We start from the raw sequence: 57,671 nt of genomic DNA, 5'->3' as shown, positions 1-57,671 counted from the left end.
AGAATTCAACAAACTATAGAAAAACGTTTGGATAGAAAATTTATTCATTTTGAATATTATGATCCCATTGAAATGACTCAGGAACGTTGGAATGAAGCAGAAAATTACCTAAAAGAAAATGGGTTGCTCTATATTGAAGATTTTAGGAATTTACTTGTATCTCGAAATCCGAAATATGGTTTAAAGAAATTTGACTTTAAACAGTATCAGTATTCGTCTGATATGAGTAAGTATTTTAGTATCGGGGCTTCCTTGGGAATTGCTAAAGCCGGCAGTGTGGGGGCTGTTTTCTTAAAAGCATGCTTGGGCTTTAATTTGAACATTAATTTAGATGTGAAAAGACAATTCCAGGAATATAGTCGTGATTCTGTTTTGTTTGCGATGGGTTATGATGATTATAATCATGGAATTAGTGAACTGAACAACATCGTAGAACAATACAAGTCCATAAACAATCTTTTTGATGATGGTAAGTTAGACAATGTTGAAATTGCCGAAAAATTGGTAAAAAGGGGACTTGACATAAAAGAAGTTTCTGATTTGACGAAAATGCCTGTTGATGATGTGAAAAAAATTGATGAATATGTGAAAGTAGAATCAAAAAGAGATGGCGAAAGCGAATCATCAAAAAAAAAATAACTGTTTGTAATAAAGGGAGGCGTTTGTTGCATTCTGATTACGATTCTCGCTTTCTATCCATCCCCTTTTATAGATCGCATCCGTACATGATGCCCTTTGTGGGGGATGCTTACGAATCTTCGATGCATAAAAAGCTTTTGCTTGTGGGCGAGAGCTTTTACTTGCCCGAAGGAGCTACGGTGCATCACAATGCGAATTCGTGGTATGGAACTCCTGTGCTTACGAGTGATGAGCAAGACTGGTGTAATACTCGTGGAACTCGTGAGGGCAAGAGCGGTCGTTTCGGGAAAGAGATTGATCGGTGCTTGAATCTGGTGCTGCCGAGTGGAGGCAATGGCTGGCATCAGGTGGCTTTCCTCAATTACTTCTTGCGCCCGGCGGATTGCACGACTGGAATCGAGGATTTGTGGAATGCGTATGGCGGCAAGAATGTTGACTGCGAACAAGCTATTCGCAATTTCATCAAGGTTCTTGAAATCCTGAAACCGGACATGTTTGTTTTCTTGAGTTCTCGAGTTTGCAAGCAGGCGGAGGGCTTTGATTACCCGAAGTATTTTGACGGTGAACTTTGGGATTGGACGGGACCGCGCGGCATTGAATATGTCTATACGAAGCATCCGTCAAGCGTCCATTGGAATCAACCGATGACGGGCTACACAAAAGCTTGTGGCATGACTTCACGAGATTTCTTCTGTAGTTGGCTTAAAGAGAACTGGTTGAAATAATAACTGAGTTGAAAAAAATGAACTATTGCAAAAAAAGCGGCAGTTCTTTTTTACTTATATTTAGAAAGGAAAGCAGAAAAGAGGTAATGCAATGGATTTTACTGATGAACAAAAAACGTTAAGACAAGCAACTGCTTATGAAAAAGCTGAATCAGCAAGTATTCAAAAGTGGGAAAATGAAGAACCGGGTGTTTTGACTCAAGCTTCGGGTTTTGTCTCTAAACCTATTGTTTGGCTTGCTCAGAAACTTGTGCCACAAAAGGCTATTGAAGGTGCGCTGAATATTGCAAATGCGGCTGGTTCTGCTCTTGCCGACAAAAGTGATATTTTGAGGGATGGTGGCGTTTCAAAAATTTCGGATTTAAAAAATGCGAAATTGGAAGTTTGCGACGGAATTGCGAATAGTGTTCATAATTGGGCTCTTGCGTTTGCCACTGCAGAAGGCGGTACAGCTGGCTTTTTTGGTTTGGCGGGGATGGCTGTTGATATTCCTGCCTTGGTTACCTTTTCTTTGAGGTCCATTCATAAAATCGGTCTCTGTTATGGGTATGAAACGATAAGTCACGAAGATGAAAAATTTGTTTTTAGTGTGTTGTCTGCTGCTGGAGCGAATACTCATGCTGAAAAAATGTCTGCTATTACGACTATGAGAGCTATTCAGCAAATGATAATGAAAACAACATGGAAAAAAATGGCAGAGACGGCTTCTGAAAAAACTTTTAGCAAAGAAGCGGGTGTTTTGGCGATAAAGGCGCTAGCTAAGCAGTTGGGGATAAATATTACAAAACGTAAAGCTTTGCAGATGATTCCTTTTATTGGTGCTGGTATTGGTGCTGCCATGAATGCTCAATACATTAATGATATTTGCTGGGCTGCACGTAGATCCTTCCAAAAAAGATGGTTGGATGAAAATTGCGTGGAGGTAGACTGATTAGGTGTAGAAATCTATGTCCTCCAAGTTCTACTGTAAATATTGCGGAATCGGTTTTCCTTCTGTTTTTGCGCTGGTGCATGCTCGTTGTGCAAAACAGGGTGGCGGTGCAAATCATGTGCTGTACGAGGGCTCCGAAAAGTCCAAGTATACTTGCAAATATTGTGGGCTGCAATTCCCGACGATATTTGCTATGGTAAATGCTCGTTGCTTAAAGAGCCCGTCGAAAGGCGGTCACGAACCTGCTCTGTAATTGGAGTTCCTGTTTCAATACTACTTTTCATTTGAAAAAAAACGAACTGTTGCAATAAAATGCAGCAGTTCTTTTTTTATGCGTGGGAGTCGTTAGAGACGACATTAATTGTCGTGCCTTGAATCTAGATTATGGCAAAACGAGGATTTAAAAATGGAAAGACGTCTCAAACTTTTAGTGGTTATTTTGGGTATGTTGATGATTTGGTACTACGCGCAGATGTTGGTGTATGCGGAAGTACTATTTATTTTGGAGAGGCTAAGTAGTAGTTTTTAAACTGTTTTTACCCTTGCCCTGCTTTCTTCTTGTCCATGTGAGCGTAGATGCCGGCGAGGATTGTTCCACTGATGGAATGGTAGGCGCAGCTGATGGCGCACGGCACAACGCAGAGGGCTGCTTCCGGGTGGAGGGCGAGATTCTCCGGGTTGGCGAAGAATGCGCCGGCAAGGACTGTTGCCATGCCTGCGTTCTGCACACCGACTTCAATGGAGATGGTGCGCTTCTTGGCGGTGTTGAATTTGAACAAACGACCGACATTGTAGCCGAGTACGTAGCCGAGGCCGTTATGCAAAAACACCACAGCGAGGATGAGCGCGATAAGGCCAAAGCCGTTCGCGAAAAGCTGCGGGCGAACGGTCACGATGACGCCACCGACGATTAATGCGAGGCCAATGACGCTCACGGCGGGCATGTTTGCCTGGAATTCCTTGAAGCCAGCGCGCTTGCCGAAGAAGTAGTTGCAAGTGAAGCCGATTGCAATCGGGAAGACGGTCACGTAAAGGATGTTGAGGAACATGCCGACGGCGTTCACTTCGATGCTCGTGTCGGCAAGCCAAAGGACCAAAAGCGGAGTCATGAGCGGAGCGAGAAGTGTGCTTGCCATGGTCATGCTTACGGAATAGGTCACGTCGCCTTTAGCCAAGAAGCTCATAACGTTGCTTGAAACGCCACCCGGGCAGCAACCGACGAGAATGATGCCGATGGCCAAATACGGGTCAAGTCCAAAGAGCTTCGTGAGCGTGAATGCGACGAGCGGCATGATGGTGTATTGCGCGACGGCGCCGAGGAAAATATCACCAGGACGTTTCATCAAGTTGCGGACATCGTCCATGGTAATGGTAAGGCCCATGCTGAGCATGATGATGCCGAGAATAATCGAGCTTGTGTTGCCGTGAACCCAGCCAAAAAGCGTGGGGATGAAAAATGCGATGACTGCACATGCGATGACGAAAAGCGATGTGTATGTCGATAAAAAGCGGCTAACAGCCTTTATTAAATTAAGCATTGTTATATCCTTCTTTTTGAGGTGCCCTAAATATAGGCATATACGCAGTGCGTGGCTATATAAAAATGGTGACTAAATGTCAAAAAAATACGGCACCGTTTTTGCGGTGCCGTGCAGAATTTACTTGTGAAATCGCAGATTTCTCAGTTGCAGATTACACTTTTTCGAGAGCCTGCGTGAGGTCGGCGATAATGTCTTCGACATTTTCGATACCGACGCTGAAACGGATCAGGTCCGGTGCAACGCCTGCTTCGATGAGCTGTTCGTCGGTGAGCTGACGGTGCGTATGGCTTGCCGGGTGCAGCACGCAGCTACGGGCGTCGGCCACGTGAGTCACGATGCAAATCATCTTGAGGCTATCCATGAACTGGATGGACTTTTCACGACCGCCCTTGATGCCGAACGTGAGAACGCCGCACGGGAGGCCGCCCTTGAACTGCTTCTGGGCGAGTTCATGGTACTTGTCGCCTTCGAGGCCAGCGTAGTTAACCCAAGCGACCTTCGGGTGGTTCTTGAGGAACTTGGCGCAGGCGAGAGCGTTTTCACAGTGACGCGGCATGCGGAGGTGCAACGTTTCGAGACCGACGTTCAGGAGGAATGCGTTCTGCGGAGACTGGATAGAACCGAAGTCGCGCATGAGCTGTGCGGTTGCCTTCGTGATGTAAGCGCCCTTGCCGAAAGCCTTCGTATAGGCGAGGCCGTGGTAGCTCGGATCCGGTTCGGTGAGGCCCTTGAAACGGTCGTGGTTTGCTTCCCAGTCGAAGTTGCCGCTGTCAACGATGCAGCCACCGACTGCCATGGCGTGACCGTCCATGTACTTGGTCGTGGAATGGGTCACGATGTCAACGCCGAATTCAATCGGACGGCAGAGAATCGGGGTCGGGAAGGTGTTGTCGACAATCATCGGAACGCCGTGCTTGTGGGCGAGATCAGCAAAGCGCTTGAGGTCCAAGACCTTGCCGGCCGGGTTTGCTACGGTTTCGCCGAAGACGCACTTGGTGTTCGGGCGGAACGCCTTTTCGATTTCTTCGTCAGAGGCGTCCTGGTCCACGAACGTGCATTCGATGCCGAGCTTCTTCATGGTCACAGAGAAGAGGTTGCTCGTACCGCCATAAATAGCGGAAGTGCTAATGAAATGGTCGCCAGCTTCGCAAATGTTGAAAACGGCGTAGAAGTTTGCGGCCTGACCGGAACTCGTGAGCATAGCAGCCACACCACCTTCGAGAGCGGCGATCTTGTTGGCGACGGCGTCGTTGGTCGGGTTCTGCAGACGGGTGTAGAAGTAGCCGGAAGCCTTCAGGTCGAACAAGTCGGCCATGTCATTGGTCGTTTCGTACTTGAACGTGGTGCTCTGGTAGATGGGGAGAACGCGCGGTTCGCCATTTTTCGGCTGCCAACCGCCCTGAATACAAAGAGTTTCGATCTTGGACATTTTTTAGAATCCTTTATAAAATTTTTATGTTGTGTAATATAGTTAGATTCTATAGCGTAGTCTAGTAAAAAGATTTCCAAAAATGGCGGAAAAACAGAAAGTATTGGCAAAATTAGGTAAAAGTTATAGATAGTAATAGGAAAACGTTATAACTGTGAAGTGTATTTTGAACAGCTTCTTTTGTTTTTAATGCCGTTTATTTTATGAAAAGATGTCGTGTTTCGCGTTTTTTTTGTAAATTAAGAACAAAGAAAGGAAGAAAAATGCGCTTTTCGAGAAATATTTTTTGCTCAAGTGTTTTGGCACTTTGTCTTGTCGCATGTAGTGACGACTCCGTTGCGATAAATGATGCTATTGTTGCGATTTCCTCTAGCAGTGAAACGTTTAACGAATCGTCTAGCGAAATGTCTGGGAACAGTGTGGTTTCTTCGAGTGATGCGTTGTCGTCTGAAAACTTGATTTCTTCAAGTAGCGAGGTTGAGGCTACGTCTAGTACTGCGGTTTCATCTTCTTCGGTATCTCGTTTTGAAGGAATTGTTTTTCGAAATGGTGACAAGAAAACAGCTGTCCAAATGTCTGACATCGATTCTGTTAAAACTCAGGCCGCGGGGCGTTTTTGGCTTGTGATGAGGGATCCCCTAAACCAAAAAGAAACAGAATCCCTTGAAAATATTGGAATATACAGACAACGTTGCTATGAAGGCTATCGGTATTATCTGTATGACTATAATGGTCCCTCCCGAGATGATTTGGGGTACATGTGTCTTTGCCTTATGAAGGCGGAAAAAGATGTCCAGAAGAGTGCTATCGATTCACGGATTAACGAATTCTACAACTCATTTGATGCGGATGAAACAGTGGCGGAAGGCATTGTCTGGGAATCCCGAGATCAGAAAACGGTGGTCAAAAGATTTGGCGATGATTCCCTTATGACGCAAGCCGCAGGGCGTTTTTGGCTTATTACGGATTATTCGTTGAACAAAGAAGCAAGAGCATCTCTTGAAACTTTCGGAGTAGAAACACTAAGCTGTTCCGCTCTCCATACCGAAAATTTGGACATGGGCATTTGCTTTATGAAAGGGGCTCGCGATATTCAAAAGGCTACCATGGATTCCTTGATTGTTGGTTTTTATAACACGTTCAATGTCGATGATACGACAAAGCTGGAATTTGATTACACGGGGGCGCATTGGGTTGTTGAAGATGTGTCTCTTGAAATTGTTGTCGGCTGCTGGGAAGATGTCTCAATGGATGCTTGCAAAGAAATTGTGAAAACTTGCAAAGGCGAGGATGCCGCATTGGATCGATCTGTCATTCTTAGCACAGCTACGAGAGAAACGATTGATTGTCTTTTATCGAATAAAGATGTAAATCGTGTGGAACCTGTGCGATATGGGGAACCAACCGTTATAGATTGACGGCTTTAGAAAAAAACTATCTTTGCGGTTGATGAAACCGGCTCCGATTAAAGCTTTCGAATCTTCTGCAAACGCTTCGCGCGGTCTTGCGCTTTGGCATGTCCTTGCGATTGGGACGATTGCGTTCTGGGGCACGAGTTTTGTGAGCACGAAGGTGCTTTTGAATCACGGTTTTTCGGCGGTGCAGATTTTCACGTTGCGCTTTACGGTGACGTACTTGCTGCTGCTCGCGATGACGCATAAACAATTCCGTTGTGAAAACTGGAAGTACGAGCTGATTCTGTGCTTGTGTGGACTCACGGGTTGCACTCTTTACTTTTGGGCGGAGAATACGGCGCTTACGATTTCGCCGTCGAGCAATGTGTCGCTGATTGTCTGTACGAATCCGCTTTTGACGATGATTTTTGGCGGGCTCATTTACAAAAGCGAACGCCTTTGCAAGCGACAGATTCTCGGGTGTGTGATTACGTTTATCGGCATGGTGCTTGTGGTGCTGAATGGAAAGTTTATTCTAAAACTTTCGCCGGTGGGCGATTTGCTCGCGTTCAGTTCTGCATGCATGTGGACGATTTATTCCTTGATTGTCCGGCCCCTCAACGGAAAATATTCTACGTTGTTTATAACGCGAAAGATGTTTTTCTATGGCGCGCTCTCGTCAATAATCATTATGCTTGGCGAAACCGCGATTGCTCCAAACGAGGCGGGTGCGGGGCGGTTCCTCGGAGTCCCGTGGCAGAACTTTGCGGAGCCTGTCGTGTCGCTCAACTTCCTTTGCCTCACGGTTTTCTCGTCGCTGTTTGGCTACTTGATTTGGAATAAAGTTTTAAAGCAACTTGGGACGGTTTTGGCAAGCAATTATATATACGCGATTCCGCTGGTGACAATTATTACGGCGGTCATTGCTCTTGGGGAACGCATCACGTCGGTCGCGATCGCGGGTGCTGTCGCCATTGTTGCGGGCATGGTCCTTGCGGAGTGGAAACCGCGAAAGTAAGATTTCATGAAAGGGAGATGCCCGTTCGGTGACGGGCATGACAAGTTTTGTTTACAGCGCCCTGAATTGTTTGCTATATTTTTCATAGGTAATGCCTTATGCGGTAAAACGCTGTATCGTGTCACCACTGGTGCGATATAAGAGAATCCCGTGAAAGCCGGGAACGGTCTCGCCGCTGTAAGGGAGGACGAAACCAGCATAAACCAATGCTTGCCGCAAGGTGGGTGTGAAGGGGCTGGAAGTAGAGTGATCCCCGAGTCAGAAGAACTGTAAGGCACAACGGGCGCTTTGCGCCACGGGTTGTTAAACGGTGCGAAAGACATCGCTTTGCATAGCCACGCGTTTGCGTGGGTGTTTGACTGCGTGCAGTCGTTCTGGCAGTCTCTTGGGCGTTCGCGTGTGCGCGGCCGTACTGCTTGCGAGCGTTTCTAGTTTTTCCGAAGAGTTTGTTCAAGATTTAGGCGAGTCCTCGATTTACGAGACAACGAGTGTTGAAAAGCCTTTGCAGGCGTCTTCGAGCTATGCCGAAGTTTTGCCCGAAGCGTGGGAAGGCCGTTCGCTTTCGGCGGCTGAAGTCCTCGCGTCTTTGCCGGGCGTACAGTACACGCGCCAGGGCGGTGTCGGTAGCTTCCAGACGGTGAGCATTCGCGGAGTCTCGGCAAAAAATATTGTCGTTTGCATGGACGGAATTCCGCTGAACGATGCCTCGGGCGGTGCGGTTGATTTTGGTTCGATTGACTTGAATCAGATTGAAAAGATTGAAGTCTACAAGGATCGCGTGCCGGCGAAATTTGGCGGTCGCGGAATCGGCGGTGCTATAAACTTTGTCACAAAGGGTTCGAAGCCTGCCGAAGCTGTGCTCAAGCCTGAAGAAAAGAAGTCGGGTCGTGTGCTTTTAAGTTACGGCAGCCACAACACGTGGGAGGCTTCGACGCAGTTGCTATCTCGCTTGACGGATAGCGCCTCGGTGAGTGCGTCTTTGTCGGCGCGTCACAGCGATAACGATTACGAATTTAAAAGTCAAAACGGAACGCCTTACAACCCTAATGATGATTTCAAGGACACACGCCGCAATGCGGAATTTACGGAATACTCTGGGCTTTTCAAGGGTCGCGTTCTGCATTCAAATGGTGTGTTCTCGACGTTGAATATGAACTTTAGCCGTTCGGAAGGCGGTAACCCTGGACGTGATGATTACCAGACGTCTGTGGCGGGCTACAAGGGCGAATTTGCGCAGACAACATATCGTGCAGAACTTCCGCAGTTGCTCGGCTGGCTTTGGTTGGAACTCTCGTTGACGGGAAAGTACGAAAAGGCGACTTCGCATTCGTATTATCCGCTGGACCATTTGGGCTATGATTTGCCGGGTGTTCAGGAATATGGCGCTGCGGGTTATACTCTTGTTCCTGAGATTGTTGCAAGTTATTCTGCTGAACGTCTTGATGCCAATGTGCGTTTGTCTATGGATGCTGCCTATTACGAAAAAAGAGGAACTTCGTCGAGCAAATGGAACTTGATGCGTATTGCGACGAATATCTCTGGCGATGTGTCCTATGATATTATTAAGAATCTTTCTGTTGGTGGTGAAGCTTCGGCGTCGATTGTTAAAGACGATGTGCATGGTGGAAAGTTTGTGCAGCCGACGACGGCGAAAACGTTGAAAACGGAGAATGTTCGAAGCGTTTCTTGGACAAGTCGCGGCTTTGTACGTTATGATGCTCCAAATTCTAGGTACGGTGGCAACGTAAGCTTTGGCCGCTTTGCTCGTATGCCGCAGTTGATGGAACTCTATGGTGTTTATCCGGGGATGCTCTCGAATCCTGATTTGAAAGATGAAACGGCTTTGCGTTTTGAAGTCGGTGGCTATTACATGATTCCGAAAAGCAATACCGCAATTCGGGCGACGTATTTTGAAACTCAAGTCGATAACGGGATTTATTGGTTGGTAAGTGCAGGTTTTTCAAAGCCGATGAATGTTGGTGAATCGCATGTGCGTGGACTTGAAGCGGAACTCGAAAGCAAGCCTAAAAAATGGCTCTCTGTGATTTTGCGTGCGACGTTCCAGGATGCAGAAGATCGAAGCGATGAACCTTATTACAATGGTAAGGTTCTCCCGAATGAACCTGCGCGTTCATATTATGCCGAGGCGCGATTTGACTTGCCGTACCACTTTGATTTTACGTGGACTTCGGAATATCGTACTGAAATCTTTGATGACCGTGCCAATCGCATCAAGCAGCCTTCTGTAGATTTACACCACTTTGCGTTGGGCTATACACCTTTTACAAAAACACGACTTGTCTTTGCGCTCCGGAATTTGACGGATGAAACGTATAGAAATCCATATATTTCATTCCCGACTCCAGGGCGAGAGTACAAATTAACATTAACACAGGGGTTTTAAACCCCGCGCAGAATGGGACTTGCAAAATCTGTAATTCACATTGTCTGCGAAAAACATAAAAAGGAACAACTATGAAAAAATTCCTCATGCTTGCAACGGCATCGTCCCTTGCCCTCTATATGACGGCTTGCTCGGACAACTCTACTTCTGCCGATGACGATCCTCTCAAACCGGCTTCGGTCTATGTGTTCGGCGCTGATTCGAAGTCTGGAGAACTTCGTTGGGTTAACGAAGATGGAATTTCTGATAAGTCTCTTCAGTTCCATAAAGACTCTAAAATTATTGGAATTGATGGAAATCTTTTCGTGCTCGAAAGATTCGGTGCTGACAACCTTGCTCTTGTTGATGCTTCGGAAAATGAGGTATCGTGGCAGGTTGACTTTGAAGACGGCGAGAATCCGAGCGATGTCGTGAAGGCCAACAAGGACGAAGTCTGGGTGGCATTGGAAGGTGCTGCTAAGATTGTGAAGGTTGCTGTCAAGGATGGCAAGGTCACAAAGACTGTTAAGACGAATAAGTTCAATCAGGGGGAGGCTACGACTCCGAACCTTGTTGATCTTGATGTGAGCGGTGATACGTTGTTTGCTCTCTTCCAGCGTTCTGAATCTTATGCATTCAAGGTTCCGGGTCTTTTGGCTATGTACAAGCTCAGCAATGGTGAACTCCTTGACACGATTAAGCTTGCTAAGAAGAATCCGACTGCAATGGGATTTGCTGATGGCAAACTCTATGTGGCTTCTCAGGGTGAATACAATGAAACTTATGGTACGGATGCCGATGATGCTCGCGGCATTGAAGTCGTAGACTTCGCTAAGAAGAAATCCTCGATGGTTGTTGACGGCAAGAAGCTTGGCGGTGGTGTCTATGCATTTGCTGTTGATCCGGATGGCGTTGCATACGCAGCAGTGTATAAGACTTGGGGTGATGTTCCTCTTGCTAAGGTTAATCTCTCTGAAAAGTCTGTGAAGACTGTTTCTGATGTGAGCGATGTGTCTGGCTCTCTCGTCTTTGACGATGTTGACGGCGTCCTCTACATTGGAGACCGTGGCTCTAAGGGTGGCCTTTATAAGTATGACGGCAAGAAGGTCACAAAGATTGATGCTCCGAAGGATGCTCTCCCGGTTTACGGCATCGCTCTTGTGAGATAATTGATTGATGTTCCGGCTTTGGCCGGAATGACAATTTGCTTAGTTCGAGGCGGCTATTCCTAGCCGCCTTATTTTGTATAGCATCATGCGCGGACTTACGGAAAGGTCGCGCCCAGCGGCGCTCATGTTACCGTCATGACGGCGGAGTGCTTCGCTTAAGATTTCACGTTCGTAGCTGTCCATCAGCGTGGCGAGCGGGCTGTTGCCTTCGGGGAGTACGGACGTTCCTGACGTGACGTCGGTTTGCAACGTGGGCGGCAAATCGTAGGCGTTAATGCAGACATCGGTTGTCGCAAGGCATGCGTGTTCGATGCAGTTTTCGAGTTCGCGTACGTTACCGGGCCAATGGTAGCTCATGAGCATGTCGATGGCGGGTGAGCTTAAGCGCAAAATTTTCTTGCCGTATTTGTAATTCATCTTTTCGATGAAATGGTCTGCTAAAAGCAGAATGTCCGTCTTGCGCTGGATGAGCTCGGGGAGCGAAATCTGGAAAATGTTCAGACGGTAATAAAGGTCTTCGCGGAACGTGCCGTGTTGCATCATGGCTTCGAGATTCTTGCCGGTGCTTGCGATAAGGCGTACGTTACAGCGCTGCTCGATGTTACTGCCGAGGCGCTTGAAACTTTGTTCTTGAATAAATTGCAGAAGCTTGATTTGTGCGGGGAGCGGCAAGTCAGCGACTTCATCTAGAAAGAGCGTGCCTCCGTTGGCTTGTTCTGCCTTGCCGATGTGGCGGTTGGTGGCGCCTGTGAATGCACCGCGCTCAAAGCCGAAGAGTTCGCTTTCGAAAGAGTTCGCGCCTTCGGTGAGGGCGTCGCAGTTGAGCGCTACGAAAGGAGCTTCTTTGCGTTCCGAGAGCTCGTGGATGCTGCGGGCGACGTATTCCTTGCCGGTGCCTGCCTTGCCGCGGATAAGGACTGTTGCGGCGGTGGGGGCGATTTGGCGGACGAGCTTGCTCACTTCGCGCATTTCGCGCGTATTGCCGATGAGCTCGCCTGGAATGCCTTCAATGACGTTACGGATTTTCTGGCATTCGATTTGGTGCTCCGCTTCGACGGCTTCGAAATTTCTCTTTAAAATCCCGTGAATGCTCTCTAAAAGCTCGCCACGCTTGCGAACCTTTTGGATTTTCTCGACTATGGCCGCGAAAGTCGTGTTTTCAAGAGCTTCAATATCCATTTGGCATTTCGGGGAATCTCTGTTGCTGCGCCGGGCTTGCGGTTGCCCGACGCAGCTCTAGGAGAGATGAACGTGTTTAATATAGTAATAATTTGCGTTCTTGTTTTACAAAAATGTAATAAAGTGATATAATTTTACAAAAATGTAATGAAATGAGGCGAAAATAGGCGATTTTGTACGGTGCAAAGGGGTAAAAGCATTGCTAGTTTTAAGTTTGTTAATTAAAAATCTCTGAAATGGTGATCCCGGAACAAGTCCGGGATGACAAGACGGAGAAGACATTAAGGGTAAAAAATGAACAATAGTCGTAATAAGGCCATCTACGATATCGCAACTGCTCCGGTGAGTGCTGTGATGCCTGCCGCTCCTGCGAATGTCGATTTCTATGGCGAAGACGTTTTCAATGCCGATGCCATGCGCACCTACCTCCCGAAGGACATTTGCGAAAAGTTACTCGCAACGATCGACGAGGGCGTGGCTCTTGATCCGAGCATTGCAGGCGATGTCGCTCACGCTATGAAGCGCTGGGCGATGGATCGCGGCGCAACGCACTTTACGCATTGGTTCCAGCCTTTGACGGGTTCGACGGCCGAAAAGCACGACAGCTTTATTGAACCGTCTGGTGGCAAGGCCATTATGGCTTTCAGCGGCAAGAACTTGATTGTGGGCGAACCGGACGCTTCGAGCTTCCCGAGTGGTGGTTTGCGCTCCACGTTCGAGGCTCGCGGCTATACCGCTTGGGACCCGACTTCTCCGGCTTTCATCAAGCGTCACGGCAATGGGGCGACGCTCTGCATCCCGACGGCATTCTGCAGCTACACCGGTGAAGCTCTCGACAAGAAAACGCCGCTCCTCCGCAGCTTGCAAGCGCTTTCCAAGTCGACTCGCCGCCTCATGACTTGCTTCAAGGCCGGTCCGAAGAAGACGACTGTTACGCTCGGCGCCGAACAGGAATACTTCCTCATCGACAAGAGATTTTATCTGCAACGACCGGACCTGTACCAGGCTGGCCGCACGATTTTCGGTGCAACTCCTGCAAAGCACCAACAAATGAATGACCATTACTTTGGCAGCATCCCGAGCCGCATCTTGAACTTTATGAACGATGTGGAAAAGGAACTGTGGAAGCTTGGCATTCCGGCAAAGACCCGTCACAACGAAGTGGCTCCGGCTCAGTTCGAACTTGCTCCGCTCTTTGAAGAAGTAAACCTCGCTTGCGACCACAACATGCTCGTGATGGAAACGCTTCGCAACGTGGCTGACCGCTACGGTCTCGTATGCTTGTTGCACGAAAAGCCGTTTGCAGGTGTGAACGGTTCTGGTAAGCACAACAACTGGAGCCTTTCTTACGGCAAGGGTAACTTGCTCAATCCGGGTAAGGACCCGCACCAGAATGCCGTGTTCCTCACTGCTATTTGTGCCATCATGTATGCTGTCGATACGCATGCTGATTTGCTCCGCATGACTTGCGCAGGTGCTGGTAACGACCACCGTCTCGGTGCTCACGAAGCTCCTCCGGCAATCATCTCCATTTACCTCGGCGATCAGCTCACGGACGTGATTGAACAGCTCGAACAAGGCGTGCCGAAGTCCAGCAAGCAGGCTGGCGCGATGAAGCTTGGTTCCGATACGCTCCCGCCGCTTCCGCGTGACGCTACGGATCGCAACAGAACTTCGCCGTTTGCATTTACGGGCAACAAGTTTGAATTCCGCGCACCGGGCTCTAGCCAGAGCTGCTCTGAACCGAACGTTGTTCTGAATACGATTGTCGCTGAAGCTTTCGACATGATCTCTGAGCAGCTCGAAAAGCTTGATGACAAGAACTTCCACACGGGCCTGCAAAAGATTCTGCAAAAAATCGTGAAGGAACACAAGCGCATTCTTTACAATGGCAACGGCTACACTGAAGAATGGGTGAAGGAAGCGGAAAAGCGCGGCCTCCCGAACATCCGTACTTCTATGGAAGCGCTCAAGGCTTTGACGAAGGACGAAAATATTGCGCTTTTCGAAAAGTATGGCGTGATGAACCGTGCCGAAATGGTTTCCCGTTACGAAGTGAATGTGGAAGATTACCACAAGCGCATCCACATCGAAGGCGAAATCGCCCGCGACATGGCGAAGAATATCATTTTGCCTGCTGTTGTCGAAGCATACTCCAAGGCTCTCAAGACAAACGAAATGGCTCTCAACCAGGGCTTCCCGGGTCTTGACGGTTACGCCAAATCGCTTGGCGAAGGCATGAACCGCTTGCTCGCCGCAATTGACGTGATGGAAAAGGCGCTCGGTGGACTCCACGAAGGCATTGTCGATGCGATTGCCGCTCTCCGCAAGGAAGTGGACGGCCTTGAAAAGATTGTGCCGAACGAACTTTGGCCGCTGCCAAAGTATCGCGAGATGTTGTTTATTTATTAATAAACAACATCGGCCGTGCGTCGTTAGGTGCACGGCCTCCATGCCCATTCATTTATTAGTCAATGGTTGTTGGCTAATGGTTTGAACGAAATTAAAAAGGTCGCGGGTTAAATGCCTCGCGACTTTTTTGATTTTAAGATTTAATGGCTGTCAACTGTTGACGAGGCGGTATCGCATGCTGCGACCGCCTTTTTTGTTCGTCTCGAGGATTCCTTTGTCCATGAGGCTCTGTATTTCGCGGAGGGCGGTGTCGTGGCTTGCGTTGAAGAGGGCGGCGGCTTCTTTTGCGGTGAATGGTTGCGCGAGACGGCCTGCCATGATTTCGTCGATGAGCTGCTGTTCGCGGGCGCTGAACGTGTCGTTTGCGTGGGCGCTGCGGAACTGGATGCGGCTGATTTCAGGAGCGAAAAGTTCTTCGCTATCCTTGATGGCGTCCCGCATCATTTGCAGGAACCATAAAATCCATTCGGTGAGGTCACCGCTTGCGGCTTGTGTTCGTGCGAGAATTTTGAAGTAGTCGCTTTTGTGATTGTTAATTTGTTTGTTCAGCGCGTACTGGCAATGTGTCGTGTTCTCGGTGCGTGCAAGTTGCATGGCCGTGATGGCGCGGGCGAGTCTGCCGTTTGCATCGGCGAAGGGGCGAATCGTGATGAACCAGAAATGTGCAATTGCGGCTTTAATCACCCCATCTATATTTGCGCTTTCGAACCACGATAAAAAGTTTTCCATTTCGCTTTGGAGGCGTTCCGGGTTCGGGCCTACAAAATGGAGTTGCTTTTCGTCGATGGTCGTTTGCACTTCGCTCGGAACTTCGCGAAACTTTAAGACTTTGTTCTGACCCATCGCGGAATGCCAGTTGAATAGGCGTTCTTCGGTGAGTGGCTGCGAGGCGTTCTGGATGGCGCCTATATAGTTCTTGATGTAGTTTTGCGAACCTTTGCTTTTGAGTTCCACTTCGGCGAGTGTGCTTGCCGTGTCCAACGTGTAGCCGTCGATGGCGTAGTTGGCGACAATGTCTTCGGCGAGGAGCTTGGCTTCGATGTCCTTCAATCCGCAGATTTGCATGATTCCAATGAGCTTGCCTTCTTCAAGGCGTGTCTGCCCAAGCGCTTGGAGCACCTTTGGAGAATCGAAGCGGAACCGCGTCCAGTCTGGAAATTGGTGGATGTAAAGCATGATTGTGTTCGGCTTAATCGTCATTCTGAGGCGGATGCCGAAGAATCCAGTTACTTTTAAATAATTTACTGGATCCTTCGCGTTGCTCAGGATGACCTATGGTAAATATATCACTTTTTCAGGAGTTGCATTTTGTGTGCGGATTTGCGGTGCCGCTAATTTTCATAAATTTAAACTATGCAGAAAATTGAAACTTGGTACAAGGCTGAGGGCAACTGCCCCGATGAAGAATATGAAATTGCAAGCTACCTGCTTTTCGAGGCGGGTGTTGCGACGCTCGAAGAACTCGACCCGGTGACCGCTGGCCGCACGGAGTTCTGTTTTTACACGGGCGACAAGGCGGAACGCGACCGCATCGTTGCGGAATTTCCGCAGTACAATTTCAAGGTCACCGAAGAGCCTGCAAAGGATTGGGACAAGTGGTGGCGAGACCGTGCGCAGCCGGTGGCTGTGAGCGAGCACCTTTGGGTGCGTCCACCTTGGGTGGAGTTCACGCCGGAAGATCCTGAAGCGGTTGTCTTGGAACTTGAGGCAAAGACTGCATTTGGTACGGGTGAGCACGAAACGACGAGTAGCTGTGCTGCGCTCATGGAAAATATTGATTTCAAGGGTAAGGCTGTTCTCGACATCGGTACGGGAACGGGCATCTTGGCGATGTTTGCTCGTCGCAAGGGCGCAAGCCTTGCTGTGGGTACGGAAATCGACCCACTCACGATTCCCTGCATTGCGGAAAACTTTGAACGCAATGGTTTTGGTGAAAGCGACTGCGTGCTCGGATTCTTGGATGCTTTCAAGGATGGAACGAAGTTCGACGTGATTCTCTGCAATATGATTCGCAGCGAGCTTTGGCCGCTCCGTGACGACATCGAAGATTTGCTCGCCGAAGGCGGTGAACTGATCATCAGCGGTCAGCTCGAAGTCGAAAAGGATTACATCCTCAAGTGGTTCGATGAAGCAGGTTTCAAAGTCTCCGTCGAACGCACCAAGGGGGAGTGGTGGAGTGTGCTTGCGCACTCCTAAATGAGCCGTAAGGGCGTTTCGCCGTTACTTCTTAAACGTTGGCTTCTTGAAACCTTTTCCGTGTGAACGGCGGCTGGCGAGGTTTATCTCGCCGCTGTTGAATCGGTTCTTGTCTTCGATATTGCGGTGCTCGCGGAACGGCGCATTCTGCTGGTTCCCGCGGCGGTCTTCGAATACATTTCCTCGGCGTTCCCCGTTGCGGTCAAAGTCTCGGCGATTCTCGTTACGATCGAAATCTCTGCGGTCATCAAATCGGCGCTCGCTGTGGAATCCGCGACGTTCTTGGCGTTCCCCTTCGCGTTCGAAGCGGTCGCGACTTTCGCTAAAGCGGTTGTCACGCGGCTCGTACCCTTCATCTCGCCAGCGATTCTTGACTTTCTCTTTTTTCGGGCGTAATGCGTTTGTGCGCTCGTCGCGTTTTTGCATTTCACGATTGCGGAAGTCTTCGTTTTCTTCGCGTTCCTTGCTCGGGAAGTATTCCTTGCCCTCAGCCATTGCAGTACGACTCAGCAGCAAGCGGCTGACTTTACCCATCTTGAGGCGTTCCAAGACTTCGCGCAAGTGCGGGCGGTTTGCAGGAATGTACCAGAAGAAGAACTGCTTCTGGTTCGCTTTTTCTTCGGGTGTTTTTGCGACAAAGAGCGGCTTTCCGTCCGGCGTCATTTCGGCGTAGAACATCTCGGTCGCAATGGTCATCGGCGTTGGTGTAAAGTCTTGCACTTGTTCCAACTGGAAACCCAATTGCTTTGTTTCGAGTGCAAGTTCAGCCATGTCGGCTTCGGTGCATCCTGGATGGCTACTGATAAAGTACGGAATCAGCTGCTGCTTTTTGCCGATGCGTTTGCATTCGTCGTCAAAGAATTCCTTGAACTTGTGAAACAGCGTAAAGCTCGGCTTGCGCATCAATTTCAAAACGGCATCGCTTGTGTGTTCTGGTGCAACCTTCAAGCGACCGCTCACATGGTAGTCGATGAGTTCGCGGGCGTATTCTTCGTGGTCCTTGCGGAGTTCTTCGTCATCGGTCTCTTGCAAGAGCATGTCGTAACGGACACCACTTCCGATGAACAGGTGTTTCACTTTCGGGTGGTTGCGCACTTCGCGATAAAGGCTCAAGATTTCGGCGTGGTGCGTGTCCATGTTGTCGCAAATCTTGGGCGTAAGGCAGCTTGCACGGGCGCACTTTTGACAACGGCTTGGGTCGCGGCCACGCATATTGTACATGTTCGCGCTGGGGCCGCCGAGGTCTGTAATCGTTCCGGCAAAGCCTTCCATATTTGTCACGATTTCGACTTCGCGCAGAATGCTTTCGCGGCTACGGCTTGCGATAAACTTGCCCTGGTGTGCGTTGATGGCGCAGAAACTGCAACCGCCAAAACAGCCACGGTGCGTGTTGATGCTGAACTTGATCATGTCGAACGCCGGAATGTTGCCGCGTTTCTTGTAGCGCGGGTGCGGTTCGCGGGCGTAGGGGTATTCAAAACTTTCGTCGAGCTCGCCATATTCCATCGGCGGGTACGCGGGGTTGATCACCACGGTCTGTTCGGCGACATCTTGCAGAATACGGTGCTGGAACCACTTGTTACATTCGATGTCCACCCTGCGGCAATTTTCGATTTGGTTCCTCTTACTTTCCAAACATTCTTCGTAGCTGTACAAACGCAAGTCTTCCCACTTGCTGTTCTTCGGGACATTTCCCTTGGGCGCCAAGTAGGCAGTTTGCGGAACAGAATTCAGGCTCGAGAACGGGACGCCTTTTTTGAGCAAGCGAACGATTTCTTTGAGCGGCTTTTCGCCCATGCCGTAAACGAGAATGTCGGCCTGCGTATCGAAAAGAATGCTCGGCTTGAGTCTGTTGCTCCAGTAATCGTAATGCGTCACGCGGCGAAGGCTCGATTCGAGACCTCCAATGAGTAGCGGCACGTCGGGGTAGAGCTTCTTTAAAATCTTTGCGTATGTGTAAGTTGCGTAATCGGGGCGGAATCCGGCCTTGTTCCCCGGCGTAAAGGCGTCGTCGCTGCGGAGGCGCTTTGCAGCGGTGTAGTGGTTCACCATGGAATCCATGCCGCTCGAAATCGCAAAGAAAAGTCGCGGTTTCCCGAGCTTCTTAAAATCGCGCAAGTCGTCGCGCCAGTTCGGCTGCGGCAAAATTGCTACGCGCAAACCCTCATGTTCCAAAAGTCGCCCGACAACCGCATGCCCAAAGCAAGGGTGGTCCACGTAAGCGTCGGCGCTGATGATGATCACGTCAACGTAATCCCAACCGAGTTCGTCCAGGTCTTCTTTGCAAATGGGTAAAAATCGAGGATCGTACATAATGGAACTTATGGGGTTAAAAAGTTTATAAGATTAAAGATAGAAAACGCGAGTGCGGGCGAAATTTATTTTCGTCTTACTCGGCGGCCCCTTTGACGCAACGGACGGATAGCCCGGAGTTTGGTTTTGTCAATACGAATCTTGTGTAATCTTCGTTATATTCAAATATGACTAGGGTTGCGAGTGATTCAGATTCATATTGTGTTGTTGAGGCCCACAGGTAGCCCGTTATACCCTTGTTCATGAAGGCCCCTGAGTTTACGATCCCTGCGGCAACGATGGAAAATCCGTATTCGTTGGTGTTTTCGAGGCCGTCTCCCCAGCTGTCAATTGCTTTCAGTGTTGTCCCTGCGCAACGATATACGGGTGGATTTCCGTCTTTTATCACAATATCGCAGGAGTGCTCTGCGATGAGTTCCTGCCATTCATCTTCGGTGGGTAAATGCCAACCTTCAGGACAAACTTTTTTTGCCGCTTCCCAAGTATAGAGCCTACCAAATTTTTTGCAGTTTTCAGGTTCGTTGTCGTAACACCAGCTGGTTACATCTTCGTTCTCTTCGCTCTCGATTTCATAGTTCATGTTTTGCGCAGTCCACACATGGTTACTGATGACGAGGGTGCGGTAAACCTGGTTGTCGCGCTTGTCGAGCATTTCGCCGTAAGAAACATCTGGATTCAGGTATTCCATGGTGACGCAGTCGTATTGGTCGCAATCGTAAAAGCGGAGCGCTGCGCTGGACTTGGGCGTCTCGGAACTAGAACTTTCTTCACTGCTCGAACTGGCGGGCGGCTCCGAGCTTGAGGACTTTGGTTGCGAACTGGATGACTTTGGCGCGGGCTTGGAACTACTCGAAGATTCGGCTTCCTCGCTCGATGACGATGGTTCGCTTGATGAACTTTTTATTTCGACTTTATTTGAAAAATAAAGGTTTGCTTTTGTGGTGCGGTAAATGCTGGAAGAACTTTTGTTAGACGTGCTGTCGTTAACTTCAATAATTTCGATGGCGTCAGAAGGCGGGTCGTCATGGGTATCAGCGATTTCGTCGTGTGCTTCGGTAACATCGTCACTGCATGCGCTAGCGACGATAGCCCCTAAGATGACTATTGCGTATATCCATATTCTGTGCATTCTATAAAAGTATAAATAATAACGCTCTAAATGTCACGCTCTTTTTTCGCTTCGCGTTCCTCCGCTTCGCGCATGGAGTAGACACACCCGCAGAAATTTTGGCGGTAAAGGTTGTATTCGTGCGAGAGCTGGATGGAACGCTTGTAACCGCCCTTTTTCTTGAAGTCGCTCGGGAGTCGCTTGATGCCGTAGATGTCGCATTGTTCCTGCACGACATCGTTGAGCACCTGGGCGTCCTTCATCGGGCTGATGGTGAGCGTCGTCGTGAAGTAGTCGCAGTTGAGTTCCTTGGCGAGTTTCGCCGATTCGGCTAGGCGGAGCTCAAAGCATTTGCGGCAGCGCTTGCCACCTTCGGGTTCTTTCTCGAGTCCGCGGGCGACATCGTAGAATTTTTTCGGGTCGTATTCGCCCTCGACGAGCGTAACTGGGTACTTTGTCTTAAATTCAGCGACAAAACGTTTGATTTCGTTCACGCGATGCAGGTATTCTTCGGCGGGCGCGATGTTCGGGTTGTAATAGAAAAGCGTAATCTTGAAATATTGTGAAAGGTATTCAATCGTGTAGCTGCTGCACGGTGCACAGCACGCATGCAACAAGAGCGTCGGCACTTCGCCTGTGTGCTCTAGTCTGCGGATGATTCGGTCCAGGTCGACCTGATAATTGTGCTTTGGTTGTTGTTTTTCGCTATCCATTTTTCTCTAGTCTCTCGTCTACTTCCTACTGAATCGTTCCTACTGCGACAATCCAAAAGCAGATGGTCGAGGCGATGGCGAGCGGTCCCATGACGTGGCGTTCCTGAGCACTCAGGCTAAAGAATACCGTTGCGGTGTAGAACGTCAGGTAAACAGCGTAGAAAAAGGCGAGGATGCGCACAATCCCGAACGGAATAGTCTCCGGAAGCACGTGCCCGGCACTGAGAATCGTGAAAAGCGCCACAAATTGCATGATAATCGGCAAAATGAATGCCTTGCGGACCTCCTGCGGCACGACCTTGTGGCGGCCGTTCATGGCGTACATGCCAAGCGGCGCCCCGAGCGCAAGGGCGATATTCAGTGCGATGGAGGGCAAAAAGACAATAGATCCGATAATTGCAGCGATGTAAAACATATCCCTAAGATAAAAAAAAAGGACTCCTTCAGGCAAAGGAGGTAACCTAAAGGAGTCTGAGAGTGTTTGGGTATTATTAATAATAGATTTCTTACAGCAAATAGATTAGAATATTCCAAAAATTTGTGGTTACAATTGTGTCCACGCTTGTATACAAGGGGTGTTTTGGGGTAAAATGTCTCAAAATTTGAGGATGGCCTGGATGTGGGCGAAATTTGGCTTGAACGGCTTGGTTTTGGTCTTTTTGAACGCAAACACGAAGTCGCAGCCGAGTGGTTCGGCGTCAAATTTGACCTCGTTTTGGACGGAAATGCCGTTTACAGGGGTGGTTTCGGGGAATGCAACGGTCAATTTGGCAGTGGCGGAGCTGGCGTGGTAGGTGGCTCCGAGTTCAATTTTGGGGAGCTTGGTGCTGTTGGTGCGGTTGTAGCGCAAATTCGCGCCTGCTTTGAATGAAAACTGCTCCCATGCAGATTCGATGAAACCTTTCCATTCGGTTGTGCGGCAGTTGTCGCTTGCTTCGAGGCAAGTCGCGCTTAAGCTTGGTCGGAATCGTTCAGGACCGGAGGTAAATGTTGCTTTGAAACGGGCGCTCACGGAGTCTTTTTTTATGGAGTCTGATGCAATGGGACTTAAGATGCGTGCCTTGATGGAAAACGCTGTGTTCAATGCTTCGGGCCATTTTGCGGAAACGGTTTGGGATGCCCAAAGCCAGTTTTCTGCGATGCCTTTGCTCAAGTTGAGCCCTTGTGGAATGCTGTCGCCGTGGAGGTATGCTGTGGTCTTCCATGAAATCCAGTTCTTGCTGCTTTGCAGTTGGACTTTGACGAGTGGGCGGTCTTGCCCGAACTGGTACCATGCAGAGATTTGCCCGAGGGTGGTGCGGGCCTGTAGCGCAAGTGCGGTGGCTTCAGGGAATTTCCAGAATGTGGCGTTAAGTTCGTTTTCGCGGTTGGGTTTGAAGGTGACGCGGGCGTTGAACGTCTTGCTGGAGTCAATGAATGCTCCGAACCTGAATTTGCTGATGGGGTAGAGGAGTGTGGCGCCCCATAACGTGTCTAGCGGAATGTGGCTGTGAAATTCGGTTGTGGAAACTTGTCCGAAATGCGCTTCGAAGTTGTCTCGGTGGTAGGACAAAAGCTCTTGCGAACCAAGCCTCAATTTGAAATAGTAGAATTGAAGCTGCAATTCTTCGCGGTGTTTTTTCAAGTGCCCGTCGGAATTGTACCTGCCTTTCCACGAAACGTAGCCGTGCGAAACTATAGTTGGCAATTTCTGTGCATTTTGCGAAGGTTTTGCTTTGGGCTGCGCGGGCTTTATGCAGGGCTCTTGCGCATAGACTTCGGCGAGCAGGCATGCTTCATCGTTGTTTTCTTCTTCGAGTCTCGAAAAAATTTCTTCGGCCTCTTCGGGCGTGATGATGCCGTCGTCCCACCATTCGAAAACCTGGGCAGCGTCAAATGGCGCCTGTGCATGAATGACCGTAAAAAATGTGAGCGCGAAAGCTAAAAGTATTCTGAACAAAAGGAACCTCCGCTATATATACACGCATGAGAGGCGTTTTTGTTTCAGTTTTTATTGAAAAAACTTTTTTAAATTTGGAATATGGCAAATTCTTCTTGGTCCAAAAATTCCAAACCTCGCAGTGGCGCTAGTGCGCTTGGCAAGGATTTTATCCCGCACATGAAAGCTCCGCGTACGGAGTTCCCGCTTTTCAACGGAAAGCGTGTGACGCCTTCGCTTGCAGGGCTCGACAAGCTATTGCATTACTACGGTGTGGAACTCCAAGAGCCGACGCTCAAGCAGATTTGGGAATTCCATCAGCTGCTCCGTGCGAACAACGATGACCAGGATTTGACTCGCCTCAATGCATTTGAGACGATGGTGGAACGCCATTACGCCGACTGTACGCTCATCAACGCTTACGTGCCTAAGTGGCCAGCCCGCATGATTGACGTCGGTAGCGGTGCTGGTTTCCCGGGAATCCCGCTTAAGATTGTGAATCCGTCCATTCGACTTACGTTGTGCGAACCTCGCCCGAACCGCATCAACTTCCTTAACATGGTCATCGAAAAGATGGGTCTCAAGGGAATTGACGTGTTCGGTCATAAAGTCACGAGTCGCAGCATGACCATCCCGGTTGATGGTGTGATTAGCCGTGCTTTCGAACTCATGGAAAAGACGCTCCCGCGCATTGCGAATTCTCTCAAGGTCGGTGGTCGCGTGTTCTTTATGAAGGGTCCTGCAGTAGCCGATGAACTCAAGACGTTCTACCCTGAAGATTTCGGCTACAAGTTTATCGGAAAGCATTTCTACACTATCCCGAACAGCTCTCAGGACCGCGCGCTGATTATTCTTGAACGCGTGGAGTAGCTTTTTCTTCCGCTTCTTTCTGTTGCTTTTCTTTCAATAATTCTTGACTGACTTGTTCTAGCGCTTCGACTCTCCTGCGTTCGGTTTCTTCGACGAATCGCAGCATGATTTCGTCCGTCTTAGCGAAGGGCAAACTCGGCTTAAACACGTTGACGGTGTGGACGCTGATTCTTGAATACTTGAGAGACGTGCCAATGCCGAATGTGCCTTGCTCGTTGTAATTCGGCGTGACGATACGGACTTTGTCTGCGTCATATCCGCATCTGTTGCCGTGTCTGTCGTGCAGCATCTCTGCTACATCTGGCGGACAAACGTCGCTAATCACGATTCCCAAGGCAACGTAATGGCGCTTTGGCGTGTAGAATTCGACGATATCGCCTTTTTTAAAATTAGTACTTTCCCAGCCTTTGAACATTCGTTTTTCTTCGGGATCGCTTGCCACGGTAGATGTGTCGCTCTTTGCTACAAGCGTGCCGTCGGGGCTGTACCAACGTTCAGACGTCCGTTCGATTGCACCTTCCTGAGTCGTGATAATGTAGGCGTTGCCAGGGCGTTCGAATACGTGGAAACCAAAGAGCGGTTTTTCCTTGTTGGGGTAATTCTTGGCGTATTCGAGAATGTCGTGCTCGGCCTCTTCCAAGCTCGTAGTGTAAAACATGCATTCCAGCTGGAGGTCGTAGCCGATGCCTTCGCCGTGATCGACGGCGTAGTCAGGCTTCTTGCCGTGGAAATCCTTGGAGTAGGCGTACGTGACGAAGTGGGTGGTGTTCTGGGTGGCTTGTGTTTGGTTTTCCATACTGAATTCTATCCCCTAAAATGCCCGACCTTACAACGGCAGAGCTAGTGCATACTTCGGGCTTCGGGAGCCTCATTGCGAAAGCTCTCGACCCTTGCTCTGAATGTATCGACTTGAGAATTTCAGATGTAAACCGGAAAAGGCAAATTTTTATGCAATAAAAAAAGTCAGGCTCATCACCTGACTTTTTTCGTTCGTTGTAATGCGGCGAAGCCGCCACGTTTTGACTAATGACCAGTGACTAATGACTGATAACTAGCAACTTAGAACTTGAACAGCATGCCGAAGCGCATCTGGCCATCACGTACGCCGTCTGCACGGCCTACGTTCTTGATGGTTGCCCAGTCGAACTGCAGCACGTCGGAGAGCATCACGCCAACACCGAAGTCAACTTCGTTACGCTTGCCCACGCGGTCGTACAAGTAACCGAGGCGGAGTGCAATCGTATTAGAATAAATGAATTCTGTACCGAAGTTGAATACGCCCTGGAGGAAGGAATTCGTGTCACCATCAGGGTCAACGATGGACTTCCAGCAAGCGATGTAGAACGGTTCCGGATCGCCCTTGTCGTCATCCTTCACGACTTCGCGGTTGTAGTCGAAAGCGACGGTCCACTTGTAATCTGCCATGCTAAGAATTTCGTAAGAAAGTCCGAGGCGCCAGGTCAAGGGAATCGGGTCTTCGATGGTTTTGTCCACGTAGTAAACGCTCGGACCAATGTTAGCGAGCACGAGTGCGATGTTGAGTTTCGGGACGATGAAGTTCTTTTTCAAAACGCCGATGTCGAATGCGTAACCGAACGTGGTGGCTTCTTCTTCGCCTGCGGCTGCGCCGGAGCTCAAGTCAGAGTAGAAGAACTTGATGGAGAGACCGAGGCCCCAGTCGTTCGGGAAGCGTGTGCCGTAGCTGATGCCACCGACGATTTCGGAGCTGTTGTATGCCACGAGGTCATCCGCATCGAGGTCGCCAGAAACAACTGTAGAACCGAACGAGACGAAGTTCACGGAAACTCCGAGCGTTCCCCAGTCGTTCAGCGGAATGGTCATGCCGCCGTAGAGGTGGTAAAGATCCGGAATGTTGAGGACCGGCAAAAGTTTTTCGTAGAAGGCGGTAAGCTGGTAGTCGGCGTCCTTGTACTGTTCCATGCCGTTTGCGGTGCTGAACCAAACGTCGTTACCTTCGGGGAGAACAGCCCAAACCTTGTTGGTTGAAAGTCCGTTGCCCTGGTGGTAGTGCGTCCATTCGTCGTCGCGCTTGGTCACGGTCGGGTCTTCTTTGGAGCCGCGTTCGAGTTCTGCCTTACGTCCGCTAGCGGTAGCGTAATCCGGCATGTGGCGCCAGACACCGAGGTCGGTTGCAATCCAGATAGCGCCCTTGCGGTCCACGGAAACGTCATTTACAGTGTTGTTCGCGAACTGTACCTGTTCCCACTTGCGGAGCGTGAAGTGCGAGAGACCGCCCTTGTGGGTTGCCCAGACGTGACCCGAACTGTCGACGGCAAGTGCGGTCGGGTTCAAGTCCATGATGCCGTCTTCCTGGTTGAACAGGCTCCAGCGGTCCTTGTCGTTCGCGCTCTTTTTCGGGGTGAGGCGTGCAACACCAGCACCGTCGACTGCCACGTAAAGTTCCTTGCGGTTTTCTGCCCAGACGAGTGCGTTAATCTTTTGGCTCGGGAGAACCTTGCCCTTCTGTTCGAAGGCGCCGTTGCGGTAGACGAAGAGCCCGTTGTCCGTACCAATCCAGAGGGAGGCGCCTTGCTTGGCGAGTGCGGTCACGCGGCGTTCGCCGAGTTCCGTTTCGAAGGACTTCCAGCTTTTGCCGTCAAAGCGGTAAAGACCCTTGGGGGTACCGACCCAGAGCTTTTCGGTGAGGCTTTCGTAGAGAATGGCCGTGATTGTGTCCTTGACGACGAGGTCCCAGGGCATCTTGACTTCGACCACGTGCGATTCGTCGTCGGCATTTTTGACGTCGTTGAATGCTTTTACGACTCGGGTGTATTCATCGAGTCCGCGTTCGGAGCCCACGTAAGTGCGGACGGCGTCCTTAATCTTGGCGGTGCCTTGCAAGGTGACGGAATAGTAGTTGACCCACTGTTCGCCGTCGAACTTGAGGATGCCCTGCGTGGTGCCTGCCCAGAGTTCGCTCTTGTCGAAGAACCCGTTCTTGGAACGCGATGCCATGTGCGTGAAGAACGGCGTCTTTTTCGCGTCTGCGCTGTAGGAGCTGCGCCATTCGTCGGCGAGCGGTCCGAATGCAAGCCCTGCCGGGTTGTAGTACATGGCGGTTGCGTCATCGGCAAGTGCAGCTCCGACTTCGCCCATACCTAGCTGGCGTGCGCCAACAGGCATCTGGAGGGTGATGATGGCTGAGCCTGTGGCGAGTGCCATGGCTGGAGCCAAGAGAATAGCAGATAATAATGACTTACGCAAGTTGCCTCCAATCCGGGACGTTGTAAGTGTTTCCGTGTGTCGGGATCACAGCCTTCCATCCGGATTTGCTCGGGTTTTCCCAGGGTTGCTTCGGTAAAAGCTTACAGTCGCAGCCCAATACGTAGGGTGGTAAAATTTCCGCGTGATTGCGAATCTGTTCGCGGGTGATGAAATTTTCCTCACTGACGAATTTACAATAATTCTTGCCTTTGGGACCAATCACAATTCTGTAAGTTGCGACTCCTTGCTTATCCCCTTCGTCAATGGTCTTAATTGTTTCTTCCAGAGTGCGGTTCCACTGTTCGATGTAGGCTAACCTTTGTTCTGGAGTTAAATTCTGGGTTTCAAGCCAAGCCCTGATAGATGCTTCGGACGGTTTCACGGCGGTAAGCGTCTCGCGGGCAGGGCGACCGATGGCGGCATATTGCCCCGATACGTCGATAATTGGTTTTGTCGTTTCTTTTTCGTCGGAATTGTGCATGCCCACATAAATTCCGATCCCGGCGAGGACGATGGACAATAGCACAATCGCAATGACGATGATGATTGATAGCATATTTAAATCCGTTTACGATAAATCCTTACTCTGAAAAACTAGCATTTTCTATTTTATAAGGCAGGAGATATTATGTCAAAATTAAAGTTTTTTCTTGTGTTGCTTGCTTGTAGTGCTGCTTGGGCCGTCCCGTTTAAGGTTGAAACGCTCAAGGAGGGCGCAGGAGAGACTATTCGAGCAGGTCAGTTGATTAAGGTTCATTATAAAGGTTACTTGGCTGTCGATAGCGCTACAGTGAACAAGGCGGCGACGGATTCCACGGTCGAAGCTCCTTATTTTGCAAATTCCTACTATAGCGAACAGCCGCTGGAATTCACGGTTGGCGTGGGTCAGGTGATTGAAGGCTGGGACAAGGGCCTTGTCGGCATGAAGATTGGCGAAGTCCGCAAGCTCTCGGTGCCGTCCGTGATGGCTTATGGCGACAACTCTCTCGAAGGCATTCCGCCTAATAGCGACTTGATGTTCGTCGTTGAACTTGTCCATGCCGAAAAGCCGCTCGAAGCAGATAAATTCCCTGCTGATGTAGATAAATTAAAATGGCGTGATATGGGCCGCGGCCTCAAGGTCTATGACGAAAAGGCGGGCAGTGGCAAGCTGAACGCTGCAGGTAACGTAATAAAGGTTCATTACACGGGCTGGCTCCTCTCTGGCCGCAAGTTCGGTAGCTCCAAGGATTTGGGCAAGCCGCTCGAAGCTGTGATGGGCGCCGGCAAGATGATCAAGGGCTGGGAAACGGGCCTTGAAGGGATGCGCGAAGGTGGCGTCCGCTGGCTGCGCGTGTCGCCGGCAATGGGCTATGGCGCTACGGCATTCTCGATGATTCCGCCGAACTCCACGCTTTTGTTCCGCGTCGAGATGGTCTCTAGCGATGTGGATCCGGAACTGGCAAAGCACATGGACTTCTTCCCGGATACGACGCTCCTCAAGTATGAAAACGGTCCGGAAGGACTCCGCTATGCTATTGTGAAGCAGGGCGAGGGTGAACCGGCTCGTTCTGGGCACCGCGCGATTGTGCATTACACGGGCTGGATGGTGAACGGCTACAAGTTCGACAGCTCCCGCGATCGCGGACAGCCGTTTGCATTTGAACTCGGTGCGGGTAACGTGATCCGTGGCTGGGAACTCGGCGTGCAGGGCATGCTTCCGGGTGAAAAGAGAATTCTCGTGGTGCCGCCTGGCCTTGGCTACGGTAGCCGCGGCGCAGGGCCTATTCCGGGTGGCGCAACGCTCATCTTCGCTGTGGAATACCTCGGGGAAGAATAAGTTTGAAAAGTCCGCCTCCGTGCGGACTTTTTTACTATTGACTAATAACTAATGACCAATGACCTACCCATTGACAAAATATCCATACCAAATGTTTACAGAGTAGGGCATCGGCGGTAAGTTTTAAATATTTTAGATATTGATGGTTACTTTTTCTGACATAGCGGATTACCGCGACTTCTTGAAGGAATTCTACGACAGGCGCAAGGTCGAGATGCCCTTCTACAGCTACCGCATGATGGGTGATAAGCTCGGGCTAGACTCCAGCTATCTCTATCGCGTATTGCAAAAGAAGCAGCACTTGCCTGCTCATGCATTACCTGCGGCAAAGGAAATCCTTGCGCTGAGTGGTCGCGAGGCCGAATACTTCGACCTCCTTTATTCTGCTGCTGTCAGCAAGGATAAGACTAAGCGCGAAGAACTCATGGCGAAGGCACTCTCGCTCCGCGACGTGGAACGCCATTCTTTGCAGGCTGCTGAACTTAAACTCCTCGAAAACTGGTGGATTCCTGCGGTACGCGCCTACCTGGAATTGAACGGTGGCGTTGTAAACGTCAAGCAGATTGCTAAGGATATCTGCCCGCCGATCACTGAGGAACAGGCTCTCGAAGCCATTGAAACTTTGAAGAGCGTCGGTCTCGTGAAGAAGCTTGCATCGGGCAAGCTCGCACTCACCGAAGCCCATTTGACAGTAGGGGGCCCTGAAAAGGCAAAGGCTGTGCGCAATTTCCAGCGCCAGGTGTTGAGCCTTGCGAGCGATGCGCTCGAGAACGTCCCCGTCAATGAACGCAATATTTCTACACTGACCCTTTCTGTGGACCAGTCCTGCTTCGAGGATTTGGGCGACATGTTGAGGGAATTCCGCCGTCTGGTCCAGAAAAGAGTGGACGGAGCCAAGAATCCTGATCGTGTTATGCAGCTTTCTATGGCATTTTACCCGGTTGCCCGTAAAGGAGGGGCGTCGGAAAATACTATAATAGTAGGGGAAGGTGCAGGAGATAAAAAATGATTAAACGGGCGTGGACATATGGGTTGGCGACGTTGGCTCTGTTCAATGTCGCCTGCGATAGCGGTCGTACCGCGGGATCGTCGATGGAAACTGAGAATTCCATCGCGGTGCTTGTTCAATTGGCCGATGGCACGCCTGCTGCACGTATGGACGTTATTGTCCGCCCTGAATCTTATTTGTCTGGTGCATCCGAACTTGGATCGGACTCTCTCTACCAGTTGCACTTCGAAACCGACGAACAGGGCCGCGTTGTCCTGTCCAGTGTTCCGTCTGGCTCTTACGTGATTGAAGCACGTAGCGATTCCCTGAATTTGAAGGGCTTTGAAAAAATTGCCTACGTCGAAGCGGATACGACGACTCCTTTGACAGTCGAAGTTTCGGAACCGACCAAGGTCTCCGGTCGAGTCGGTCTTCCGCAGCTGGTGCGCAGTTCCGCTACGGTCTCTGTGCAGGGCTTGGACTACCAGGTCTCGATGGATTCCACGGGCTACTTTGAATTTGAATCGCTCCCGAACGGCAATGTCGAGATTGTCGCATTCGTGAACGAAGCTGGCGTTGACTCGGTTACGGAATATGGCCGAATTGAAGCAGACGTCGGCGCTGACTCCAGTGAAGGCGCCCTTTACCTCGGCGACTCCGCTTACGTCAAGACGTACTTCGTGTTCGAAGACTTTGAAAATGGCGCCGGCGCGTGGGAAGCTGCGGCATCGCTCAACGCGGAGGTCACCTTTAATATTGAATCGGCAGGTCTTGGTCGCGAAGGCAAGGCCGCCCACTTTATCTGCAAACGCGATTCTGCGGCTCAGTGGGACTGGGCTCTTATCGGTCGTGAACTGGGTGGCTATGTCAACATGAGCAATCTGGATTCTATCCGCTTCTGGGTCCGCGTCTCGACTCCGTCGAGAATTTCGTTCTCGTTCGACAGGTTCGTAAACGATGATTCTGTGACAAGTTCTGACAATATCAAGTCTTGGCGCCATTTCGATGCGGATACGGTCTGGACGCAGTTTACCGTGATTCCGGCGGAACTGGATACGGCTGACAGCAATGGCGGTAACTACGGTTGGGAAGCGGTGAAGGACAGTGTCACAAAGATTGGCATCTTCGGTGCTATGGATACGGAAGTCTGGGTGGACGATATCGAAGTCTTTGGCTACGGTATCTTTGACCCGTACGCCTCGGTTGTGAAGAAGAGCGTTGTCCGGAAAGAAGAGTAGATTTATCCACTATTGACATTTTATCAATGGACCTGCATCGCTTTGCAGGTCTTTTTTTGTTGTTTGGAGGTAGATTAATAATGGATGGATTGGCGGTGTATGCTGGTCCGAAGGAGTGTGTATGAACATGAAACGTTTGGCTGCACTGGGCTTAATTGCTGGCTTTGGTGTAAGTGCGCTTGCTGACAACCCTATTTCTAGCTATCACTATCTGGCGGACCCTTCTTGCGCCTCTGACGGTGATACCTTCTACATCTTGACCGATGTGGATGACTATAACAACCAGACGAACTGGAACTACGATATTGTCGGCCTTTACGCCTTCACGTCTGAAGACATGAAGAACTGGACTGATCACGGCATGATTTTCCGTTCCAGGCGTGAATTCGGGAACTATCCGAACAACACCTGGGCTTCGGGCATTGCCGTGAAAAACGGCAAGGTTTACATTGTTTACCCTGATGGTGCAAGCGGCGTGGGCATGATTACGGCCCCGGCTATCGACGGGCCTTATACCGACCCCGTTAAGGAAACCCATGGTGTCAACAGAATTGCAGGTGGCGGTAGCCTTATCGGAGGTTGCGATGGCATTGCGCATTGCTTTGACCCGGGCATCTTGATTGATGACGACGGCAAGGGTTACGTGATTTTCGGTGGTGGCGAAAGCGGCCAGCGCCCCTACGGCAACAACTTCGACATTATCAGTTTTACCGAAAGCAACGGCAAGATTACTTTCGACAAGAACTCCTTGAAGAAGGTTTCTTTGCCAAACTCCTTCGAAGCTCCTTACTTGCATAAGAAGGGTAGCACCTATTACTTGAGCTTCAACAACCGTAGCCAGGTGATTGACTATGGTATGTCCAACAATATTTGGGGCCCGTATACCTTTGTGGGTACGGTTATTCCGGGCATTGGCTCTGTGCCCGACGCTCACGGCGAAGGCGGCAACAACCACCAGGGCTTTGCTCCGTTCAAGGACAAGTGGTATGCCGTTTACCACGACCGTCGCTTGGTGACTTCTGACAACCACCCGGCTGCAACGACTCAGGCTGGCGTGCGTTCCGAAAATCCGAACTACGAAAACCACAGAAGCGTGTCTATCGACGAACTCACCTGGAATGGCGACAAGATGAACAAGCTCACCTTCACCCGTGAAGGACCGAAGCAGATCAAGAACTTTGACCCGTACAAGACCTACAAGGCAACGACGAGCTCCAAGCAGATGAACATCCGTAGCCGTACGGACTGGACTCAGGGCAAGCCCGTTGTGCATGTGCTCTTGCCACTCACGAGCCGTAGCGAATCTTGGATTCGTGTTTCTGGCGTGGACTTCGGTAAGGGTGCTGAAAACCTCCGCATCAAGGCCGCAAACGTGGGCGAAGGCAACAAGATTGAAATCCATACGGGTAGCGCAAGCGGTACGCTCGCCGGTACTTGCGAACTTGCTAAGACCGCTAATAACAAGACCTTCGTGGATAACGATTGCGCAATGAAGGGCCTCACCGGCGTTGTTGACCAGGTGTTCTTCGTGTTCAAGAACAATGGCAAGGACTCTACCATGGGCGTTTTGGAATGGGAATTCCAGGGTACGAAGCGCGAACCTGAACCGCAGCAGCCGTTTGGCGGCAAGGCTTGGGCAATCCCGGGCAAGATCGAAATGGAAAACTTCGATGAACCGGGCTATGGCGCAGGTAACGATTCTTACGCTGACAACGATTCTGATGACCATGGTGCCGAAAGCAATGGTGGCAAGAGCTACCGCGAAGGCACTGGCGTGGATATCTACAAGAAGGCAACGGGCTATGTCGTCGGTTACAACCAGACCGGTGAATGGCTCGAATACACTGTGGATGTGGCTGCAGAAGGCGACTACACGATGTTTGCTGCTGTGGCTTCTGCCAATGCAACTTCTAGCTTCAAGCTCTCCATCGATGGCGACGATATTACGGAATCTATTGCCGTGCCGAAAAACGATGGCGAAGAAAACTATGACGATTACAGCAAGGTGAAGGCTAATGTGAAGCTCCCGGCAGGGAAGCATATCCTCCGCTTTACCGTGACTGGCGACTGGATGGACATCGACTACATTCAGTTTGCATCTGGCAAGGATGCAAAGGACCCGGATGAAGGTGGCGAAGTGGGTATCCGTCAGATGGTCCGTATGAATGCGTCGGCAGCTACGACTTTCGACGTGTTCGACTTGACGGGCAAGAAGGTGGCAAGCTTCACGGCTCGCAATATGAACGAAGCGAAGAACATTCTGCGTGATGGTTCCCATGCTAAGAAGGTGCAGGGCGTGTGCCTCATCCGCAACCGTAGCACAGGCATGATGGCTAAGGTCCGCATGACGCGCTAGAATCTCCAAGAAACACACATCCGTATAAAAGGGCTTCTCGCAAGAGGGGCCTTTTTTGCATCCAAATTTTTACGGACTCATTGACGTTTTGTCCATAAATCTTTTGGCGTGTTCAGGGCTGTTTTGTTTTTTTGGAGGTACTTTTAGATTGGATGGATTGACGGTGTATGGTCGATCCTAAGGAGTGTTATGAAACTACTTAAGAAAGTAACGATGTTTGGACTCTTGGCGGGCTTTGGAGTAAGCGCGCTTGCCGATAACCCAATTTCTACTTACCACTACTTGGCTGACCCGGGTGCAGCCGCTGACGATGATTACTTCTACATCATCACGGACTCCGATGACCCGGCGCCTGCTAATTCTAACGGTTACAAGATTTACGCCCTTTATGCATTCCGCAGTAGGGATATGCAAAACTGGACCGACTACGGTATTATTTACGATGCCCGCAAGGTAAGTGGCATTAACGACATTTGGGCTTCTGGCATTGCTGTTCATAACGGTACGTTCTATATTGTGTTCCCGGATGGCGGTGGCGGCGGCATTGGCTACATCAAGGCGCCTGCTATTGAAGGTCCTTGGACAAATGCTGTGGGCCAGGGCAAGGATAAGCTTGTTGGTGGCCGTGGCATTATCGGTTGCGATGGCGTTTCCTGGTGCTTTGACCCGGGTATCTTTATCGATGACGACGGAACCACCTACGTGACATGGGGCGGCGGCGAAAGCACTAGCCGTCCAAACACTGATAACTTCGACATTGTCAAGTTGAACGATGCCAAGAACGCCCCGGTGGGCAACGGTTCCCATGTGAAGGTGAACAACTTGCCGACCCGCAAAATGCTCGAAGCTTCTTACATCCACAAGCACAAGGGTACTTACTACTTCTCTTACAGTACTGGCTGGCAGCAGGGCGCTCCGACGATTGACTATGGCACATCTAACAACGTAATGGGTCCTTACACCTGGAAGGGTACGATTCTCGGTGATCCGAGCATGAACGGTCGTAGCATCAACGGCAACAATAACCACCATGGTATTGCCGAATTCAAGGGCCACTCTTATGTTGTCTATCATGACCGCCGTATTGCCAAGGGCCATAACGGCCTGGAAATTATTCCGGCCGATGACGGTCAGCCGAAACCGAACGAAGGCTATCACCGTAGCGTTTCCGTAGACGAAATGTTCTACAATGCTGACGGCACCATTCAGACGGTGAAGGTGACGGATGAAGGTCCGGCACAGATTGAAAACTTTGACCCGTACGATTGGTATCCGGCACTCACGAGCTCCAAGCAGAAGGGCGTTCGTAGCCGTTCGAATTTTGTGCAGGGCAAGGCCGCCGATCATGTGTTGCTCCCGCTTTCGAGCAAGGAATCTTGGCTCCGCGTTTCGGGTGTTGATTTTGGTACGGCTGCAACGGGCTTCACAGTCGAAGCTGCAAGCGCTGCCGATAACAACAAGATTGAAATCCGCACTGGTTCTGCAACGGGTACGCTTGCTGGTACTTGCACGCTCAAGAATACTGGCAACAAGAATACCTATGCCGAAAACAAGTGCGAAGTTGAAGGCCTCAAGGGCATTGTAAAGCAATTGTTCCTCGTGTTCAAGGGCGACAGGGACTCTACCATGGCTATCAAGGCATGGGGCTTCGAAGGCAGTGGCACGACTCCTCCGGAACCGCAGAAGCCGTTTAGCGGCAAGGCTTGGGATATTCCGGGCAAGATTGAAATGGAAAACTTCGACATTCCGGGCTCTGGCCGCGGTAGCGAAATCAAGTCCTACAGCGAAAACGATTCCGAAGATCACGGTGCCGAAAGCAACGGCGGCAAGAGCTACCGCGAAGACACTGGCGTGGATATCTACAAGAAGGCTACTGGCTATGTCGTGGGCTATAACCAGTCTGGTGAATGGCTCGAATATACCGTGAATGTCAAGGATGATGGCGACTACACGATGTTTGCTTCTGTGGCAACGGATAATTCTACGGCTAGCTTTACGCTTTCCATTGATGGCAAGTCTGTTGCTGAAGTTCCGGTTGCTGGCGATAGCTGGGATGACTTTATCAAGGTCAAGGCTAACGTGACGCTCCCGGCCGGCGAACATATCCTCCGTTTTGCTGTTACGGGCGACTGGTTCGATATCGACTATATGACGTTTGCTAAAGGCAAGGACGCTAAGGATCCGGACGACGAAACAATTGGTATCAAGGGCTTCAGGGTGCTTGGTGCCGATGCAGTCGCAAACTTCGACGTGTTCGATTTGACCGGCAAGAAGGTTTCTAGCTTCACGGCCCGCAATATCCACGAAGCGAAGAAGCTCTGGCGCGAAAATCCGCAGTCCAGGAACGTGCAGGGCGTTTGCATCATCCGTAACCGTCACAACGGCGCGGTGGCAAGAGTTCGCACCACTCGCTAAGGATGTCATGCCCGACTTGATCGGGCATCTCCTTTTAGTAACTATTGACTTTTTGTCCATGAGACCTACGATTTTTCGTGGGTCTTTTGGCGTTTCTGAGGGTAGTTTTATAAAAAACGGGATGGCGGTGTGTTTGGTCGATCCCAAGGAGTGAACAATGAGATTACTGAAACGTTTAACGATGGCAGGCTTGCTCGCCGGTTTTGGTGTGGGAGCACTTGCCGATAACCCGATTTCGGCTTACCATTACTTGGCCGACCCGGGTGCCGCTGCCGATGATACTTATTTCTATGTCATAACCGACTCGGATGACCCTGCTGCATCGAATGCCAATGGCTATAATATCAAGGCCCTTTACGGTTTCCGCACGAAGGATATGAAGAACTGGACCGACTTCGGTATCATTTACGATGCCCGCAAGGTCGATGGCATTGGCGATATCTGGGCGTCTGGCATTGCGGTGAACCCGAATGACCACAGACTTTACATTGTGTTCCCGGATGGCGGTGGCGGCGGTATCGGCCTTATCGGTGCCGACAGTATTGCAGGTCCGTGGACAAACCCGGTCTCTGGCAACAAGAAACTCATCAACAATTGGGGTGGCGGTCTTGCCGACTGCGACGGCATTGGCTGGTGTTTTGACCCGGCAATCTTCTTCGATGACGATGGCCAAGGCTATTTCACGTTTGGCGGTGGTGAAAGCAATAGCCGCCCGGCAGCCAACAATAACAACAATATCTTCAATATCTACAAGTTGAACAAGGATATGAAGGGCTTCGATGTAGGCTCCAAGACCCAATTGAAGATTGGTGGCCCGAAGGCGATGGAAGCCTCTTACATCCACAAGTATAAGGGTAATTACTATCTCTCTTACAGTACGGCGGATTTGCGCATTGCATACGGCATGTCCAAGAACCCGATGGGTCCTTACGAATACAAGGGTATCTTCATGGGGAACCCGAACATTGGCGGTCAGAACATCAACGCCAACAACAATAACCACCATGGCATTGCCGAATTCAAGGGCCACTGGTATGTCGCTTATCATGACCGCCGCATTGCAAATGGTTACGAAGGCTTGGAAAAAATCCCGGCCGATGATGGTCGCCCGAATCCGGTGCCGGCATTCCACCGCAGCGTGAGTGTTGACGAGTTTTTCTACAACGGTGACGGTACCATGAAGGAACTGACCTTCACGAAGGAAGGCCCGAAGCAGATTGAAAACTTCGATCCGTATGACTGGTATCCGGCTTTGACGAGTTCCAAGCAGAAAGGCATCCGCAGCCGTTCGAACTGGACTCCGGGCAAGGTTGCAGAACACCTCTTGCTCCCGCTTTCCACGAAGGAATCCTGGATTCGCGTGAGTGGCGTGGACTTTGGTACGGCGGCAACGGGCTTTGTGGTTCAGGCGGCAAGCGCTGCTGATGGCAACAAGATTGAAATTCATTCGGGCTCTGCTACAGGTACGCTCGCTGGCACTTGTACGCTCAAGAATACCGGCAACAAGAACACTTTTGCAGAAAATTCCTGCGAAGTGACCGGCCTCAAGGGCATCGTAGATGAAATTTTCCTCGTGTTCAAGGGCTCTCAGGACTCCACCATGGCAATTAAGGCATGGGGCTTTGAAGGTAGCGGCACGACTCCTCCGGAACCGCAGAAACCGTATGGCGAAAAGGCTGTGACGCTTCCGGCAAAGATTGAAGCTGAACATTATGACATCCCGGGCGTTGGCCGCGGTGGCGATGTGGATTCTTACAGCGATAACGAAAAGGCAAACCAGGGCGATGCCAAGTTCCGCGAAGACCAGGGCGTTGACATTGTCGAAGGTGGTACGGGCATGGCGATTGGCTATACCGCTTCTGGCGAATGGCTCGAATACACGGTCGAAGTTCCGGAAGATGGCGATTATGCGATTAAGGCCTCGGCTTCTACTGGCATGGAAAGCGCAAGCTTCTGTTTCTTGGCCGACGGAAAGGCTGTTGGCGACACCATTACGGTTCCGCAGACTGGCGAGGACTGGAGCGTTTATAAGGAATTCGAAGGTGGCAAGGCGAAACTTACCAAGGGCACGCACGTGATTCGTCTCGTGATTACGGGCGACAACGTGAACGTGGACTGGTTCTCTCTCGGCGAAGTGAGCGAAGTGGGTCTCAAGCCTGCTGTGAAGTTCCAGGCTAATGCTTCTCGCGTCTACCGCGTGTATAGCGTGAGCGGCAAAATGCTCGGCACTGTGGATCTCGCCGGAAAGAAGGCTGGCGAAGCCCTCCAGAGTGCAGGATTCACTAAGGGCGTTTACATGCTCAAGAGCGTTGACGGTCACAAGACTTTCATGACCTCTGTTGCAAGATAATTCAACCTCTGTCACCTAGGAACGTGACGCTCTGTCATCCTGATGCCTAAACACACTGTCATCTTGGAGCGTAGCGATAGGATCCAAACATTACAAAAAGAGAAGCTCGCGTGCTTCTCTTTTTTCGTTGCGATTCGTTACCAAAATGTCAATGATAAAAATTTGGGAAAATGTGTTTTTCGGTGGTGGGAAACCTAAATTTTAAGGTGGAAAGTCTTGCAATCTTGCAAGGGAGTTTATGGGATGTTGAATGAGAGACTAAAGCGGTTTGCTTTAGCGTAATTTTCAAGATTCCCCAAAAGGTCCTCCTAAACCACACACCCTAATGGCGCTGAATGGTGCCATTACGCCTCGGGACGAACGTTCCGAGGTGTTTGTGCTTTCGCTACGCTCAAGCACCAAATGCTGGCCTCGGTCATGTCCAAGCAAGCTTGGCCGCGACGCTCGGCCTACGCATTTGTTTATTTTGCGGCTGCGGCATTGTAAACCTCATTACCAAATTGACAATGGAAAATTATTCTGGGGGTGTAAAATGATTGCGCGATGGGTATAAATTTAAATTACGAAGAAATATGGGATTACTTTTTTAGGAGATTTACTATGAAGCGCATGGGTGAAGTCTTGAAGGCTGCCGCTTACGGTTTGGTTTTTGCTATACCTGCTTTTGCCTCGACGGTCAACGTTGACGTGACCGAAGAACACCAGGTGATTCGCGGTTTTGGTGGCATGGTGCACAACCAGTGGCAGGGCGGTGGCGGCCTTTCCGAAGCAGATGCCAAGCTTGCTTTTGGTACGGGCGATGGCACAATCGGCCTCAACACGCTCCGTATTCCGGTTTACGCCAATTCCAATGACTTCAACAAGGAAGTTCAGGCCGCAAAGTATGCCAAAAAGTACGCCGGCGATGACTTTATCCTTTATGCGACTCCGTGGACATCGCCGTACGCAGGGGCGAACCAGCACATGGCTTCTTCGAATTACCAGAAGTATGTGGACCACCTGAATAACTTTAACGATTACATGAAGAACCAGGGCGTTCCCCTGTACGCCATCTCCATCAGTAACGAACCGGACTGGTGCGGTGAATGGGCCTGCTGGAGTGCAGACGAAATCTACAACTTCACCAAGGGCTATGCCGACAAGATGCGCAAGAATGGCGCGAAGGTGATTTCTACAGAATCCTTCCGTTATGACAAGAACCTCTACAATAAGGTCTTGAACGATGCCAATGCCCTCAAGAACTGGGACATTCTCGGCGCGCATTTTTACGCGAGTGACCGAAGGACTGGAGACAACTTCTTCCAGTACAGCCTTGCTGACCAGAAAAAAGTCGAACGCTGGATGACGGAACACTATACCGAAAGCCAGGGAAGCGGTAACTACTGGCGCACGATTACGAATACGGGTGACCAGGCGAACGCCAACAAGCGCGATACCGTGAACGCCATGGACGTAGCTTACGAAATCCACCGCGCCATGGTCGTGGGCAATTTCAATCAGTACACCTGGTGGTACATCCGTCGTTGCTACGGCCTCATCATGGAAAAGGACTTTGGCAACAAGCTCCAGATTCCGCAGAACGAAATCGGCAAGATTTCTAAGCGCGGTTACGTGATGAGCCAGTTTGCGCGCTTTGTCCGCCCGGGTGCTGTCCGCGTGGGCGCTACAGCAAACCCCGAAAAGGAAGTCTTTGCAAGTGCATACAAGAGCAAAGATGGCGATAGCGTTATCGTGGTGCTCGTGAACCGCGACTACAAGAATAGCAAGACTGTGACCGTCAATGTGAAGGGTGCCGATGTCCAGACATTCCATGTGTACACGACAAGTGAAGCGAAAAATGCAAAGTACGAAGGTGAAGTCGAAGTCAAGAATGGCTCCGTGACGATTACCATGGATGCCGGCAATTCAAGCAACAAGGACTGCATTGTGACACTCGTGGGCAGTGGCACTCCGGCAGATCCTGTACCTCGCGAACCGTTTGGTGGCAAGGTCGCTGAAATCCCGGGCAAAATCGAAGCCGAAAACTTTGACGTTCCGGGTACGGGCAAGGGCAACAAGTCTTATAGCGAAAACGATTCCGAAGACCGTGGCGAAACGAACTACCGCGAAGGCACGGGTGTCGATATTTACAAGAAGGCTACTGGCTATGTGGTCGGCTATAACGAAGAAGGCGAATGGCTCGAATACTCCGTGAATGTGAAGGAAGCTGGCGACTACACGATGTTTGCTTCTGTCGCTACGAGTAATTCGACGTCTGGTTTCTCGCTCTCCTTGGATGGAAAAACTCTTGTAGAAAATGTCGCACTTTCGGGAACGAGCTTCGATGACTTTGTGAAGGTCAAGGCCAACGTAACGCTCCCGGCTGGCGAACATATTCTCCGCATGACGGTGACGGGTTCCTGGTTCGATATCGACTACTTCAACTTTGCAAAGGGCAAGGACGCCGCCGATCCGGACGATAAGACAATTGGTTTGCGCGGTGCTAATTTCCGCTTGCCGACTGAAGCCGAAAATTACAGTGTCTTTGACGTGAACGGCGTGCTCGTGGGCAAGTTCATGGCTACGACCAAGGCCGATGTCCAGCGCATGACCAAGAGCGTGGTGCGTCAGAATGGCATTTACTTTGTGAAGTCGCTGGGTGGCAAATCCTACCGCATTTTTGTGGCTAAATAATTTCATATTCCTAAAAACGGGAGCCGAGCAATTGGCTCCTGTTTTTTTAAGAGTTTGTTAAAAGGGAGATAGATATGAGTGTGGAAAAGAGCTTCAAAAAGCTGATGGGCATTGCAGGTGTTGCTGCAGGCCTCTCTATGTTTGCGGTAACGGGTGTAAATGCGGCTCCGGACCCGAACTTCCATATTTACATTGCCTATGGGCAGTCGAACATGGAAGGTAACGCTACGAACTTCGACAAGAATATCGACGGCAAGGAACATCCCCGTGTCAAGATGTTTGCGACGACGTCTTGTTCGAATCTCGGTCGCCCGACGGTAGGTGAGATGTACCCTGCGGTGCCTCCGATGTTCAAGTGTAATCAGGGGCTTTCTGTGGCGGACTGGTTTGGCCGCCACATGGCAGATTCCTTGCCGAACGTGACGATTGGCATTATTCCGGTGGCTCAGGGCGGTACGAGTATCCGCTTGTTTGACCCGGACGATTACAAGAATTACCTCAACTCTGCTGAAAGCTGGCTGAAAAACGGAGCCAAGGCTTATGGTGACGACGGCAATGCTATGGGTCGTATCATCGAAGTTGCCAAGAAGGCTCAGGAAAAGGGCGTCATCAAGGGCATCATCTTCCACCAGGGCGAAACTGATGGCGGCATGAGCAACTGGGAACAGATTGTCAAGAAGACTTACGAGTACATGCTCAAGCAGCTCGGTTTGAACGCCGAGGAGACTCCGTTTGTCGCCGGTGAAATGGTCGATGGCGGTTCGTGTGCCGGTTTTAGCAGTCGTGTGCGTGGGCTTTCCAAGTACATTGCGAATTTTGGCGTGGCAAGTTCCAAGGGTTACGGCTCTAAGGGGGACGGCCTCCACTTTACTGTGGAAGGCTACCGCGGCATGGGTGAGCGTTATGCCCAGCAAATGCTCAAGCTCATCAACGTGGCGCCTGTTGACCCTGTCCCGCAGGAACCGTTCAAGGGTGCTCCGATTGCTATTCCGGGCAAGGTCGAAGTCGAAGATTTTGACAAGCCGGGTATCGGCAAGAACGAAGACGGTACGAGTAACGCCTCTTACAGTGACGAAGATTCCGAAAACCACGGTGATACCGATTACCGCAAGGATACGGGTGTAGACCTGTACAAGACAGCCGATGGCGTCGCTCTTGGCTACACGCAGACTGGCGAATGGCTCGAATACACGGTAGACGTGAAGGCTGATGGCGAATACAATATCGATGCTAGCGTTGCTGCCGGTAATTCCACCTCTGCGTTCAAGCTCTACATCGACGAGAAGGCTATTACGGATGATGTTTCCGTGCCGCAGACTGCCGACAATTCCTGGGATACGTACAAGACGATTTCCGTGAAGGAAAAGGTCGCCTTGAAGGCCGGAAAGCACGTGCTCAAGCTCGAAATCACCGCCAACTACGTGAATATAGACTGGATCCAGTTCAGCGAGCCCAAGAAGGAAGACCCGCCGAGCGCGATTGCAAAGGTCCGTTTTGACATGACTGAAGCCGAAAGCAACTTTAGCGTGTACAGCATGCAGGGTAAAAAGCTCGGGACGTTTACCGCAAAGGGAATGGCCAACGCTGTGAACCTCGTCAAGACGGATGCCAAGCTCCGCAAGCAGGCTAAGGGCGTGTTCTTTGTCCGCAAGGAAGGCACAAAGCTCATGAGCAAGAAGGTTGTCGTTTTCGAATAATTCTAGACTCCATGAAGGGTCCTGGCGGATGTTAGGACTCTTTTTTTTACAAAATGCGTTTTTTGAGCGAATTTCGCAATTCATTGACAAAACGTCCATATTATATGGAGCCCTGCTGTGCTACAAAACGGCTTTTTTTGGGTAGATTCTTTATAGAAATTTTGGATTAAGGGATATAAAAATGAGCGTGGAAAGAAAATTGAAAAAAATCCTGGCCTATGCAGGTGTTGCTGCTGGGCTTTCTATGTTTGCGGTGGGGGCGAATGCGGCTCCGAACCCGAACTTCCATATTTACATTGCTTACGGGCAGTCCAACATGGCGGGCAACGGCGATATCGTACCGTCCGAGGACCAGGCAAATCCGCCCAAGAACTTTATCATGCTTGCTTCGCACAATGCAAATGCAAGCCAACGCAGCGGCAAGACGAATCAGTCTATCAAGACGGGCGAATGGTACCCGGCAATTCCTCCGATGTTCCATCCGTTCGAAAACCTCTCCCCGGCGGACTACTTTGGCCGCGCTATGGCCGATTCCTTGCCGGGCGTGACCGTGGGCATTATCCCGGTTGCCATCGGTGCTGTGAGCATCCGCGCCTTCGACAAGGACCAGTACGAAGCTTATTTCAGGGGCGATGGCAAGGACATCATGAACTGGGGCTGGCCCAAGGATTACGACAACAACCCTCCGGGACGCATTCTGGAACTTGCCAAGAAGGCAAAGGAAGTGGGCGTCATCAAGGGCTTCATCTTCCACCAGGGCGAAAGTGACGGTACCGATGCCAACTGGCGCAAGACCGTTTACAAGACCTACAAGGACGTGATTGATGCGCTTGGCTTGGACGAAAACGAAGTGCCGTTTGTAGCGGGCGAACTCCTCCAGGAAGGCCAGAACTGCTGCTCTAGCAAAAACGGCGGCATTGCCCAGCTCAAGCAAAATTTCAAGAAGTTCGGACTTGCCTCTTCCAAGGGCTTGCAGGGTAACGGCAAGGATCCGTACCACTTTGGCCGTGCGGGCGTGATTGAACTTGGCAAGCGCTACTGCTCCGAAATGCTCAAGCTTATCGACAAGACGATTGACCCGGATGCTCCGCCGGTAAACCTTGTGGACCCGAGCCAGTCTACAGTTCCGGATGAACCGCCCGAGGAATATGGCCCGTACACGGACCCGATTGAAATCCCTGGCAAGGTCGAAGCTGAAAACTACAACAAGGGCGGCGCCGACAAGGCCTATTACGATTTGAGCAAGGGCAACGAAGGCGGTAAGCTCCGCAAGAACGATGTCGATATTTACCAGCCGAACATGGGCATTGTCGTCGGTCACTGCCAGAAGGGCGAATGGCTCAAGTATACTGTGAATGTTGAAGCCGATGGCGACTACGGAATTACAGCCAATGTCGCTGGCGAAAACGGAACCGGTAGCTTTGTCCTCTACATCGATGACAAGAAGGTCGGTACGGAAATCGCAAACGAAGGCAAGGGCTTTGATACATTTACCGAAGTGGAAGGTGGCAAGGTAACGCTCACCAAGGGCGAACACGAACTCAAGCTCGAAATCACCAATGACTGGATTGATATCGACTACGTTGAATTCAAGGAAGTGAGCTCTCAGCCGGAAATCGGACTCAAGGATATCCGCTATAGCATGACCGAAGCCGAAAGCAACTATAACGTGTTCGACATGCAGGGCATTAAACTTGGTTCATTTACCGCTAAGGGCATGGATGCCGCCATTGAACTTGTGAAGACTAACGCAAATCTCCGCAAGCAGGCAAAGGGCGTGTTCTTTGTTCGTCAAAGCGGAAGCAAGTCTCTTACGAAAAAGGTGGTAATTCATGAATAAAAGCGAGTTGGTAGTTGTAAAGCAAATAGCTTTCTTCTTTGTCGTCGCAGTTGCTCTTGGGCTTGTGTACGGCTAATAAATAAAATGAGAGAATAAATACGGGAAGATTAGTGTGACTCCTACAAGGGCTCCGGCGAAAGCTGGGGCTCTTTTCTGTATAGGGACTGTTCTGTGCAGGGGAGGCTGCCCGGCGCATTCAAAGCAAAAAAGAATCGCCCCGGTTGCCCGGAGCGATTTTGGTGTATATAGGATGAATTATGAAATCAAATTCATTACGGCAACGTGAAGGACTTCAGGAACGGCCAACCGACCTTGCCATCGCCCTGTTCATGACCACCACCCTGCTTGGTGCAGAGCACAACCTTCGTGCCGTCCTTGCAGTTGGAGTATTCGTTACAGCCGTTGGAGTTCTTGGACGGAGAGCCTGTGCAACCGTTCTTTTGTGCCCAGAACTGGAAGTTGCCTTCGGCACCCAAGAAGTTCAAGCCGTCGTTAAATCCGCTATCGCCACCTTGGTAACGGCAGACGTTGTCGTTTGTGCCGCGGAACATGATGATGGAAATCGGACGTTCCGGATTACAGGTTGCGCTGTTGGTCTTGTTCAAGTCCATACCTGCAGGAGCAACTGCGGCGTACACATCAGACATGAAGCATGCCACATGGTTACTCATACCGCCACCCATCGAGAAACCGGTTGCGTAAACGCGCTTCTTGTCGATGCAAACCTTTTCTTCGACAGACTTGATCATTTCGCGAGAGAACTTCACGTCGTCATCGTCGGAGCAGCAAGGACCAACGTTCCAACCCGGACCCATCTTTCTGGAGTCAGCAGACTTCGTGCCATCGGGGTACAGAGAGATAACGCCTTCGGGGTCTGTCTGAGCCTTGTAAGTGGTACCGCTGAGCTGGCCCTGGCCGCTACCCATAACCGGATGGTAGTCCACAACGAGAGGTACCGGCTTGTCGCCCTTGTAGGCGCTCGGCACGTGCATGATGAACGTACGATTCTTGCCGTCGACGTTCACAGACATCTTGTGGTCGCCAGCCTGGTAAGTCTTGCCAGTGCAGTTGATGACTTCTTCAATTTTCGCGCTGCTGGAAGAGGCTGCGCTAGATTCCGGCTTGGCAGAAGAACTCGATGCGATTGCCTGGCTGGAGCTGGACTGCTGAGCGGAAGCGACATCCATCGTAATCTGGACGTTGCTTTCGGTAAAGCTTTTCATCGTGTAGGTGAAGTTGTTGTAGCCTTCCTTCGCGAACATGAGGGTCGGCAGCGGGTCGCCATCCTTCATGAGGGTCACGTTCTTGCCGAGCTGATAAGTGTTGCGGTTACCATCGGCATTGATGCGGATGTATTTGGCGCCTCTAGCATTTGTTTTGTTCAAGTCGAACGTGGCGAGACCAAAAACGTTGTGGAGCGTTCTGGAGAAAGCGACCTTGCCAAGAGCGTCCATGACAGAAACGGTAAGCGTCTGGGCCTTGATGCCCGAAATGGTAATAACATTGTGGTTGAAACCGACGTGAGCCTGAACAGACTTGAGCATCTGCAAACCGACACCGTCGTCATAGGAGAGGGCGAATTTGCCATCAGCTGCCGAAACGGCTTCTAAGCCAGCATAGTTGAAAGATGAAATTTTTACACCGGAAAGAGGTTGTCCGGCCTTCGATGATACGACGCCATCGATACTCCAAGCGAAAGACAGTGAGCTGAGTGCTGCTACTGTTCCTGCGAATGCCATGGATTTAAACATGGTCATAGCGACTCCTTTTTATAGTTAAACATTCCAAACTCTATTCATCCACCCGGTCCAACCAAATCCCCCACGATCTTCGCTAGACCTGTACAAAATATAGATGGATGTTTCCTAGGTGTTGCGAAATGGTGTTGTGAAAAATTATAAAGCGTTGTGAAAATTGCGAAAAGGAATTTTTACAAAAGAGGCGCGGTTTTCGACACGTTTTCGGGGTTGTAATGGGGTGTTATTGACAAAAAATCCATAAAAAGGGCGTACGATTGCGGGTAAAAACCATGTAAAAGGGGTAGATTATACTTGTAGATCATATCCAGTTAGGTTGGAAAAGGAGTGATTATGGGATTGTTTAGTAAGATGGCAAAAGCTGCAGCCGTTGTCGCTGGCTTTGCCGTGGTGAATAGCTTTGCAGTATCGGTCAATAACCCGATTATGTACGTCGATAGCCCGGACCCCTCGATTGTCCGCGTCGACGATGCTTATTACATGGTCACAACGACCATGCACTTTGCGCCTGGCGTGCCTGTTTTCAAGAGCACGGATTTGGCGCAGTGGCGCACGGTGGGTTATGCCTACCAGACGCTCACCAACAATGACCAGCAGAATTTGAATGGCGGCAAGGATGCCTACGGTAAGGGCTCCTGGGCATCGAGCATCCGCTACCACAAGGGATTTTTCTACGTGCTGACCCCGTCTTACACGACGGGCAAAACTCATTTGTACAAGACCGCCGATGTGGAAAGTGGCCAGTGGTCCGAAGTGCAGCTCCCGTTCTATCACGACCCCTCTTTGTTCTTCGATGACGATGGCACTGTTTGGGTGTTCTACGGCAGCGGCGACCAGATTAGCTACGTGCAGTTGAACGACGACGCTAGCGGCGTGAAGGCTGGCGGCAAGAGCGGTAAGGTTGGCGGCGTGAGCGTGAACCAGGTGACCGGCACCAGCAATTACTATGTGCAGCAAGAAGGTTCGCACATGGAAAAGGTGAACGGCGAATATTACTTGTTTACGATTTCTTGGCCGGCTGGCAAGAGCCGCAGTGAAATTGTTTACCGTTCCAAGAGCCTGCTCTCTGGTTACAGCGGAAGGTATTTCCTCTCCGATAACGGTGTTGCGCAGGGTGGCATTTTCGATACTCCCGATGGCAAGTGGTATGCCCTCCTGTTCCGCGATTCCGGCCCGGTTGGTCGTATGTCGCACTTGGTCCCGATGGAATGGAAGGATGGTTGGCCGGTTCCGACGAGCGGATCTAAGGCTCCTTCGACAATTGACTTGCCGGAATCTCCGCTCCCGGGCTACGGCATGGTCACGAGTGACGATTTTGAATCTGGCGAACTTGCTCTCGAATGGCAGTTCAACCATAACCCCGATAACAAAAACTGGAGCTTGTCTGCAAATCCGGGATTTTTCCGCATTACCACGGGCCGCACGGATAGCCGTGTCGTGAATGCAAAGAACACTTTGACACAGCGTTCCTTTGGCCCTAAGAGTTCTGGCCGTACGCTTGTTGACGGCAAGGGCATGAAGGATGGAGACATGGCGGGCCTCGTTGCTTTGCAGGATGACAAGGGCTTTGTCGCGCTTGCTAAGGAAAACGGCAACTACAAGGTTGTGATGTACACTGGAAACAAGGACGGCGAAAGACAAGCTGCAAGCCAAGCTCTTTCGGACTCCAAGGTTTATTTGCGAATTGATTTCGATTTGCCCATTGACCGCGGTACTGCATATTTCTACTACAGCACCGATGGCAATACCTGGACAAAGATCGGTAGTGACGTGAAACTCAATTACGACTTGCACATGTTCGTGGGCGTGCGTTGGGGCCTCTTCAACTTTGCGACCAAGCAGGCGGGCGGCTATGCAGACTTCGACTGGTTCAAGGTCGGTACCGACGTGAACGATGAAATTTATCTCGACGGCGCTGGTTCTGAACCTGTTCCGCAGACTCCGTTCTGCGCTGCAGGCGAAAACTGCCCTGCAAATGCAATCCCGGGCAAGATTGAAGCTGAAAACTTTGACGTGCCGGGCAAGGGCAAAGATGGTTCCTCTTACTATGATGGCGATTCCGAAAACCACGGCGATAGCGACTACCGCAAGGGCACGGGCGTTGACCTTTACAAGAAGGCAACCGGTGTCATTGTGGGCTATAACAGTGAAGGCGACTGGCTCGAATACACCGTGAATGTGAAGGAAGAAGGCGATTACACCATGTTTGCTGCGGTTGCTGCGGCTGGCTCCACCTCGAGCTTCAAGCTCTCCTTGGATGGCAAGGACATTACCGAAGAACTCTCTGTTCCGGCGGCAAGTTCCGGCGAAGAAAATTATGACGATTATAACAAGGTAAAGGCAAACGTAAAACTCCCGGAAGGCGAACATGTACTCCGCTTTACGGTTGTTGGCTCCTGGCTTGATATCGACTACTTTACGTTCGTGAAGGGTGCGAATGCAACGGATCCGGATCCCATTGTTGGCTTGGCAAAGGGCGTTCTCCATAATGTGCAAGGCGTACAGTCTTATAGCGTCTATGGTTTGAACGGTAAGTTTGTCGGCCGCGTCGATGCTTCTAGCAACTTCGATGTGCGCAGCAAGGTGAACAGCCTTGTGAAGGAAAGCGGCGTGTACGTCGTCAAGTCCCTCACCACCGGCACCACCCTCCGCCTCTCCGTAACAAAGTAATCTCTATAGTTTATTCATAGTTCCTCAAACACCCCCAAGGGCTGGAAGCGCATATTGAAAACGATGTTTTCAAATATGCATTTCCAGCCCGTTTTGTGTTCTGTAAACACCCCCAAGGTCAGGATGCACACGCTGAAATACGCAAGTATTTTTAAGCGTGTATATCCTGACCGTTTTTGTGTTCTGTAAACACTCCTATTACACATTTCCTCCTCTCAACCCATTGTCAAAACCGCAATGGAAAATGTTTACCGCTAAGTGATAATCGCCAATCCAAAAGGTATTTTCTTCATAGGTAAAATGGGAAATAAACCTCAAGGAGTAGAGGAATGTTTGGTAAAATTTTTAAGAAGGCGCATTGCGTCCTTTCTCTTGCCGTATTGGCGAGTCTCACCACTTTTTCATTTGCAGACAACATTAATGTGAACGGCACGAACCGTACCATGAATGTGTATGCTCCGAGAAATATCGAAAAGGGCCGTCCGCTTATTATCCAGATGCACGGCATGAATCAGGATGCCCCGTATCAGCAGAACGCTGCCAAGTGGGAACCGATTGCCGATACGGCCCGCTTTGTGGTCGTGTTCCCGAACGGCCAAAATAAGGCATGGGACATCGGTGGCGACAAGGACATCAATTTCCTCAAGGCGATTATCAACGAAATGTACAACAAGTACGGCATCGACAAAAATCGCGTTTACGTTTCGGGATTCTCGATGGGCGGCATGATGAGCTACCATGCGGCAAACAAGATGGGCGATATGATTGCGGCCATTGCCCCGGTTTCCGGTGGCGGTGGCGTGAACTCGCCCAAGCGCGCCATGCCGATTATGCATACCCACGGCACTTCCGATGACGTGGTGAATTACAACAGCACCGTGAATACCCTCAAGGGCTGGGTTTCTGCGCAGAAGTGCTCTTCAAGTTCCAAGGTCACAAAGCCGTATCCATCAAGCAAGCCGGGTTCTGCCGCCTCTCTCGAAGTCTGGAGCGGCTGCAAGGATAACGTCGAAGTCCGCTTGCTCACCATTGCAGGCAAGGGCCACTGGTATTCCATGGACGAGGCGGTCAGTGTCAACACGAGCGTTGAAATCTGGAATTTTGTCAAGAATTATTCGCTGGACGGCTCTTCGCTTCCGCCGCCAATTCAGGTGCCGACCGACCGCGACAGCATTTTCAACGGCGGCTTTGATTCGACCGATGTCGCCTGGACTTTGCAGACTCACGGTAGCGCCGCCGCAACAGGCGATGTGAAAAACGGCAAGTACAATTTTAACATCACCGCCGTTGGCGACCAGAATTACCAAGTGCAGCTCATCCAGCACGACTTGCATCTCGAAAAAGGCCAGTGGTACGAAGTGAGCTTTGATGCTAGCGCTGGCGCCTCCCGCACGCTCGAAGTGAATGTGGAACAGCACACGGATCCGTGGGCAAGTTACCTCACCGAAAAGGCAAATTTCGAACTCGGCACGGAATCCAAGAAGTATTCTTTCCAGTTCCAGATGACTGCCGCAACCGATAAAGATTCTCGTTTGAGTTTCAATGCGGGCGCCTCGACGGGTACGCTCACGCTCGATAATGTCACGCTCAAGAAAATTGCGGAACCTTCAGTTGGTTTAACGACGGCACTTCGCCTCTCAACTACCGCTGGCAAGTTCGGTGTCTATAACCTTGCGGGCAAACGCCTCGGATTTGTCGAAATCATCGAAAACGACGTGCCGAACATGCAAAAAACGATGAAAAACGCTGGCTTTGGCAAGGGCGTTTACATCTTGCGTAGCAAAACACGCTCGTTCATGTTGCCGGTGGATCGGTAAAAGGCTAAAAAGTTTCGTTCTCTCTCCAAGAGCGCTCCCTGGCTTCGGGGACGCTCTTTTTTGTTATAAAGTTTTTCCTCAAAATAAAAAAGGCCGTATTTCACATATATAGCGAAATACGGCTCATCTTAGACCTTTCTTTTTTATCTTAGGTGGGCTGGTCTGCCACCCTGTCATCTGCAAATAATATATAAAAAGCACTTAGGTCAGCAAACCGCCAGACGATTTTTTGATATTGTCTGCCATTTGACTTAATCGATCTAGATTACGTTCTTGTTCTGTTGCCTTCAGCGATTTGTATGTTCTGTTTATATGAGCCATACTAGGATGGTCTGTTTTTATGATTGCAAATTTCAAATTGTATTTTGCTTTTAAAGCTTCTGCGGCAGCGTAGGCATTGTCCCCAAAAGCAATAACAATCTTTGTATTTTTTCCAATCTCGTTATTGAGTCTAGACAAATTTGAATCACTACAGACTTGCTTAAGCGGGGCTTCTGTTACACCATGCTCTCCCATCCAAAGAGGACTATCCCAACTATTATCAATGGAAACCTTTGCTCTTGATAAAGGCTTTCCATTGTAATTTAAGTTTGAGAGTATGACTTCCAAATTTTTCCCGGATTGACCAGAAAAAGGGCGACCCGCCTGAGCTTCGTGTTGACCGGGTACAGATCCGAGACAAACAACCTCTTTCCCTAAATTTTCACTATACACATTATATTGTACTTTCGCGTCGGTTGATTGGTGTGTCGTTACATTGGCATTAGCGATATTGACCGTTTCATACACATATTCTGTTGTAGCTCTATCGGCTTGGCTTAACCGATTAATTCCTTCCGATGAATAATGGCTGATTTGATTTTGACCGTAATTGTATTTGGTGATGAGCGTTTCGACCATCTTGGATGCCATTGAAACGCATTGCTCCGCTAGGGCGACGCGCTGTTCCATGAGCATTCGGTGAGCTACAGCTTTTTCATATTCTGCAGTGGCAATTGCTAAACGCCTTTGTGCGTCTGCGTACCAACCGGCTGTTTCTGGAAGTCCTGCCGCAGCCGCCTGGACTTCGGCTTCGCATTCCTGCATAATTGCCAATCTGCGCATCTCTTCGGCAATTGCTTCTTGCAAAAGTTGATTACTGTGAGCTAGTTCTTGTTGGGTCTCTTCTAATTTTTGCTGGGATTCGGACAAGCTACGGGAACACGCTTCCTGTACTAAGGATTCGTTATTTCGGATATCATTACAAGTTTCCTGAAATATTCTCAGGTCTGTTACAACATTTCTTCCCATTTGTCTTTATTCTCTTATTTCATGAATGGCTTAAACCACCATTTGATTTCCAAATTATAGGACATGAAGGCTTTCCCCTTGCAATCAATCTTGTTTGGTGCGCGGTTAGAAAGCACTTCATTCATTTCATCGCCATTCAGTTCATATCCGATTCTATAACTGAATGCGTTAATGTCAATTCCATAATCTTTAAGGGATTTTGCTCTGTCATAGAAAGCGATAATGAAGGATCCGTTTTTACAACAGTCAAACCAGAATGGAATAAATGCTGTTTTGTTTTCGTCCTTCGGGTAATCGGACAATGGGAATGAGAACGATATAGTCCTTTTTAAGTTGCAATTGTCTAATATGACAATTCGGCGTTTATCAAACCAGTTGTCTTTATGTGCCTGAATAAAATCAACAATGGATTCAAAGTGGATGATTTTACCGGCGCGAATAAACTCTTCGTAATATGCGTCGTCATCTCCGATATACACGCACTCGTCAATACGATTGCAATGCAGTGCCGAAAGTATAACAGAGTTGAGCATGCTGACTTTCATTTGCTCGTCGCGACCGCAAATGAGGATGTTGTTGTCGGGCTTATTGGTTAATTCAATACGATTTCTTTCCGAATCAATATCGATAGTCTCGCCTAGTAATACAGACACTTTGTTGTGTGCTGTAAATTCGTCCTCGTTTGGGAAAGACGGAAATTCAGGACCATTGTAAATCTTGATTGAAGAATTAACTTTATTTCCGTTAATAATCTTGATTTTCGGGAGAACCGGGTTCTTTGCCGGGTCTGATGCGACCGCACATGGAATGGCGAACTTGATGTTCCCTGCAATACTCCCTTGCGAAACATTCATAATTCCGTAGGGAATCGTTAGTTCAGAAGCTTCTTCGTTGTTAGAAGATATGCCGCCTAGCAATAATTTTGAATCGTCGGCAGAACACTTAAGTGCGATTCGCCCGCCAAACTGGTTTGCCGCATTGCCAAATTCCAATCCCTTGAGAGACTGTGTTGAAAGTACCATGTGAATGCCGCAGGCTCGTCCTTGCTTTGCAAGCATAATGAACATTTCCATGGTGCGGTCTTTTTGTGTTCCGTCAAAAAGGACTTGGAATTCATCGATAATCACTAGAATACGTGGCATCTTCTTTTTAGGCTCGCTATTGTACGCCTTGATATCCTTACATAAATTTTTTTTGAATTCCGCGTATCGCTCTTTTCGTAATTTATCTAGATGTTCCAAAACTTTGACGCCAAATTCTGTATTGGCTTCTGTGGCTACGAGCTTTACGTTGGCTAGTTTTTCATCGCCGTATTGTTTGAATTCAACACCTTCTTTGAAGTCCAAAAGGTAAAGTTCCATTTGGTCTGGAGTGTATTTCCAACAGGCACTCATGATCAAAACGTGCAAGAAATTGGATTTTCCAGAACCCGTAATGCCACCGACTAAAAAGTGAGGTGTTGCGTCTCCAATTTCCATAGAAACATTTTGCCCACCAGAAGTCGTAAAGCCTACAGGAATGCTTAAGCCTTCCGTGGAATTTCCTGCGGCTCGATTCTTTTCGGACAGCAAATCGTCAAATGCAAACATTGTCTTGGAACGTTCCGATACTGCTTTATCCAATGCTCGTAAACATTCGCCTAACTTTTGCGGTGACGGAAAATCTTCTCCGGTTGGAGCTACTTTGATAATCTTGAAACCCTTGATTTCGTCAGGCTCATCGACCATTTTGTGCAGAGCCATGCTTTCGTTTACAATTCGCTGAACTTCGAGTCTTCGGCGACTATACACTCGGTCTTCGGAATGGAGCAAGTCTTCATTAAAAGAGAACATCACCAAAAGTCCGCATTTGGCGCTTTGGTTAATGATGACCTTGATCATGTCAAAGCATTCCTGGTCCATTTCATTGGCGATATCCGAGAAAATGAACACCTTGTAAGGCAACAATTTCTTTTTTTCGGAATCAGAGGAATCCTCGAGTATTCGCCTGTTGTAGCTAAGCCAATCTGTGATGCCTTCCGTGGGGCTAAATGCGGTTTCGTTCAAGGAATTAATGTATTCCTTGACTTTTTTAAGGGCTTCCTTAAGGTCTGCTTGGCTTGTCATGACCTTCTTTTGTGGAAACAACTTTTCGTTCTTGAAAAGAAGGTTGAAATTCATTACGATGTCGCCAAGTCCGACAGGATCATAGACGTAATACTCTTGCCTGTCCATCGGGAGTGTGAACATCAAACGAAGCATAATTTTTTGAAAAAGATGCGCTTGTTCCTTGATGTTTTCGATGTACATTGGCTTTTCAATGGGGAACCGATGCATGTGTGGAACATTTATTTCATCGGTATCGATTCCGTTTGATTTGTGTTTGAGGTAATTGGATTTAAAGGTATATAATCCAAGTGCGATGCTGTCGGGAATGTCAAAGGTTTCGTTTATGAATGATTTTGATAATTTTTTCAGAATAGGTTGCTTACTTCGAATTTCCGAACACAGAGAATCGATGTTGGGGAGGAGTTTTATTCCGTCGTCGTATATTTGGTTCGCTAACTTGACCTTTTCATTTCTTTCTTGGAGCTTGGCGCCTGTAGGTCTTTCTCCATATTGCGAAGTGATTGCTTTGCATGCCTGGTGATGCTTGCTAAAAGCCTCGTCCATATTTCTGAAAATCTCTATTATGGAATTTTTCATGAAATAAATCTCCTATACCATGGCCCTCAGTTCGCTCAGCAGCTGGTCAATTCGCATGGTCTTTTGCTGGCCTTCGTCATACGCTTTTTGCAGTTCAGTTTCTTCTTCAATAATCTTTTCGATGACATCAACAGGAAAGGAACTTGCAAAAGTTCCTTCCTTGACGTTTTCCGTAAAATGATTCATGTACCGGTGGGTACTATTTATTGCATCATGAAACAAGATTGAGCCTAGCTTTGCTGGTATTCGTACAATCGTTCCGCCATGTTATGCAAATGCGGAATTTGTTCTTCTGCTTTTTCACAGAAAGCCTGCATTTGGCTTCTCATGGCATCGAGTGCTTCGCCTAGTTCTGCGTACTTGCCGTCGGACCATTCGTTGCCGACTTGATTGTAGGCTGAAGAAATGGATGATGTTTCTTCTTGCAGGTGCTCAATATAACTTTGGAGCTGATTTGCGAATCGGATGATTTCATCTGGATTTGCGGCAACGTTCATGGACATATAAACTCCTTCTTGCTTGAATATTAGACGACTCCGTCGCCTTTAGCATCTGCACCATCGCCAAACTCGCCTTCAAAACCTGGAGCGGTAAACTCAACGGGCTTTTCTGCAGGTACGTCGTCAAAAGGTTCTAATTTGAAGGATGATACGATTTCATCGGCGAAATCGTTCTCATAGTTGAAACTTAAACCGAAACCTTCGAATATGTCTTTGAATACGACTTTCTCAAAACGTTTTGCGAGTGAGTTCAAGTCTTTTTTGTTTATTGTATTGTTTGTGATTATATTCGGTACAACACCGAATGAAAGTGATGCAAATCCCATAGTTTTTATCTCCGTTTTAACTGAAAATTTGAAGATTAGAGCGTTTCAACTAACTTAGGTGTTACTTTTATACAGCCAGTAAACTTGAGCGTTGGAACTACGTCCGTTGTTTAATAAATCTTTAAAGTGTTCTTCCCATCCCTGTGCGGGAACTCTAGAAGCAATTATAATGACTACGGGTTTATACCTGTCCGGTTTTGTTGTTTCCGGGTCGTCAAGAATGGCTTTGCATACTTCTAATGCCGATCCAAGAAAAGTTTGACTCGATGGTCTTATTTCTTGGATAATTCGCTGTAGTTCCCTTAGATTAGTATGTTCCAGATCCGCAAAGTGAGGTATATTGTTATTTAGTTTTGGAAATTTCAAAGTCCATTCGGAGCCAAAGGAAAAAAGCATAAATTCCGTGTGAATGTTTTTTCTTAGACAGGATTCCAAAATGTTCGCCACTACATCGGCAGATAGACTGGTATGGTTATTTTCTTCCACTAAAAACAAGATAGGCAGCTTCTTTTCTACTTTCTTTTTAAACTTGCTTAAATCAACGGCCATTGTTTAAACTCCTTATCATTTTCTTATTACCTGTAAAAAATAGTATGATTATCCCAAATTTTGAAGTTTTGCCCTAAAAAATGTTGATTCTTATCCATCGTGGATAAAATGTCAAAGGAACATGTGTAATTCCTTTAATTTTTTTGTTTTTTAGGGGGTATTTTTAGTTTGGGGATGATTAATACTTAGGATACAGGAGTGCTTATGTTTGGTTTGAACAAGAAAAATGGTCGCAAGTTTGGAGTGCTAGCTTCTTTGGCTTTAGCGGGATTGGTTTCCCAAGCCTTTGCGCATCCGGATAGCTTGGTGCTTACGCCCCCGCTCGGATGGAACAGCTGGAACGTTTTCCACGAAAACATCAACGAAAAGCAGATTCAGGAAATTGCCGACGCGATGGTCAATTCCGGCCTGAAGGATGCGGGCTACATCTACCTGAACCTTGACGATAACTGGATGGACACCAAGCGCGATGCCCAGGGCAACCTCCAGAACAACCCGAAGACTTTCCCGAGTGGCATGAAGGCCATTGCCGATTACGTGCATAAGAAAGGCCTGAAATTCGGTCTTTACGGCGACCGTGGCAAACGCACCTGCCACCATTACAATAGCAACTGGCAGAGTGAAAGTGGCTCCAATGGCCGCGAAGTTCAGGACGCCAAGAAATTGGCTGAATGGGGCGTGGACTACTGGAAGTACGATAACTGCGACTCGGATCCGAGAACGCAGGAAAAAGATTACACTGCAATGTCCAACGCTCTCCGCAATTCCGGACGCGACATCGTGTTCAGCATTTGCATGTGGGAATACAAGGACTGGATGCCGAAAATTGCTAACCTCTGGCGCACCACTTTCGACATTGGTCCCGAATGGATTTCCACTTCGTGGTACCGCGGCGTCTACGAAATTATCGATGCGAACAACAAGTATTGGCAAATTGCAAAGCCTGGCCATTGGAACGATCCGGACATGCTCGAAGTGGGCAACCGTGGACTCTCTTACGAGGAACAGCGCTCCCAGATGACGATGTGGTCCATCATGGCGGCCCCCATCATGATCAGTTCCGACGTACGCAACATGAGCAACGAGACCAAGGAACTTTATCTGAACAAGGACATGATTGCCATCAACCAGGACTCTCTTGGCGTTCAGGGCCACCGCATTTCTGACAAGAATGGCAAGCAGGTTTGGACCAAGCCTTTGAAAAATGGCGATATCGCCGTGGCGCTTCTCAATAACAACAATTCTACCCAGACCGTCGAATGCAACTTTAAAGACATTGGCGTAGAAGGCGAAGTAGAAGTCCGCGATGCATGGAAAAAGAAGGACTTGGGACCGGTTTCCCGCGTTTCTATCGAACTCCCGGCTCACGGCTCTGCACTGCTCCGTTTGATTCTCAAGCCTGTTCCTCGCGAACCGTTCAAGGGTAAGGCTCTCGCCATTCCGGGAAAAATCGAAGTGGAAGACTTTGACATCAACGGCGTGGGTGAGGGCAACACCACCTACAACGAAAATGATACCGAAAACCATGGCGACTCTGAC

The 57,671-nt window shown here is 49.6% G+C and carries 42 protein-coding genes and 1 riboswitch (2 of these 43 running past the window's edge); of the genes, 23 read left to right on the top strand and 19 right to left on the bottom strand.

Features of this window, described 5'->3' with window-relative positions; translation table 11 throughout:
• The 4 genes from B9Y77_RS10940 to B9Y77_RS10925 form a co-directional block, all read left to right on the top strand.
• Positions 1-639: the 3' portion of a hypothetical protein gene (locus tag B9Y77_RS10940; RefSeq protein WP_085491655.1), read on the top strand. It extends 486 nt beyond the left edge of the window; 639 of the gene's 1,125 nt are visible here — the last part of the coding sequence; its start codon lies off the left edge, out of view; it ends in the stop codon at positions 637-639.
• Positions 640-665: 26 nt separating this feature from the next.
• A complete protein-coding gene (locus B9Y77_RS10935; protein ID WP_139829306.1) occupies positions 666-1,364 on the top strand; it encodes a hypothetical protein in 699 nt (232 codons plus the stop codon).
• A gap of 91 nt (positions 1,365-1,455) precedes the next feature.
• Positions 1,456-2,295, top strand: coding sequence for an EcsC family protein (locus B9Y77_RS10930; RefSeq protein WP_085491653.1), 840 nt, complete (start codon positions 1,456-1,458; stop codon positions 2,293-2,295).
• Between the two features lie 16 nt (positions 2,296-2,311).
• Entirely contained in the window at positions 2,312-2,548 is a 237-nt protein-coding gene (locus B9Y77_RS10925; protein WP_085491652.1) for a hypothetical protein, read from the top strand.
• A gap of 283 nt (positions 2,549-2,831) precedes the next feature.
• On the opposite strand, the gene B9Y77_RS10920 is transcribed toward B9Y77_RS10925, so the two are convergent.
• Positions 2,832-3,833, bottom strand: coding sequence for a bile acid:sodium symporter family protein (locus B9Y77_RS10920; protein ID WP_085491651.1), 1,002 nt, complete (start codon positions 3,831-3,833; stop codon positions 2,832-2,834).
• Positions 3,834-3,987: 154 nt separating this feature from the next.
• The gene (locus tag B9Y77_RS10915) at positions 3,988-5,265 is read right to left on the bottom strand and encodes an O-acetylhomoserine aminocarboxypropyltransferase/cysteine synthase family protein (protein WP_085491650.1); all 1,278 of its coding nucleotides are present in this window, start codon (positions 5,263-5,265) and stop codon (positions 3,988-3,990) included.
• Between the two features lie 299 nt (positions 5,266-5,564).
• Between B9Y77_RS10915 and B9Y77_RS10910 the strand changes: the two genes are divergently transcribed.
• From B9Y77_RS10910 to B9Y77_RS10895, 4 genes are all read left to right on the top strand, one after another.
• A complete protein-coding gene (locus B9Y77_RS10910) occupies positions 5,565-6,683 on the top strand; it encodes a hypothetical protein (protein ID WP_254900010.1) in 1,119 nt (372 codons plus the stop codon).
• 31 nt (positions 6,684-6,714) lie between these two features.
• On the top strand, positions 6,715-7,677 hold the full coding sequence (locus B9Y77_RS10905; RefSeq protein WP_085491648.1) for a DMT family transporter: 963 nt from the start codon (positions 6,715-6,717) through the stop codon (positions 7,675-7,677).
• A 96-nt stretch (positions 7,678-7,773) separates the two neighbouring features.
• Positions 7,774-7,967: riboswitch (cobalamin riboswitch) on the top strand.
• Between the two features lie 65 nt (positions 7,968-8,032).
• Positions 8,033-10,081: a TonB-dependent receptor gene (locus B9Y77_RS10900; protein WP_176221754.1), complete on the top strand. Its 2,049-nt coding sequence runs from the start codon at positions 8,033-8,035 to the stop codon at positions 10,079-10,081.
• Positions 10,082-10,152: 71 nt separating this feature from the next.
• Entirely contained in the window at positions 10,153-11,229 is a 1,077-nt protein-coding gene (locus tag B9Y77_RS10895) for an NHL repeat-containing protein (protein WP_085491646.1), read from the top strand.
• 39 nt (positions 11,230-11,268) lie between these two features.
• On the opposite strand, the gene B9Y77_RS10890 is transcribed toward B9Y77_RS10895, so the two are convergent.
• A complete protein-coding gene (locus B9Y77_RS10890) occupies positions 11,269-12,408 on the bottom strand; it encodes a sigma-54 interaction domain-containing protein (RefSeq protein ID WP_085491645.1) in 1,140 nt (379 codons plus the stop codon).
• Positions 12,409-12,762: 354 nt separating this feature from the next.
• Here B9Y77_RS10890 and B9Y77_RS10885 point away from each other — a divergent pair, with 354 nt between their 5' ends.
• Positions 12,763-14,820: a glutamine synthetase III family protein gene (locus B9Y77_RS10885; protein WP_176221764.1), complete on the top strand. Its 2,058-nt coding sequence runs from the start codon at positions 12,763-12,765 to the stop codon at positions 14,818-14,820.
• Positions 14,821-14,970: 150 nt separating this feature from the next.
• Here the strand turns inward: B9Y77_RS10885 and B9Y77_RS10880 are convergent, their stop codons facing one another.
• Complete coding sequence (locus B9Y77_RS10880) at positions 14,971-16,020, bottom strand: Fic family protein (RefSeq protein WP_254900009.1); 1,050 nt, start codon at positions 16,018-16,020, stop codon at positions 14,971-14,973.
• Between the two features lie 153 nt (positions 16,021-16,173).
• Here B9Y77_RS10880 and B9Y77_RS10875 point away from each other — a divergent pair, with 153 nt between their 5' ends.
• Positions 16,174-17,016 (top strand): 50S ribosomal protein L11 methyltransferase, encoded by an 843-nt coding sequence (locus tag B9Y77_RS10875; protein WP_085491643.1) that lies wholly within the window; start codon positions 16,174-16,176, stop codon positions 17,014-17,016.
• A 24-nt stretch (positions 17,017-17,040) separates the two neighbouring features.
• Here B9Y77_RS10875 and B9Y77_RS10870 read toward each other — a convergent pair whose 3' ends face one another.
• The 5 genes from B9Y77_RS10870 to B9Y77_RS10850 all read right to left on the bottom strand — a co-directional run bounded on the left by B9Y77_RS10870 (position 17,041) and on the right by B9Y77_RS10850 (position 23,089).
• On the bottom strand, positions 17,041-19,329 hold the full coding sequence (locus B9Y77_RS10870; protein ID WP_085491642.1) for a YgiQ family radical SAM protein: 2,289 nt from the start codon (positions 19,327-19,329) through the stop codon (positions 17,041-17,043).
• A gap of 76 nt (positions 19,330-19,405) precedes the next feature.
• Positions 19,406-20,458 (bottom strand): fibrobacter succinogenes major paralogous domain-containing protein, encoded by a 1,053-nt coding sequence (locus tag B9Y77_RS10865; protein ID WP_085491641.1) that lies wholly within the window; start codon positions 20,456-20,458, stop codon positions 19,406-19,408.
• A gap of 26 nt (positions 20,459-20,484) precedes the next feature.
• Positions 20,485-21,150, bottom strand: a complete 666-nt coding sequence (locus B9Y77_RS10860) for an epoxyqueuosine reductase QueH (RefSeq protein ID WP_085491640.1) — start codon at positions 21,148-21,150, stop codon at positions 20,485-20,487.
• 25 nt (positions 21,151-21,175) lie between these two features.
• Positions 21,176-21,565 (bottom strand): hypothetical protein, encoded by a 390-nt coding sequence (locus B9Y77_RS10855; RefSeq protein WP_085491639.1) that lies wholly within the window; start codon positions 21,563-21,565, stop codon positions 21,176-21,178.
• A gap of 180 nt (positions 21,566-21,745) precedes the next feature.
• The gene (locus B9Y77_RS10850) at positions 21,746-23,089 is read right to left on the bottom strand and encodes a hypothetical protein (RefSeq protein ID WP_085491638.1); all 1,344 of its coding nucleotides are present in this window, start codon (positions 23,087-23,089) and stop codon (positions 21,746-21,748) included.
• An 81-nt stretch (positions 23,090-23,170) separates the two neighbouring features.
• Between B9Y77_RS10850 and rsmG the strand changes: the two genes are divergently transcribed.
• Positions 23,171-23,938 carry a 16S rRNA (guanine(527)-N(7))-methyltransferase RsmG gene (gene rsmG / locus B9Y77_RS10845; RefSeq protein WP_085491637.1) on the top strand — a complete coding sequence of 256 codons (768 nt, stop codon included), beginning with the start codon at positions 23,171-23,173 and terminating at the stop codon, positions 23,936-23,938.
• Here rsmG and B9Y77_RS10840 read toward each other — a convergent pair.
• The 3 genes from B9Y77_RS10840 to B9Y77_RS10830 all read right to left on the bottom strand — a co-directional run bounded on the left by B9Y77_RS10840 (position 23,916) and on the right by B9Y77_RS10830 (position 27,719).
• Positions 23,916-24,734, bottom strand: coding sequence for a hypothetical protein (locus B9Y77_RS10840; protein WP_085491636.1), 819 nt, complete (start codon positions 24,732-24,734; stop codon positions 23,916-23,918). The genes rsmG and B9Y77_RS10840 overlap by 23 nt on opposite strands.
• 263 nt (positions 24,735-24,997) lie before the next feature.
• Positions 24,998-27,163 carry a PorV/PorQ family protein gene (locus tag B9Y77_RS10835; RefSeq protein WP_073424833.1) on the bottom strand — a complete coding sequence of 722 codons (2,166 nt, stop codon included), beginning with the start codon at positions 27,161-27,163 and terminating at the stop codon, positions 24,998-25,000.
• Positions 27,156-27,719: a hypothetical protein gene (locus tag B9Y77_RS10830; protein WP_073424834.1), complete on the bottom strand. Its 564-nt coding sequence runs from the start codon at positions 27,717-27,719 to the stop codon at positions 27,156-27,158. The genes B9Y77_RS10835 and B9Y77_RS10830 overlap by 8 nt, the downstream gene beginning before the upstream one ends.
• A 72-nt stretch (positions 27,720-27,791) precedes the next feature.
• Here B9Y77_RS10830 and B9Y77_RS10825 point away from each other — a divergent pair, with 72 nt between their 5' ends.
• The 9 genes from B9Y77_RS10825 to B9Y77_RS10785 all read left to right on the top strand — a co-directional run bounded on the left by B9Y77_RS10825 (position 27,792) and on the right by B9Y77_RS10785 (position 44,539).
• Complete coding sequence (locus B9Y77_RS10825; protein WP_085491635.1) at positions 27,792-28,982, top strand: FKBP-type peptidyl-prolyl cis-trans isomerase; 1,191 nt, start codon at positions 27,792-27,794, stop codon at positions 28,980-28,982.
• Between the two features lie 142 nt (positions 28,983-29,124).
• Positions 29,125-29,991, top strand: coding sequence for a DUF4423 domain-containing protein (locus B9Y77_RS10820; RefSeq protein WP_073424853.1), 867 nt, complete (start codon positions 29,125-29,127; stop codon positions 29,989-29,991).
• Positions 29,988-31,208, top strand: a complete 1,221-nt coding sequence (locus B9Y77_RS10815; protein ID WP_085491634.1) for a hypothetical protein — start codon at positions 29,988-29,990, stop codon at positions 31,206-31,208. Before B9Y77_RS10820 ends, B9Y77_RS10815 begins: the two co-directional genes overlap by 4 nt.
• 121 nt (positions 31,209-31,329) lie before the next feature.
• On the top strand, positions 31,330-33,564 hold the full coding sequence (locus B9Y77_RS10810; protein ID WP_085491633.1) for a carbohydrate-binding protein: 2,235 nt from the start codon (positions 31,330-31,332) through the stop codon (positions 33,562-33,564).
• A 189-nt stretch (positions 33,565-33,753) separates the two neighbouring features.
• A complete protein-coding gene (locus B9Y77_RS10805; protein WP_085491632.1) occupies positions 33,754-35,979 on the top strand; it encodes a carbohydrate-binding protein in 2,226 nt (741 codons plus the stop codon).
• Positions 35,980-36,136: 157 nt separating this feature from the next.
• On the top strand, positions 36,137-38,329 hold the full coding sequence (locus B9Y77_RS10800; RefSeq protein ID WP_085491631.1) for a carbohydrate-binding protein: 2,193 nt from the start codon (positions 36,137-36,139) through the stop codon (positions 38,327-38,329).
• Between the two features lie 600 nt (positions 38,330-38,929).
• Positions 38,930-41,002: a carbohydrate-binding protein gene (locus B9Y77_RS10795; RefSeq protein WP_085491630.1), complete on the top strand. Its 2,073-nt coding sequence runs from the start codon at positions 38,930-38,932 to the stop codon at positions 41,000-41,002.
• 74 nt (positions 41,003-41,076) lie between these two features.
• Positions 41,077-42,699 (top strand): sialate O-acetylesterase, encoded by a 1,623-nt coding sequence (locus B9Y77_RS10790; protein ID WP_085491629.1) that lies wholly within the window; start codon positions 41,077-41,079, stop codon positions 42,697-42,699.
• Positions 42,700-42,898: 199 nt separating this feature from the next.
• Positions 42,899-44,539 (top strand): sialate O-acetylesterase, encoded by a 1,641-nt coding sequence (locus B9Y77_RS10785; RefSeq protein ID WP_254900008.1) that lies wholly within the window; start codon positions 42,899-42,901, stop codon positions 44,537-44,539.
• A gap of 272 nt (positions 44,540-44,811) precedes the next feature.
• Here B9Y77_RS10785 and B9Y77_RS10780 read toward each other — a convergent pair whose 3' ends face one another.
• Positions 44,812-46,296 carry a CE1 family esterase gene (locus B9Y77_RS10780; protein WP_073424861.1) on the bottom strand — a complete coding sequence of 495 codons (1,485 nt, stop codon included), beginning with the start codon at positions 46,294-46,296 and terminating at the stop codon, positions 44,812-44,814.
• 333 nt (positions 46,297-46,629) lie between these two features.
• On the opposite strand from B9Y77_RS10780, the gene B9Y77_RS10775 reads away from it, so the two are divergent.
• Positions 46,630-48,966, top strand: a complete 2,337-nt coding sequence (locus B9Y77_RS10775) for a beta-xylosidase family glycoside hydrolase (protein ID WP_085491627.1) — start codon at positions 46,630-46,632, stop codon at positions 48,964-48,966.
• A gap of 329 nt (positions 48,967-49,295) precedes the next feature.
• Entirely contained in the window at positions 49,296-50,783 is a 1,488-nt protein-coding gene (locus tag B9Y77_RS10770; RefSeq protein WP_085491626.1) for a carbohydrate binding domain-containing protein, read from the top strand.
• Between the two features lie 201 nt (positions 50,784-50,984).
• On the opposite strand, the gene B9Y77_RS10765 is transcribed toward B9Y77_RS10770, so the two are convergent.
• Genes B9Y77_RS10765 through B9Y77_RS10745 form a run of 6 tightly spaced genes read right to left on the bottom strand, consistent with a single transcriptional unit; the run spans position 50,985 to position 56,132 of the window.
• The gene (locus tag B9Y77_RS10765) at positions 50,985-52,073 is read right to left on the bottom strand and encodes a uracil-DNA glycosylase family protein (protein WP_085491625.1); all 1,089 of its coding nucleotides are present in this window, start codon (positions 52,071-52,073) and stop codon (positions 50,985-50,987) included.
• A 14-nt stretch (positions 52,074-52,087) separates the two neighbouring features.
• Complete coding sequence (locus tag B9Y77_RS10760; protein WP_085491624.1) at positions 52,088-54,757, bottom strand: FtsK/SpoIIIE domain-containing protein; 2,670 nt, start codon at positions 54,755-54,757, stop codon at positions 52,088-52,090.
• A gap of 12 nt (positions 54,758-54,769) precedes the next feature.
• Entirely contained in the window at positions 54,770-54,943 is a 174-nt protein-coding gene (locus B9Y77_RS16010; protein ID WP_176221753.1) for a hypothetical protein, read from the bottom strand.
• Positions 54,944-54,987: 44 nt separating this feature from the next.
• Positions 54,988-55,260, bottom strand: a complete 273-nt coding sequence (locus B9Y77_RS10755; protein ID WP_085491623.1) for a WXG100 family type VII secretion target — start codon at positions 55,258-55,260, stop codon at positions 54,988-54,990.
• A gap of 23 nt (positions 55,261-55,283) precedes the next feature.
• The gene (locus B9Y77_RS10750; protein ID WP_085491622.1) at positions 55,284-55,583 is read right to left on the bottom strand and encodes a hypothetical protein; all 300 of its coding nucleotides are present in this window, start codon (positions 55,581-55,583) and stop codon (positions 55,284-55,286) included.
• Positions 55,584-55,637: 54 nt separating this feature from the next.
• Positions 55,638-56,132 carry a vWA domain-containing protein gene (locus B9Y77_RS10745; RefSeq protein ID WP_085491621.1) on the bottom strand — a complete coding sequence of 165 codons (495 nt, stop codon included), beginning with the start codon at positions 56,130-56,132 and terminating at the stop codon, positions 55,638-55,640.
• 204 nt (positions 56,133-56,336) lie between these two features.
• Here B9Y77_RS10745 and B9Y77_RS10740 point away from each other — a divergent pair, with 204 nt between their 5' ends.
• A protein-coding gene (locus B9Y77_RS10740) for a carbohydrate-binding protein (protein WP_085491620.1) crosses the window boundary here: on the top strand, positions 56,337-57,671 show its 5' portion. Its footprint extends 561 nt past the window's final position; the window shows 1,335 of its 1,896 coding nt (coding positions 1-1,335); it begins with the start codon at positions 56,337-56,339; its stop codon lies off the right edge, out of view.

It is taken from the genome of Fibrobacter sp. UWB13 (assembly GCF_900177805.1).
Classification (GTDB): domain Bacteria; phylum Fibrobacterota; class Fibrobacteria; order Fibrobacterales; family Fibrobacteraceae; genus Fibrobacter.
Note: the sequence above shows the minus strand (reverse complement) of the source record. Positions and strands in the feature narration are given on the sequence as shown.

What these genes read in the sequence shown, in the direction of transcription:
- B9Y77_RS10930 (WP_085491653.1), top strand. Translation starts at nt 1,456, where the DNA reads ATGGATTTTACTGATGAACAAAAAACGTTAAGACAAGCAACTGCTTAT.
- B9Y77_RS10925 (WP_085491652.1), top strand. Translation starts at nt 2,312, where the DNA reads ATGTCCTCCAAGTTCTACTGTAAATATTGCGGAATCGGTTTTCCTTCT.
- B9Y77_RS10920 (WP_085491651.1), bottom strand. Translation starts at nt 3,833, where the DNA reads ATGCTTAATTTAATAAAGGCTGTTAGCCGCTTTTTATCGACATACACA.
- B9Y77_RS10915 (WP_085491650.1), bottom strand. Translation starts at nt 5,265, where the DNA reads ATGTCCAAGATCGAAACTCTTTGTATTCAGGGCGGTTGGCAGCCGAAA.
- B9Y77_RS10905 (WP_085491648.1), top strand. Translation starts at nt 6,715, where the DNA reads ATGAAACCGGCTCCGATTAAAGCTTTCGAATCTTCTGCAAACGCTTCG.
- B9Y77_RS10895 (WP_085491646.1), top strand. Translation starts at nt 10,153, where the DNA reads ATGAAAAAATTCCTCATGCTTGCAACGGCATCGTCCCTTGCCCTCTAT.
- B9Y77_RS10890 (WP_085491645.1), bottom strand. Translation starts at nt 12,408, where the DNA reads ATGGATATTGAAGCTCTTGAAAACACGACTTTCGCGGCCATAGTCGAG.
- B9Y77_RS10885 (WP_176221764.1), top strand. Translation starts at nt 12,763, where the DNA reads ATGCCTGCCGCTCCTGCGAATGTCGATTTCTATGGCGAAGACGTTTTC.
- B9Y77_RS10880 (WP_254900009.1), bottom strand. Translation starts at nt 16,020, where the DNA reads ATGACGATTAAGCCGAACACAATCATGCTTTACATCCACCAATTTCCA.
- B9Y77_RS10875 (WP_085491643.1), top strand. Translation starts at nt 16,174, where the DNA reads ATGCAGAAAATTGAAACTTGGTACAAGGCTGAGGGCAACTGCCCCGAT.
- B9Y77_RS10870 (WP_085491642.1), bottom strand. Translation starts at nt 19,329, where the DNA reads ATGTACGATCCTCGATTTTTACCCATTTGCAAAGAAGACCTGGACGAA.
- B9Y77_RS10865 (WP_085491641.1), bottom strand. Translation starts at nt 20,458, where the DNA reads ATGCACAGAATATGGATATACGCAATAGTCATCTTAGGGGCTATCGTC.
- B9Y77_RS10860 (WP_085491640.1), bottom strand. Translation starts at nt 21,150, where the DNA reads ATGGATAGCGAAAAACAACAACCAAAGCACAATTATCAGGTCGACCTG.
- B9Y77_RS10855 (WP_085491639.1), bottom strand. Translation starts at nt 21,565, where the DNA reads ATGTTTTACATCGCTGCAATTATCGGATCTATTGTCTTTTTGCCCTCC.
- rsmG (WP_085491637.1), top strand. Translation starts at nt 23,171, where the DNA reads ATGGCAAATTCTTCTTGGTCCAAAAATTCCAAACCTCGCAGTGGCGCT.
- B9Y77_RS10840 (WP_085491636.1), bottom strand. Translation starts at nt 24,734, where the DNA reads ATGGAAAACCAAACACAAGCCACCCAGAACACCACCCACTTCGTCACG.
- B9Y77_RS10830 (WP_073424834.1), bottom strand. Translation starts at nt 27,719, where the DNA reads ATGCTATCAATCATCATCGTCATTGCGATTGTGCTATTGTCCATCGTC.
- B9Y77_RS10825 (WP_085491635.1), top strand. Translation starts at nt 27,792, where the DNA reads ATGTCAAAATTAAAGTTTTTTCTTGTGTTGCTTGCTTGTAGTGCTGCT.
- B9Y77_RS10820 (WP_073424853.1), top strand. Translation starts at nt 29,125, where the DNA reads ATGGTTACTTTTTCTGACATAGCGGATTACCGCGACTTCTTGAAGGAA.
- B9Y77_RS10815 (WP_085491634.1), top strand. Translation starts at nt 29,988, where the DNA reads ATGATTAAACGGGCGTGGACATATGGGTTGGCGACGTTGGCTCTGTTC.
- B9Y77_RS10810 (WP_085491633.1), top strand. Translation starts at nt 31,330, where the DNA reads ATGAACATGAAACGTTTGGCTGCACTGGGCTTAATTGCTGGCTTTGGT.
- B9Y77_RS10805 (WP_085491632.1), top strand. Translation starts at nt 33,754, where the DNA reads ATGAAACTACTTAAGAAAGTAACGATGTTTGGACTCTTGGCGGGCTTT.
- B9Y77_RS10800 (WP_085491631.1), top strand. Translation starts at nt 36,137, where the DNA reads ATGAGATTACTGAAACGTTTAACGATGGCAGGCTTGCTCGCCGGTTTT.
- B9Y77_RS10795 (WP_085491630.1), top strand. Translation starts at nt 38,930, where the DNA reads ATGAAGCGCATGGGTGAAGTCTTGAAGGCTGCCGCTTACGGTTTGGTT.
- B9Y77_RS10790 (WP_085491629.1), top strand. Translation starts at nt 41,077, where the DNA reads ATGAGTGTGGAAAAGAGCTTCAAAAAGCTGATGGGCATTGCAGGTGTT.
- B9Y77_RS10780 (WP_073424861.1), bottom strand. Translation starts at nt 46,296, where the DNA reads ATGACCATGTTTAAATCCATGGCATTCGCAGGAACAGTAGCAGCACTC.
- B9Y77_RS10775 (WP_085491627.1), top strand. Translation starts at nt 46,630, where the DNA reads ATGGGATTGTTTAGTAAGATGGCAAAAGCTGCAGCCGTTGTCGCTGGC.
- B9Y77_RS10770 (WP_085491626.1), top strand. Translation starts at nt 49,296, where the DNA reads ATGTTTGGTAAAATTTTTAAGAAGGCGCATTGCGTCCTTTCTCTTGCC.
- B9Y77_RS10765 (WP_085491625.1), bottom strand. Translation starts at nt 52,073, where the DNA reads ATGGGAAGAAATGTTGTAACAGACCTGAGAATATTTCAGGAAACTTGT.
- B9Y77_RS10760 (WP_085491624.1), bottom strand. Translation starts at nt 54,757, where the DNA reads ATGAAAAATTCCATAATAGAGATTTTCAGAAATATGGACGAGGCTTTT.
- B9Y77_RS16010 (WP_176221753.1), bottom strand. Translation starts at nt 54,943, where the DNA reads ATGAATCATTTTACGGAAAACGTCAAGGAAGGAACTTTTGCAAGTTCC.
- B9Y77_RS10755 (WP_085491623.1), bottom strand. Translation starts at nt 55,260, where the DNA reads ATGTCCATGAACGTTGCCGCAAATCCAGATGAAATCATCCGATTCGCA.
- B9Y77_RS10750 (WP_085491622.1), bottom strand. Translation starts at nt 55,583, where the DNA reads ATGGGATTTGCATCACTTTCATTCGGTGTTGTACCGAATATAATCACA.
- B9Y77_RS10745 (WP_085491621.1), bottom strand. Translation starts at nt 56,132, where the DNA reads ATGGCCGTTGATTTAAGCAAGTTTAAAAAGAAAGTAGAAAAGAAGCTG.